37 protein-coding genes are annotated in these 56,517 nt (G+C 54.2%); 24 read left to right on the top strand and 13 right to left on the bottom strand.

Features of this window, described 5'->3' with window-relative positions; genetic code table 11:
• The 7 genes from ftcD to VK738_11120 form a co-directional block, all read left to right on the top strand.
• The coding region (gene ftcD, locus VK738_11150; GenBank protein HTD23204.1) for a glutamate formimidoyltransferase at positions 1–1,571 on the top strand (1,571 nt) is incomplete at its 5' end.
• Positions 1,572–1,754: 183 nt separating this feature from the next.
• Positions 1,755–2,687, top strand: a complete 933-nt coding sequence (locus VK738_11145; GenBank protein ID HTD23203.1) for a hypothetical protein — start codon at positions 1,755–1,757, stop codon at positions 2,685–2,687.
• A gap of 60 nt (positions 2,688–2,747) precedes the next feature.
• A complete protein-coding gene (locus tag VK738_11140; GenBank protein HTD23202.1) occupies positions 2,748–3,350 on the top strand; it encodes a sulfite oxidase-like oxidoreductase in 603 nt (200 codons plus the stop codon).
• Between the two features lie 345 nt (positions 3,351–3,695).
• Positions 3,696–5,600, top strand: coding sequence for an amidase (locus VK738_11135; GenBank protein HTD23201.1), 1,905 nt, complete (start codon positions 3,696–3,698; stop codon positions 5,598–5,600).
• Between the two features lie 392 nt (positions 5,601–5,992).
• Positions 5,993–7,315, top strand: a complete 1,323-nt coding sequence (locus tag VK738_11130; GenBank protein HTD23200.1) for a carbohydrate porin — start codon at positions 5,993–5,995, stop codon at positions 7,313–7,315.
• A gap of 21 nt (positions 7,316–7,336) precedes the next feature.
• Complete coding sequence (locus tag VK738_11125) at positions 7,337–8,644, top strand: Nramp family divalent metal transporter (GenBank protein ID HTD23199.1); 1,308 nt, start codon at positions 7,337–7,339, stop codon at positions 8,642–8,644.
• Between the two features lie 30 nt (positions 8,645–8,674).
• Positions 8,675–9,373, top strand: a complete 699-nt coding sequence (locus VK738_11120) for an MgtC/SapB family protein (protein ID HTD23198.1) — start codon at positions 8,675–8,677, stop codon at positions 9,371–9,373.
• A gap of 460 nt (positions 9,374–9,833) precedes the next feature.
• On the opposite strand, the gene VK738_11115 is transcribed toward VK738_11120, so the two are convergent.
• The 4 genes from VK738_11115 to VK738_11100 form a co-directional block, all read right to left on the bottom strand.
• Entirely contained in the window at positions 9,834–11,207 is a 1,374-nt protein-coding gene (locus VK738_11115; protein ID HTD23197.1) for an OmpA family protein, read from the bottom strand.
• Positions 11,204–12,388 (bottom strand): hypothetical protein, encoded by a 1,185-nt coding sequence (locus tag VK738_11110; protein HTD23196.1) that lies wholly within the window; start codon positions 12,386–12,388, stop codon positions 11,204–11,206. The genes VK738_11115 and VK738_11110 overlap by 4 nt, the downstream gene beginning before the upstream one ends.
• 50 nt (positions 12,389–12,438) lie before the next feature.
• On the bottom strand, positions 12,439–13,671 hold the full coding sequence (locus tag VK738_11105; GenBank protein HTD23195.1) for a hypothetical protein: 1,233 nt from the start codon (positions 13,669–13,671) through the stop codon (positions 12,439–12,441).
• A 290-nt stretch (positions 13,672–13,961) separates the two neighbouring features.
• Entirely contained in the window at positions 13,962–16,445 is a 2,484-nt protein-coding gene (locus tag VK738_11100) for a TonB family protein (protein HTD23194.1), read from the bottom strand.
• A gap of 681 nt (positions 16,446–17,126) precedes the next feature.
• Here VK738_11100 and VK738_11095 point away from each other — a divergent pair.
• Together VK738_11095 and VK738_11090 are read left to right on the top strand one after the other, a co-directional pair.
• Positions 17,127–19,781, top strand: coding sequence for a TonB-dependent receptor (locus tag VK738_11095; protein HTD23193.1), 2,655 nt, complete (start codon positions 17,127–17,129; stop codon positions 19,779–19,781).
• 127 nt (positions 19,782–19,908) lie between these two features.
• Positions 19,909–20,709, top strand: a complete 801-nt coding sequence (locus tag VK738_11090) for a ZIP family metal transporter (protein HTD23192.1) — start codon at positions 19,909–19,911, stop codon at positions 20,707–20,709.
• Between the two features lie 24 nt (positions 20,710–20,733).
• Here the strand turns inward: VK738_11090 and VK738_11085 are convergent, their stop codons facing one another.
• On the bottom strand, positions 20,734–21,099 hold the full coding sequence (locus VK738_11085; protein HTD23191.1) for a (2Fe-2S) ferredoxin domain-containing protein: 366 nt from the start codon (positions 21,097–21,099) through the stop codon (positions 20,734–20,736).
• Between the two features lie 57 nt (positions 21,100–21,156).
• On the opposite strand from VK738_11085, the gene VK738_11080 reads away from it, so the two are divergent.
• The 4 genes from VK738_11080 (at position 21,157) to VK738_11065 (ending at position 26,654) form a co-directional block, all read left to right on the top strand.
• Entirely contained in the window at positions 21,157–21,429 is a 273-nt protein-coding gene (locus VK738_11080) for a metal/formaldehyde-sensitive transcriptional repressor (GenBank protein ID HTD23190.1), read from the top strand.
• Between the two features lie 23 nt (positions 21,430–21,452).
• Positions 21,453–23,456, top strand: a complete 2,004-nt coding sequence (locus VK738_11075) for a cation-translocating P-type ATPase (GenBank protein HTD23189.1) — start codon at positions 21,453–21,455, stop codon at positions 23,454–23,456.
• Positions 23,457–23,677: 221 nt separating this feature from the next.
• Positions 23,678–23,908 (top strand): hypothetical protein, encoded by a 231-nt coding sequence (locus tag VK738_11070; protein HTD23188.1) that lies wholly within the window; start codon positions 23,678–23,680, stop codon positions 23,906–23,908.
• Between the two features lie 139 nt (positions 23,909–24,047).
• Positions 24,048–26,654, top strand: coding sequence for a TonB-dependent receptor (locus VK738_11065; protein ID HTD23187.1), 2,607 nt, complete (start codon positions 24,048–24,050; stop codon positions 26,652–26,654).
• A gap of 136 nt (positions 26,655–26,790) precedes the next feature.
• Here the strand turns inward: VK738_11065 and VK738_11060 are convergent, their stop codons facing one another.
• Entirely contained in the window at positions 26,791–27,360 is a 570-nt protein-coding gene (locus VK738_11060; protein ID HTD23186.1) for a cation transporter, read from the bottom strand.
• 254 nt (positions 27,361–27,614) lie between these two features.
• On the opposite strand from VK738_11060, the gene VK738_11055 reads away from it, so the two are divergent.
• The 3 genes from VK738_11055 to VK738_11045 all read left to right on the top strand — a co-directional run bounded on the left by VK738_11055 (position 27,615) and on the right by VK738_11045 (position 33,885).
• The gene (locus VK738_11055) at positions 27,615–30,347 is read left to right on the top strand and encodes a hypothetical protein (protein HTD23185.1); all 2,733 of its coding nucleotides are present in this window, start codon (positions 27,615–27,617) and stop codon (positions 30,345–30,347) included.
• Positions 30,344–32,305: an amylo-alpha-1,6-glucosidase gene (locus VK738_11050; protein ID HTD23184.1), complete on the top strand. Its 1,962-nt coding sequence runs from the start codon at positions 30,344–30,346 to the stop codon at positions 32,303–32,305. The genes VK738_11055 and VK738_11050 overlap by 4 nt, the downstream gene beginning before the upstream one ends.
• A 200-nt stretch (positions 32,306–32,505) precedes the next feature.
• On the top strand, positions 32,506–33,885 hold the full coding sequence (locus VK738_11045; protein HTD23183.1) for an APC family permease: 1,380 nt from the start codon (positions 32,506–32,508) through the stop codon (positions 33,883–33,885).
• A 14-nt stretch (positions 33,886–33,899) separates the two neighbouring features.
• Here VK738_11045 and VK738_11040 read toward each other — a convergent pair whose 3' ends face one another.
• Together VK738_11040 and VK738_11035 are read right to left on the bottom strand one after the other, a co-directional pair.
• Positions 33,900–34,793, bottom strand: coding sequence for a creatininase family protein (locus VK738_11040; protein ID HTD23182.1), 894 nt, complete (start codon positions 34,791–34,793; stop codon positions 33,900–33,902).
• Positions 34,794–34,914: 121 nt separating this feature from the next.
• The gene (locus VK738_11035; protein ID HTD23181.1) at positions 34,915–35,352 is read right to left on the bottom strand and encodes a PaaI family thioesterase; all 438 of its coding nucleotides are present in this window, start codon (positions 35,350–35,352) and stop codon (positions 34,915–34,917) included.
• 271 nt (positions 35,353–35,623) lie between these two features.
• Between VK738_11035 and VK738_11030 the strand changes: the two genes are divergently transcribed.
• Complete coding sequence (locus tag VK738_11030) at positions 35,624–36,538, top strand: LysR family transcriptional regulator (protein HTD23180.1); 915 nt, start codon at positions 35,624–35,626, stop codon at positions 36,536–36,538.
• Positions 36,539–36,820: 282 nt separating this feature from the next.
• The gene (locus VK738_11025; protein HTD23179.1) at positions 36,821–40,489 is read left to right on the top strand and encodes a carboxypeptidase regulatory-like domain-containing protein; all 3,669 of its coding nucleotides are present in this window, start codon (positions 36,821–36,823) and stop codon (positions 40,487–40,489) included.
• 179 nt (positions 40,490–40,668) lie between these two features.
• Here VK738_11025 and glnD read toward each other — a convergent pair whose 3' ends face one another.
• From glnD to VK738_11005, 4 genes are all read right to left on the bottom strand, one after another.
• Positions 40,669–43,257, bottom strand: coding sequence for a [protein-PII] uridylyltransferase (gene glnD, locus VK738_11020; protein HTD23178.1), 2,589 nt, complete (start codon positions 43,255–43,257; stop codon positions 40,669–40,671).
• A gap of 81 nt (positions 43,258–43,338) precedes the next feature.
• Positions 43,339–43,677, bottom strand: a complete 339-nt coding sequence (locus VK738_11015) for a P-II family nitrogen regulator (GenBank protein HTD23177.1) — start codon at positions 43,675–43,677, stop codon at positions 43,339–43,341.
• Between the two features lie 105 nt (positions 43,678–43,782).
• The gene (locus VK738_11010; GenBank protein HTD23176.1) at positions 43,783–46,002 is read right to left on the bottom strand and encodes an endo-alpha-N-acetylgalactosaminidase family protein; all 2,220 of its coding nucleotides are present in this window, start codon (positions 46,000–46,002) and stop codon (positions 43,783–43,785) included.
• A gap of 166 nt (positions 46,003–46,168) precedes the next feature.
• Entirely contained in the window at positions 46,169–48,784 is a 2,616-nt protein-coding gene (locus VK738_11005; protein ID HTD23175.1) for a fibronectin type III domain-containing protein, read from the bottom strand.
• 449 nt (positions 48,785–49,233) lie between these two features.
• Here VK738_11005 and ilvD point away from each other — a divergent pair, with 449 nt between their 5' ends.
• The 6 genes from ilvD to VK738_10975 all read left to right on the top strand — a co-directional run bounded on the left by ilvD (position 49,234) and on the right by VK738_10975 (position 55,965).
• Positions 49,234–50,907 (top strand): dihydroxy-acid dehydratase, encoded by a 1,674-nt coding sequence (gene ilvD / locus VK738_11000; protein HTD23174.1) that lies wholly within the window; start codon positions 49,234–49,236, stop codon positions 50,905–50,907.
• An 8-nt stretch (positions 50,908–50,915) separates the two neighbouring features.
• Entirely contained in the window at positions 50,916–52,676 is a 1,761-nt protein-coding gene (gene ilvB, locus VK738_10995; GenBank protein HTD23173.1) for a biosynthetic-type acetolactate synthase large subunit, read from the top strand.
• Between the two features lie 34 nt (positions 52,677–52,710).
• Entirely contained in the window at positions 52,711–53,262 is a 552-nt protein-coding gene (ilvN, locus tag VK738_10990; protein ID HTD23172.1) for an acetolactate synthase small subunit, read from the top strand.
• 31 nt (positions 53,263–53,293) lie between these two features.
• The gene (ilvC, locus tag VK738_10985) at positions 53,294–54,328 is read left to right on the top strand and encodes a ketol-acid reductoisomerase (protein HTD23171.1); all 1,035 of its coding nucleotides are present in this window, start codon (positions 53,294–53,296) and stop codon (positions 54,326–54,328) included.
• A 122-nt stretch (positions 54,329–54,450) separates the two neighbouring features.
• Positions 54,451–55,347 carry a LysR family transcriptional regulator gene (locus VK738_10980; GenBank protein HTD23170.1) on the top strand — a complete coding sequence of 299 codons (897 nt, stop codon included), beginning with the start codon at positions 54,451–54,453 and terminating at the stop codon, positions 55,345–55,347.
• 123 nt (positions 55,348–55,470) lie between these two features.
• Positions 55,471–55,965, top strand: coding sequence for a cupin domain-containing protein (locus tag VK738_10975; protein ID HTD23169.1), 495 nt, complete (start codon positions 55,471–55,473; stop codon positions 55,963–55,965).
• Positions 55,966–56,263: 298 nt separating this feature from the next.
• On the opposite strand, the gene VK738_10970 is transcribed toward VK738_10975, so the two are convergent.
• The coding region (locus VK738_10970; protein ID HTD23168.1) for a hypothetical protein at positions 56,264–56,517 on the bottom strand (254 nt) is incomplete at its 5' end.

Genomic DNA, 56,517 nt, shown 5'->3' with positions numbered 1-56,517 from the left:
GAGACGCAGCCATGGCTGCGTCTCTACATGCATTTCTATATACGTCTCCGCACATCTTCCTTGCATCACAGATTCGCTCCCCGCTATGCTTGTCAAATATGTCCACGCTGGTCGAGTGCGTCCCCAATTTTTCCGAAGGACGCGATAAACCCAAAGTTGACGCCATCGTCGAGGCCATGAAGGTTGAGGGTGTCTATCTGCTCGACCGCGAGATGGATCCCGACCACAATCGCTGTGTGATTACGCTGGTCGGCAATCGCGAAGCCATTGCTGAAGCGGCCATTCGCGGCGTGGGCAAAGCTGCCGAGCTAATTGATCTGACCCAGCATCAGGGCGCGCATCCTCGTCTCGGAGCGGCCGACGTGATTCCGTTTATCCCGATTGAAGGCGTTACCATTGAAGATTGCGTTGCCATCTCCCGCTATGTGGGTGAGGAGATATGGAAGCGCTTTCGCATTCCGGTTTATCTCTACGAAGCCGCCGCAACCAGCCCGGAGCGGCAAAATCTGGAAAACATCCGGCGCGGGCAGTTCGAAGGCTTGCGCGATGAAATTGCCACGAACCCTGCGCGCCGCCCCGATTTCGGCGAGGCGCAACTGCATCCTACTGCAGGCGCAACTGTCGTGGGAGCGCGAAGGTTTTTGATTGCCTACAACGTTTTTCTGAACACCCCTGACGTCGAGATCGCGAAGAAAGTAGCCAAGGCGGTACGTTTTTCTTCTGGCGGACTGCGTTTTGTAAAGGGTGCGGGTTTCCTGGTGCGTGGTCTGGCGCAAGTTTCCATGAACCTGACCGATTTCGAGCAGACGCCGATTGCCCGCGTCTTCGAATTCGTAAAAAGGGAAGCGTCGCGCTACGGAGTCGCCCCCGTCAGCAGCGAGATCGTTGGTCTGGTTCCTAAGAAGTCTCTGGAAGATGCGGCAGAGTGGTTCTTGCAGATTGAGAACTTCGACTCATCTTTGATTCTGGAGAACCGGCTCTCGGCGGTCATGTCCGGCAAAGTGGCGGTTGGGGGCTTGCGGGCTGGAGCGGAGCCGTTTATCGAGCAGCTTGCCGCCCCCACCGCTGTCCCGGGTGGGGGAAGCGCCTCGGCCATGGCTGGAGCCATGGCCGCAGCCCTCGGACACATGGTTGCCTCCATGTCACGCGGCAAAAAAAATTATCTGCAGTATGAGCGTGAGCTTAGCGAGGCTGTAGCCCGTCTGGCCCAGCTTCGTGAAGAACTCAAGACCGCGATTGAGGCCGACGCCGAATCTTACAAAGCCGTTGTCCAAGCCTACAAGGCTGCCAAAGATTCAAAAGACGGCGAGGCTGCCGTCAGTCTGGCTCTCAAAGGAGCTACCAATGTACCGCTGGCGGTTGCTGAGAAGAGCCGTGAAGTAGCGAGGATTCTGGAATCACTCAAGCTGATTACCAATCCGAAGATGGCCTCCGATCTTACGGTCGGTGCGGCTCTGGCCCAGGCGGCCGTAGAAGGTGCGCTGGCCAACGTGGAGATCAACCTCGAATCTCTCACCGATCAGCAGTTTATCGGTGAAGTTCGGGCCAAAACGGCGGCTTTAATTCGCTAGATACGTAATATCCAACCAAAACCGTCACCTTCACATCGAAATGAGTGAGCCAAATACATGTTGAATATAAGGTATTTGTGTGAAGTAAGGGCTGAATCCATGTCAAAATAGATAGCACGAGTTGCGAAACCAGCCCGCAGAGAGGTTGTTGTGAGATACAATTTCGGTAAGCCACTTTCAATCATGAATCGAACCTTATTTGTCGCCATACTGTTTGCGGCTGCTTCCGTTTCAGCGGGTGCGGCTGCTCTGGGAAGTACCGCACGCAGCGTGATTCCTTCTGAAGTGCAGCAGATTATCTCCGTGGACTACCGCCAGGTCATCAACTCCCAAACTGCCACTGAGCTGCACGACCGGGTTTTGCCGGACAACTTGAAGCAATTCGAGACCGCGCTGAAAGGCGTAGGCATTGATCCGCAGCGCGATATTGATCAACTGACCTTTGCCGCCTTCCGCGACAAGGGCGATCTTCGCATGGTGGGCGTGGCCCAGGGACAATTCTCCCTCAAGAAAGTCATCGCCCGTTTAAAAGTACGTAAAGTTGCTCCTACGAAATTCCATACTGCTTTTCTGTATCCCATGGGAAACGGCATGAACATGTCACTGCTGGATGAGAACACTTTGCTCTTTGGTGATCCGTCGGCAGTGAAGTCAGGGCTCTCGGCTCGCGATGGCGATATCCAGAGCTTGAACTCCAACTCGGAAGTTCTTGATCTTATGCCTGCGGTGGATGCCGGCGCCGTCTGGAGTGTGCTCGACTCCAAGGGCACGCAAACCATGATGAACTCGGCCATGGGCGATGTTGCCAACTTGGCTGAGTACCAGACACTCAGCAAACGCCTGCGCTCCTCGCGTTATGTCATGAACTTCGGCAGCGGAGTGAATTTTGATCTGGATGTGATCACCGCTGACAGTATGACCGCGGCAACGCTCTCCACTCTGGCGCGCGTGGGCATGACGTTCAGAAGAACGCAGGCCACCGGCGTGGAAAAGACTGCGCTGGAAAACATGACCGTCGATTCCGACAGTAACCAGCTCAAATTCCACTTCAAGACCGACGAGAAGCAATTTCAATCGTTGCTGAACTCAGATCTGTTTGCCGCAATGATCCGTTAGGATTGGTTTGTTTGCGGGAAGAATTTCCCTTCGTATTCCCTTCTATAATTACAGAGTACTATGCTCGATGAACGCAAGCAGCGCGAGCGCCAGATGCAAGAGGAGGGAAGACTTCCTCCCGGCCAGGCGCTCACTTTAAAGTGGCCGGTCCTGCACTACGGATCGGTGCCCAAGTTTGATCCTGCGACTTGGGATTTTCGCGTATGGGGTTTGGTTGAAAAGCCCTTGCGGTTTACTTGGAGCGAATTCAACGCCCTTGCCAGACTTCACACTACAAGTGATTTCCATTGCGTGACTCGCTGGAGCCGCTTCGAGAATGCCTGGGAGGGAGTCGCTTTTGGCGAAATTCTAAAGTTAACCCAACCCAAGCCTGCGGCAAAGTTCGTGATGATACACGCAGAAGAAGGCTTCACTGCAAATGTGCCTCTCGCCGATCTCCAACACGACAACGTCTTGTTGGCCACGCATCACGATGGCCAGCCGCTCACGCCCGAGCATGGATATCCGCTGCGCCTGATCGTGCCGCATCTGTATGCCTGGAAATCCGTTAAGTGGGTCCGCGGACTGGAGTTCATGGAGCACGACGCCCCCGGCTTCTGGGAGCAAAACGGATATCACATGTACGGCGATCCCTGGAAGGAACAGCGTTACAGTTTGGGCTAGGCGGCACATTCTCAGTGATACAAAGGGTGAGAAAAAACCCGGCGCTTCGATTCCGATTTATGAAATGCAGATTTTAGACTGCAGACTAAAGTCATATAGTTGAGAAGCACGTTGTCATCGGCCCACGTGCGTCTTGCGTTGCGGTATAATCCCTCCGGCTTGGATTCACCTCGCAGGATCCAGGCGTAGAAGCGCCCTTCTTTTGACCCTCACGAACAGCGGGGAATCTCTGGCTTACGGTCCCCGGCTCTTTATTGACGGCTAGCCCGGTGGTCACTCGTGTGCTACCAATCGGTCTGCCGTTCCAACCACAACCCCCCATTCCAGCAAACCAAGGAGTTGCTCATGAAAGCCAAAAGCAAACATCTTCGCCATAAAATCCAAAACTTTCTGGAAACATTGTGGAACAATCCAACCCAACCGAAAGAAGACACGGGTGTCGCCCGCAGAGACTTTTTGAAGTGGAGCGCGTTGGCTGGTACAGGCGCATCTATCGCGGGAGCATTGTCGGCCCCCGCGGTCCTGCGCGCAGAGACCCGTACCGATTCCGATGACGTCCCCACCCGATTCAATGAAGCCACCGTCGCAGAGTTACAGGCTGCGATGGCATCAGGCGAGACCAGCTCTGCCGAGCTGACACATTTTTATCTCAGGCGCATCAGAGCACTGGACAAGGATGACCAGGATGGCCCTGGAGTGAACTCGATCATTGAGGTGAATCCCGACGCCCTTGTCCTGGCACACGCGGCGGATGAGTTGCGTGAGCAGGGAAAAGTCTTGGGGCCTTTGCACGGCATTCCTGTGCTGCTGAAGGACAACATTGATACCGGCGACAGGATGCAGACCACCGCCGGCTCCTTCGCACTGGCCGGGGTTCCTGCGGTGCAGGACTCTACCGTGGCCGCAAAGCTGCGCGCCGGTGGCGCTGTGATTCTAGGTAAGACCACCCTCAGCGAGTGGGCCAATTTTCGCTCATTCAACTCTATCAGCGGATGGAGCGGGCGTGGTGGGCAGTGTAACAATCCTTATGGGATTGCTCGCAACCCCAGCGGCTCCAGCTCCGGGTCAGCCGCGGCGGCATCAGCCAATCTCACTGCTGTCTCGCTTGGCACGGAAACCGATGGCAGCATCGTTTCGCCGGCTTGCGTAAGCGGCGTGGTTGGGATCAAGCCGACCGTCGGTCTGACGAGCCGGGCTGGGGTTGTGCCGATCTCGCACACGCAGGATACGGTTGGACCGCACGCCCGCACCGTTGCTGACGCGGCAGCCGTGCTCAGCGTAATTGCCAGTCATGGCCCCGATGGCCGCGATCCCGCTACTGGAGGTGTTCCTCTGGGATGGCGGGGAAGATTTACCCGGCCTGCGAATCTCCCCACGGACTACACGCAGTTCCTCAATCCCAACGGGCTGAGCGGCACGCGCATTGGAGTGACACGGGCGGGACTTAACGGCTTTGATCCCAACGCTCCCACTCCGCAAAGCGTTTTGAATCTCTTCGAGAATGCAGTCACAGCAATTCAGGGTGCGGGCGCGACACTCGTGGATCTTGAGGCGCAAGGCTTCACCTTCCCGCCTGGCAATGGCGAATTCCTGGTGCTGGTGTTCGATTTCGTCAGCGATCTGCGGAACTACTTTGCCACTCGCGTAGGTGTTCCTATGGCCGGCAAGACCCTGGCTGACGCCATTGCCTTTAACAATGCCAACGCAGCAGTCGAAATGCCGTTCTTCGCGCAGGAGATCTTCGATCTGGCCCAGTCGCTTGCCACTGGTCCAGATGATCCCCAACCTGCCTTTGGTGGCATGACCTACAACCAGGCGCTGGATATTGATCGCCTCGCTACTGTGAATGGCATTGACCTGGCGCTAAGCAAGTTCAGCCTTGATGGTATCGTGTCGGCGACCGGCACGACCGCCTGGCCTACGGACCTGATCTTTGGCGATCGCTTCTTTTTCGGTACGTCGAACCTTGCAGCAATCGGCGGCTATCCCATCATCAACGTGCCCCTGGGGAACCTGTTTGGTCTACCCATGGGAATCAGCTTCTTTGGTACGGCTTTCAGCGAACCCACGCTCATCAAGCTGGCTTCCGGCTTCGAGCACGCGACCAAGGCGCGCATCGTGCCGCAGTTCCTGGACGATCTGCCGGCGGGCAAGCATGTTGATCCAAACAGCAAACCCGTTGATCGTAACTCATCAACACCCCGTCGCCGCGACGACGCAGTCGAGCAGCGCCGGCCTCACCATATGTAACTTTAAATTTATTTAAAACACCGTGGCGGAGCAGGAATGACCTGCTCCGTCACAATTTTTGGCCTGACTGCACTCTTAGCTAGGGTCGGCTGAGCTTTATGGTTTTCCGTATAAACAAAACATGAATTGCTTTTTATTAATTTTCCATGAATGCCAAATTTCTGTGGGCTTTTAATAGTGCCATCTGCTACATTCATAAATCAGGCTCAACTTACTAAAAATGTCAGGACGACCTACCTTTGCGCTTACGAGATTCGCTTCTGTTACTTTGCACAGCAATGCTGTTGTGCCTTGCTCTGTCTGCGCAGACTTCTAAGCCTTCTTCTCAAAGCACCGAACTCCCACAGGCCCCGAATCCAAATATTCCGGACACAAATGCTCCGAGTTCGAACGTGCCAAGTCAAGATTCAAAGCAAGAGAAGAGCGCCGATCCCAGCGATCCCCCTACGATCTTTGGGCACTCCAAGCCTGACTGGCTATGGGTTTCCGGACAGGCCAACATCATCTGGCAAGGACATTTCGCCTTTCACGCGCCTTATTCCGCGCCGGGCAGCCTGAGACCCAAAGGCGAACTCACCAATTCTCGCGTTTTCACTCTGTACACGGGAGTGCGCCTCGCCAAGGGAACTGAATTTCTCTTCGACATTGAAAGTGCCGAAGGACGAGGAATCAGCGACGCTCTGGGACTGGCCGGCTTTACCGATCTCGATGTGGTTCGTAACCCTGCGTTGGGTGCTGCTCCGTATATTGCGCGCATGATGCTGCATCAGGTCATTCCTCTCAGCTCCAAGATGGTTGAGTCGGAGCGCGGGCCATTTTCTCTGGCCACGGAATTGCCGGAGCGCCGCCTTGAAATCAATGCCGGGAAAATAAGCGTCGTTGATTGGTTCGACACCAATTCTGTCGCCAATAGCAGCCATGATCAATTTTTGAACTGGACGATTGACAACAACGGTGGCTACGACTACGCCGCTGATACGCGCGGCTACACCTACGGAGTTCGCGTGGAATATCAGGACCGAGATTGGGCGCTGCGCTTTGCTGAGGCGCTCATGCCAAAAATTGCCAACGGCATTGATCTCGATTGGAACCTACGCCTCGCCCGCGCGGAAAATATCGAATTCGAACTGCGGCGTTCGGCTCTCCCCAGACGGGCGGCAGTATTTCGCTTTTTGACGTATGTGAATCATGCCAACATGGGCAGCTATCAGGAAGCCATCGGCGCCTTTCTGGCAGGGAAGGATCCGGTGCCCGATGTTACTGCGCACCGTCGCAAGGGGCGTATCAAGTACGGCTTTGGTATCAGTGCTGACCAGGAAGTTTCCACTGATATGCGCGTCTTTGGACGTTGGGGCTGGAACGAAGGCAACAACGAATCCTTTGCTTATACCGAGGTCAATGAGACTATCCTGTTGGGCGCCGACTATAAAGGCATTCCCTGGGGACGCAAGTTTGACCGGGTGGGGCTGGCCTTTGTGAGCAATGGCATCTCGAAGGCGCATCAGCAATATCTGAAGCTGGGTGGTCAGGGGTTTTTGTTGGGAGACGGAAATCTGAATTACGGACGCGAAAATATCACTGAGGTCTATTACAATCTTCACCTTTGGCGCGGGATATTCAGCTCACCTGAGCTGCAATACGTTGTTAATCCCGGCTATAACCGCGATCGTGGCCCAGTTGTAGTTCCCGCATTGCGGATGCACGTAGATTTTTAATAACGAACACCGGACCATCGCATGACTGAGCCCACGTTACAGGAACCCGGAAAAGTCACTAAGGTTTACAGAAAGGTCTTCAAAAAAAGACCGTTCTTCAGCCTGATGCAGTTCCGTCTGCTGGCTTTTTTTGCGGTCCTGGGTCCCGGATTTATCACCGCCAACGTGGATAACGATCCAGGTGGCATCCTTACCTATTCCCAGGCGGGAGCGAAGTTCGGCTATACGCTTCTCTGGACCCTGATTCCCACCACCATTGCGCTGATGGTCGTGCAGGAAATGGCTGCGCGCATGGGAGTGATTACCGGCAAAGGACTCTCTGACCTGATCCGGGAGAATTTCGGAATACGTGCGGCTGCATTCACAATCCTGGTCCTGGGCATTGCGGATTTCGGGAACATTGTTGCTGAGTTTGCCGGTCTGGCCACCGGCATGGGCATTTTTGATGTGAGCAAGTATCTGGTAGTTCCCGCTGGTGCGGCCCTGGTCTGGGCGGTGGTGGTCAAGGGCAGTTACAAGCCGGTCGAGCGTATTTTGATTTTGTTCTCGCTGATTTATTTTGCCTATCCTATATCGGCTTTCTATGCGCATCCCGATTGGCACAAGGCGCTGCACGATACCATTGTTCCCACGTTCAGCCGCAACTCCGAGTATCTGGTGATGGTGGTTGGCCTGGTGGGCACGACCATCACCCCATGGATGCAGTTTTATCTGCAGGCCTCGGTGGTGGAAAAAGAAATCCCGAAAGACAAATACCATCTGTGCCGTCTCGACGTTTTCCTGGGCTGCATCATCACCGACGTGATTGCCTTTTTTATTGTTGTGGCCTGCGCCGCGACATTGCACGTCAAGGGCCTACACGACATCACGGACGCCAGCCAGGCAGCTAGAGCCTTAGCTCCTCTGGCGGGCAAATTTGCCGCACTCCTGTTTACCGTCGGCTTAGTCAATGCTTCACTGCTCTCGGCAGCCATCCTTCCACTGGCCACCGCCTACAACATTTGTGAAGGTTTGGGAGTGGAATCTGGGGTCAACAAGAAATTCTCGGAAGCGCCGGTCTTCTACTGGCTATATACGCTGTTGATTGCCGGCGGAGCAGGAGTTGTCCTGATTCCCAGGTTGCCGCTCATCAAGGTCATCATTTTTTCCCAGGTCGCCAACGGAATTCTTTTGCCTTTCGTGCTGGTTTACATGCTGATTCTCGTCAACAAGCGCGAACTAATGGGTGAGCATAAGAATTCCGTCTTCGCCAACGTAATTGCCTGGAGCACAAGTGTCGTCATGATCTTACTTACGATTGGCCTTATCTGGACAACCGTTACGGGCTGAGCGCGCATATCAATTCGTTGGACAAACAGCATGGATTTGATCCACTTTCTCTTGTATCTTTTTGCCGCATTTCTTCTGGGGTCCGCCATTGGCGCGGAGAGGCAGTGGCACCAGAGGATGGCAGGACTGCGCACCAACGCGCTCGTCTCTACCGGGGCGGCGTTGTTCGTGACCATCTCGCGTCTTTTGCCGACTGGTGCCGGCTCGTTGCAGATAGCCGCCCAGGTCGTCTCTGGCATCGGCTTTCTTGGTGCAGGCGTGATCATGCGTGAAGGCTTGAGCGTGCGCGGGCTGAATACTGCAGCTACTCTGTGGTGCTCTGCCGCGGTGGGCTCGCTGTGTGGCTTCGGTTATCTGCGGGAGGCAGCGATTGGGGCCTCAGCGGTGCTGCTCGCCAACATCGGCTTGCGCCCCATCGCTCTCAAGATTGACCGCCAGCCTACGGGTGCAAACGGCTCCGAGACCCTATACCTGTTTCGCCTCACCTGCCGCAGCGATAGTGAAGGACATGTCCGCGCCCTTTTGCTGCACGCAGTTCAGGCGCTGCCCATGGCCTTGCAGGCTTTGCAGAGTGAAGATGTTGATCCCGCCGGCAAGGTCGAGGTCCGCGCGACATTGTTGAGCAGCGGCCGTCAAGATGCTTTGCTGGAGCAGATTGTTGGCCGGCTCAGCCTGGAGTCTGGCATCACCGCCGTTAGCTGGGAGGTGGTTGGCGGGGAAGCAGAGTAAAGATTGTTGTTACCTCTTTAGTTACCTTCGCCAGCCGGTCAGATGAGGAAAAGTGGGGGTACTTGCTGGTAGTGTCTGAGGCGCGCTGGGAAGTCACAGGAGCCTCGTCATTATTGAGGAAAGTGACTTTGGGTCGAGGGACCAGCTGAGCAGTCCGAATGTTTACTTATATGCAAATAACGCTGAATGTTATTCCAGTGGTTGCGGGTTTGCGATGCTCAGAAATCGCGATTGGCGATTGAGTTGTCGATTAAGTTGTCAAGGAACTGAGGGCGCAAAAAGATCCGCCGGCATTCTCGAATGCCAAGACTTAATGATGAACCGTAGTTCCGAGAAAGTCAGCATTTTAGTGCCAGAGTGATATCACAAAAGCAGCTCCGGGCTTCCGTATCGTCTGCATCCGGGGCGCACCATTTTCTTGACTCCATTCTCGTACATCGGACTCTAGAGCTGAATCAGCTTATTGCTTCATGAGTTCCACGCGCCGGTTCTGGGCCCGGCCGATTTCAGTATCGTTGCTGGCGACGGGCTTGGTGGCGCCATATCCTGCCGTGTTCATTCGCGATGGATTGATTCCTGCCGATTGCAGATAGCTCTTGACTGTCGCAGCCCGCTTTTCCGAAAGGTCCTGGTTGTGCTGTGGCGTGGAGGTTGAGTCCGTATGTCCCTCGATGGTGATCTTCCAATCCGGCTTCGCCTTTAAGATAGACGCGATTTTATCGAGCGTCGGTTTGGATTCCGCCTTGAGTTGATCGGAGTCGGTATCGAAGTTAATGCCATAGACACGGGCTCGCCCAAACTGCTCCAGGTCTTTGATCAACTGTTGCTCCAGGCCGCCCGCCCAGTGCGCACAGGAACCGATATCGCTGCTCTTTTTGGGACCAATCAAGATCCGTTCGCTGTTATCGGTATTCATTCCCTCCCACCACACACCGATGGCCTGCTTGCCGTCAGGGGGGAGCACCATGATTGCCGAACCCATCTCCTTGATCTCGTAACCGCTCTTTTCAAACCATGTAAATTTCCCGATGTGGCCTTCGACGCCGCCTTTGATCAGGCCCTCGCGGCTTTCGTAACAGCCGGTGAGGAATGTTCCCTCCTGTTTCACATGAAAACCGCCGGTAAAATCGAAATCATAGGTGCCGCTGAGATCGGGCATGGGCGTGTGCGTGAGCTGTGTTCCGTAGGCGCGGAACTCGTTGAGTTCGATTGTGTTGTCAGGATCGGAGCTGTGATTGTTCTTAACCGTCAGGCGCACCCAGCGTCCCGGGACCTCTGCCGACACCGGGAAGCGCTGGTCATCTGTGCCTTCTTTCAGCGAAACCTCGGCGATCTTCTGAAACCCGTCATTCTCACTGGCGTCTGACATCTCGACGCTGATGTCTTTTGCGCCGCACCCTGTGAACTGGGAATCAGTCGATTGATTATCAAATGCAATGGTCTTTAGTAGCGTCTTCTCGGGAAGAGCAATGACGATGGTCTGCGGACTGGTCGTTCCGCGGGCCGTTGCCCACTTACTCCGCGGATTTTCGTCCAACAGCGCGTAGGCAGACTCGGAATCCATCCATTCGCTTGGTCTCTTCACGATATATGCGCCGGCGGAAAGCGCGACCAGGCTGATTTCGTGCTGTTGTGTGCTCTCTGCCGTCCCGGTCTGCGATGAAGCGCCCGCTTGACCGGCGGTTGAGGAAGGCTGCCCAGACGCACCGCTTTGCACTGGGGTGCCGGCCTCTTCCCCTGCGTTTTTCTTCGCGCAGCCAGGCAGGAAACAAAACAAAGCAACACAAACGAATGCGACCCATGGCCGGGCCCGCAATCTCTTTATCTCAATCACTTTTTCTGCTCCTTTGTGCCAGGTGTGCAATCAGAGGTCTCGGTGAGCGATTTGAAGATTTGTTCGCTTGCCAGGGCTTTGATCCTGTCGCGAATCTCCTGCTGGTCTACATCTTCCATTTTCTTGATGCGATCGTCGAAGCTCTTCTTGTTGCTATACATCTTGCCGTTGAGCGAATCGATGGCATCGGAAGGATAGGGATTTCGCGTCTGCAATTGCCCCAATTGCTGGAAATACTTTGCCATATAGTCGTTCTGCTCGTCGTAGGCCTTGGCCTCGATCGTATAAGCATCCACCAGCGCCTTGAACCGGGATTCGATGTCACTATCGAATTTCTCCCATCGAGTCATCGCCTGCTCGAGCCTTGCCATCTCACTTTCGGTCGAGTATCCGCGCTTCCCCACCACTCCCAGTAACTGGTTAAGCGCCTCGACATGGTTCTTGTAAAAGCCTTCGCCGGACTCAGTCCAGGCTGATCCGATACCGCTTTTCCCCCAAGGATCAGCGCTGCTCATCGAAGAGGTTACCCCTTTGGCTTTGAACGCGGCCTGCAGGGTTTGCACCGCACCCTCGTAGTAGAAGGCATCGCTCATCAACTTTCTGCGCTCTTCGATGTGTTTAATTTTCTTCTCGATGCTGTCTTTTGCGGTGGCCAGGTCCACTCTGCGGCATGAGAAGATTTCGTTTGGAGGTAATATCGGCTGCTCGACGTTGGTATCTGCCTCGAAGATTTGGTCGGAAATCTTGCCGTCCGCCGCAAATTGCTTCTCAGCTTTTTCCATGATTTTCAGAAGATCCTCTTTTGGAAGATCCGCCGAACGGCCATCCGAATACCCACTGAAGGTACCGTTCCCGCGACTCAGATGCCACTGGCCCTTCCCTGGGGACTGGCTCAGAAGAAATTCAATAACCTTGCCATCCTTCTGGAAAAACCATACTTGTTCGCCACGATGAGGGGAATCATTTATATGGAGCTCACGAACTCTCCCATCTTTGTCTGTCCATTCTTCACGCGTGACGTGCGGGTATGGATCGTAATACGTGGTCAGTGTTCCACCTTTTCCGTACCTGTTATCGGTATCGGTGACGCGGCTCATTTTCTGTTTTTCCTGGCCGGTGATCGTTCCCTGAAACACGAGCCAGAGGATACCCAAAGCCAACGCTGTTCCTATTTTTTTCATAGCATCATGCCTTCTTCATGTGGAGATCAAGCAACATCGCTTCGTCCATCTCACTGGCGCTTGAACGTGAACAGATAGAGCAAGTTGGGGCCAACCGAGTGCTTGATAACCAGGGTTCCTCCGCTACAGGTGTAGTTCAAGTTGTAGCCCGTAATATGTCCTCCGCCGTAAAACACGAATCCGAGGCCGCTCAACAGCCCGCCGGTAGTTTTTCCGGTGCGTGAATCAGTGATCTTCGAGCTGGTGGCGGAGCTTTGCACGGTTCCTACGGTCAGCGATCCATTTTTTGCGGAAATGTAAGCGCTTGCCGTGCCGGTATAAATCGTGCTGTTCACGACCTGTCCTGGGAGGTTGAGCTGCTCGATCGGCTGCATGCCGCTGTAGTTGATCGTCGCCAGTCCATTCGTGCCGATGGTCAGTTGAATTCCCGAACCGCCACGCTTGGGTGCCACGGGCGAACCGTTGGTTACCGACTGCGAGAGCCATTTCCCAGCCAGGCAAGCATCGCTTCCACCGCACTCCGGCCAGAAAGCGCCGATGACGCCCTGTGATGCGCCCTTGGCATCAATCAACCAGACCTCCCACTTTCCATTCCCGCCTGTGGTGCACAACTGCGGCGGAGACGAAGCGCTAACGCCCTTCACCGGAGCGCTGAACTGTGCAGGAACACCGCTTGTGAGCACTCGCTTGAACAAGAGTGCGGCCGGCGCAGACGAGAGAGTGCGGCGCAATGTGATCGCAATAGGAGTGCCGCCCGGGCCGGTACATGGGCTGATGCTGGCGACCGCAGTATCACTGTTTTCACACAATCGCTGCGGGCCAGGAGCAGCCCCGGGAGTTGGACCAATAGACCCCGACGAACCAAGGTCTCGGCAGTCAGGCCAAAAAGCACCGATCTTGCCCTGCGATCCGCCGGCCGAATCTACCAGCCAGACTTCCCAGCGTCCGCTTCCACCAGTGCACAGCTCGGGCGGCGTTGCCGCAGTCAGGCCGGTGAGTGGAACAATCACTTGCGCGGGAACGCCGTTCGCTACCACCCGTTTAAACAACAATGTCTTGGGAGCCGATGCCAGTTTTCGGCCCAATGTCACTGTGACCGTGGTTCCCGCTGGCCCGGTACATGGACTGATGGTTGCCACAGGGTTGTCATTGTTCTCACACAATCTTTGGGCTGAGGCAGGAGTGGACGCGATAAAGAAGTGCGCCAGAGCACAGCCGAGGATAGCGGCAAATACCGCTGAAGCCTTCGCTTGAAAAAGACGTCCTGGAGTGGAGATTGACATCGTCAGATCATCCTCTATACTTGAATTCCTTTTTTGGACTTAAAGGGGGGAGGGCAAGATTATACACCCGAGATCAAGCCGGCCCTCCACCGATTCTTCAACACCTGATTAACGTACGAAAGCAAATGAAGGCTGGATCGGTTAGCGATTCAAAATATAATGATGTGATACACGAGGCATTTTGACAGGGGTCTCGATCCAGTCGTTGAGGGCTGCGCCAAACCCGGCCATGAGCGCGAATGGCGTCACCAATTGGAGCGCTCTTTTGCTGATGAGGAGTTGACCCGAACTTAACGCACCTTTCCGTTCTTGCCGAACGTGAGCACGACGACAGTCCTGTTCACCAGCTTGCCGTGCAGGGTAAGCGGCCGGTACTTCCATTGCTTCACGGCATCAGTCGCTGCGCTATTGAGCAACGGATTGCCCTCAATGACTTTCACGTCTTGCACTGTACCGTCGTCGTTGAGCGTCACATCCATTGTTACGTCGCCATGCACATGCTGGCTGGCAGCCTCCGAAGGATAGGGCGGAAGAACCTTTGTTTCCAGCTTCGGCAACGGCTGGTGTGATACCGGAATGGTGAGTGACATTCCGTAAGGGAGCGCGTTCGGGTTGGTCACCACATCCCGGTTCGCTTCGAAAATCCATACCCACTTCTTTTGATCGCTATACACGAGCTTTGCGATCCCTCTAAGCGTACCGCCGTCGGCGGCTTCGCCGACGCTATACGTGAACGGCTTCATTCTCACGACGTACTCAACTGGCGCTTTCATGGGAGCCGCGGCGTATTCGCAGCAGCCGCCCCAGTTGCCAATTTCCAGCCGAATATCCAACCGCGCGGCCTTGCCCGCGCTAACTTCCACACCTTTCACGATCGTCGTCTTGAACCCGATCGCCTCTGCCTTAACGTCGTATTTGCCGCCTACCAGATCTTTTGCCGTGTACTGCCCAGTCTCGTCGGCTTTCAGAGTGACGGCAAGATTCGTGACAATGTTCGTAATCGTAATCGTCGCGTTCGCCACCACAGCCCCGGACGCGTCCGTCACAGTCCCGCCGAGCGTACAACACTTTTCCTGATCGCCTCCTACTTGTTGCATCGGAGCAGGTGTTTGCTCCGCCATCCCCTGGCCGGTCGACAAGGTGGCTTGCACTCCTATCGCCAGTACGGCTGCCGCAACTTGGCGACCCAATCGGAATCGCGACGCGCTTCCTGCGGAAATGGTTCGACTTGGCAAACGGAATTCGTCCAGCTCGGTTTTCAATCGCAGCCCCTGCAATAGAAACTGATTCCGCGCGCGCACCTCCCGTTCCTTCAGCGCATGGACCTTTCGCAGGGCGTCGGCATCCATCTTTCCCACCCCCGACGCGCTCAATTCGATCACTTCCTCCAGAAGATTAAGCGTGTCGAGATTCACCGCCCGCACCCAAGCGTGTGCCCGCTCGCACAAGTCGTCACGGCCGTGAAACCGTTTCCGCACTGCGATCATGTGATCGAGTCCAATCGTCTTCTGCATCAGGCTACCGTCGCCCCAGCTGCGGTCGTAGAACAGATCGAGCGATATCGTGCAGGCGAGATCCGCCACCGGATCGTACATGCTGTATTCCCGCGCGCGATAGTCGCCTCGCGCTCGTCCCAGCGCGATCATCCGCTTCTCCAGAGGCGTACCTGCATAGATTTCGGCACGGCAAAAGTTCAGTGGATTCCCCGCAAACCTTCGCATGAAGGCAAGGTCGGCCCGCAGCGTGTTTAAATTCGCATCTGGATTGAACGTCATGATTGTGAACTGGGCCGAAATGTCCAGTTCCCCACAGATATCGAGAGCGCGGATCGATTGCCCCACGGTCTGATGCCGATCCAATGTGAGAAGGCCCATCTCCGTGGCCGATTCGATCCCCATGAAAATACGCACCAACCCCATTTCCTTCAGCCGGCTCAGCACGTCCCGATTCGCATCCGCCGGGCGGCACTTGACGAGTAGTGCGATATCGTCCATGCCGCGGCTCTTGAAGGCCTTGTCGAATCCTTCGATTCGCGCCTGGTTATGCGCCACCGACGGCACCAGAAAATTGTCGTCGTGAAATACGAACTGCCGCGTTCCCCGCTCGCGATAAAGCTCGGCCATCTCGTCGGCGATCAATTCCACACTGCGTTGGCGAAATTTCTTGCCCGGTGCCAGATTGTGCAGGGTTGTGATGCAGCAGTACGCGCAGTTCTCGTAGCATCCGCGGCTCCCCATTAGAAAGCTGGTGGGAACTCCGGCGATGGTGTGGATCCGCCCGGCCCGCTCAGGGAAGGGCAATGTGTCCAAATCATCCAGAGTGCGGCGTTGCGGCGTGAATCGAACCTGGCCGTCTTCCCGATATGCGATGCCGGTAATCTTCGGCAAGTCATCCTTCAGATTCGCTGCAGCCGCAACTATCTCCAGCAGCGTTTGCTCCCCCTCGTGAATCACGATGATGTCGAGTTCGGGATGGTGCTCCAGCAGCGGCTGTGCTGCGCACGAAGCGTAATGTCCGCCCGCCACAATCAGTTTTCCAGGGTGGAGTTGTTTGATCCGGCGTGCCAAGATGAGAAATTCCTGCGCGCGCGATTGAAAACAAACCGACAGTCCGACGATCTCCGCCTCGCCCGCCTGTTCGGCGACCGCCTCCACATCGTCCGCCGAATTGAACACTGCCAATGACGTCTCATGCCGCTTCGCCTGCAGTGAAGATGCTAAATATCGAATGGAAAGATTCTCCTCAAAGTCCGGACCTGCCAGAAGAACGCGCATATACCCTCCCGCCCGTCAAATCTAGAACGCGCTCATTGTACATTCTTGCATCGCCGATAGTGAATTTAGGCTCAGATAGATTGCACCTTGTCCGGGTGACGGGCTAACCAGAAGTTACTCCGGGCCAGAAGTCGGCTTGTAGGAAGCGCTCCACCAGATGGGTACCGACAAACGCCCTTGTGTTTATTGACGGGCCGACTCCCGGATTGTCGGCGGCAAACTGACCCACTACCCGGCGCTACGATGCATTGACTTTTTAGCCTTACTTTGGTCACAATGATAGATTCCATTCGTCTAAGTGGAGACCATGAGAAACGCGAACCAAGTATCGGTACAGAATTGGAAAATAAGAGGATTGGCGCTCGTCTGCCTGCTTCTGATTTCCTGGTTTGCCTTTGCAGAAGCTACCCACTTTCATCCCATCAAGCTATCCGGATCTGAAGAGCGCTGCGACTTCTGTGCTGTCGCACACGCCAATGCCTCTGCTGTGCCAGTTGTCAGCACGGTGTCGGTGGTTCCGGACCTGGCTCCCACGCAAGTTCTATGTGCGGAAAATTGCACACCGAAGTCTGTTTTGCACGGTTCCGCTGTTTACATACGTCCTCCGCCGTTGGCTTAAGCCATTCATCTACATTAGTTGAATTTCTTAAAACCCAATCTTCCTGCCTGAGGAGGGCACCCATGTTATTTATACAAATGCGGTTTAAAACCGCTATTTCTATACTTTTTATTCTTTCAATTTTGCTGGTTTCGTTTTCAGCTTTTGCGCAGTCTTCCGGCACTGCCGGCAGTGTTGACGGCAAAGTGGTAGACCAGACCGGGGCGGTAGTGAAAGGGGCGCTGGTTACCATGCAGCACCCTGCCAGTGGATACTCCCAAACCACCGTCAGCGACGATTTAGGTCTGTTTCATTTCAGAAACGTACCTTTCAATTCCTATCACTTGAGCGTTACCGCCGCTGGCTTTGCCTCCAAGGCGCAGGACGTAGATGTTCGCTCGGCTGTTCCGATTACTCCGCAGATCAGCCTCAGCATTGCCAGTAGTTCAACCACCATCAATGTACAAGAGACAGATGCTGGAGACCTGGTAGAAAACGAGCCAAACTTTCACACGGACGTTGATCGCGGTCTGTTTGACAAACTCCCGCTCGAGAGCGCGTCGTCTTCGGTCAGCTCATTGGTCACGCTGGCCACACCAGGAGTGGTGGCGGATTCCGATGGTCTCTTCCATGGAATTGGCGACCACGCGGAAAATTCTTTTTCTGTGGACGGCCAGCCCATCACCGATCAACAAAGCAAAGTTTTTTCTAACCAGATTCCCGCCGATTCCATTCAGTCTCTGGAAGTGATCTCTGGCGCGCCGCCGGCTGAATTCGGAGACAAGACCAGCCTTGTCATTAAAGTTACAACCCGCTCCGGCCTGGGAGAGACGAAACCCACGGGCAGCATTACAACTTCATATGGTAGTTTTGGCACTTCTACTGCCGGTGTTAATCTGGCGGTCGGAAGCCAGAAGTTTGGCAACTTTATCTCGGTAGACGGTTTGAACACGGGACGCTTTCTCGATCCGCCGGAATTCCAGGTCATGCACTCCAGGGGAAATGAAGAGAACGCTTTCGACCGGGTGGACTATCAGATCAGCGAAGCGGATGCAGTTCATCTCAATCTCGGCTACACGCGCTCCTGGTTCCAGGTCCCGAACTCGTTTGACACACAGTCTGTGCAGCCCCCCTCACTTCCCGGAACGGTGCTCACGCAGGACCAGCGCGCACAAATCAGGACTTATAATGTCGCCCCCACCTGGACCCATCTGTTCAGTACGAGCACTCTGTTTACCGCAGGAGCGTTCTTACGGCAAGACCGGTTCCAATACTTTCCCAGCAGGAATTTCCTGGCCGATCAGCCGCAGACTCTCAACCAGGACCGCAAGCTTACCAATGCGGGTTTCCGCTCCGATGTTTCTTATGTGAAGGGCATACACAACATTAAGGCTGGGGTCACCTATCAGCACACCCTGCTCAGGGAGAATTTTGGCTTCGGGATTACCGATGCTACCTTCAACGCTCCCTGCCTGAACGCGGATGGGAGTGCCGACACTGACCCAACCCCGCGCGATCCGGCTCTGTGCGCGGGCGCGCTTTCACCCAATCCAAACTTTTCAGCCGACCTGTTGCCAGTGGATTTGACGCGCAGCGGCAGCAATTTCTTTTTTCACGGCCACACGGATATTAAGGAACTCGCGCTCTATCTTCAGGACGCCATCACCTGGGGCAATTGGGCCTTTAATGTCGGAGTCCGAGGCGATTTGTATCGCGGCATCGTCAGCGATTCCCAGCCCGAGCCCCGGCTTGGCGTTGCCTATAACGTGAAGAAGACCAATACCGTCCTTCGCGTCTCTTACGGGCGCATTATGGAGACCCCGTTTAATGAAAACCTGGTGCTGGCCAGCAGGGCCAACGGAAACCCGGTGATTGATGCGGTCATAGGCCCGAGCCTCCCGGCACCCATTCGGCCTGGGTTCCGCAATGAGTTCCATGCGGGAATCCAGCAAGCTCTTGGGAAGTACCTGGTTATTGATGCCGACTATCTCTGGAAGTACACGCACAACGGCTATGACTTCAGTGTATTTGGGGCCACCCCGATTTTCTTCCCCATTGCCTGGCACAATTCCAAGATTAGTGGACCGTCGGCGCGCATCAGCGTGCCCAACTTCCACGGTCTTACTGCCTTTACCGTGCTGGGCAGCGCGTCCGCGCGCTTCTTCCGGCCACAGGTCGGCGGCCTGGGGACTACGGTGGCGCAAGGTTTGGGTCCATTCCGCATTGACCACGACCAGAAGTTCCAGCAGACAACACACATCCAGTACCAGCCGCGGAAGAACTGGCCGTGGTTTGCCTTCAACTGGCGCTTTGACAGCGGTTTGGTGGCTGGAGCGGTGCCCTTTGCGGCGGACCTGACGACTCCGGTGGACCTAACCGGTCTGACCGCAGATCAACAGATGCAGGCCGGCTTGCATTGCGGAATCATATTCCCAACCCTGAATGCCCCGCTTACGACGTGCGATCCGGCCCTGTATAAATCCACACGAATCCAACTGCCACCTCCAGGGGAGCAGAACGACGATCATCGCCCTGCCCGCATTGCGTCTCGCAATCTGCTGGATGCCAGCATTGGCGATGACAACCTGCTCCACGGCGAGCACTACAAGTGGAGCGCGCGTTTGACCGTCGTCAACCTCACCAACCAAGTTGCGCTTTACAACTTTCTGTCAACGTTCAGCGGCACACACTTTGTGACCCCTCGAACAGTTACGGGAGAAGTAGGGTTCCACTTCTAGCATTTTCTGGCTCTGTGGGGGCGGCGGCATTTTACCGGCGCTCCCGCAGAATTCTTGAATCTGCCTGGCAATGGCAGTGACTTTGAACAATCATGAACAACCTTCTCGTTAGTAGCACCTCGTGCGTATGACCATGACTTTAATAACGATTGGCGACCTTACATCTATCCGCTCCGCGCTCGCGCATCCCGCCGTTGCGACGCTGTTTGCTTTTGGAGGGATTCTACTCGGTGCCGTCATTCGCAAGGTTGTGCGCTTCCATGTCAGCCTGTTGGTCGCGGCCGCAATCGGCACATTGCTGGCGGTCACTCTCTACGATGTACTGCCTGACGCCAAGCAATTTATCACCTGGCCTGCGCTTCTGATCGGCTGCGCCAGCGGATATTTGCTTTTGTGGGTCATCGGCAGGTATGTCTATCATGTCTGTCCTGCGTGCGCGATCAATGAATTGTGTGAGAACCCGGTCCATCAGTTTTCAAGTACCGCAGTGATGTTAATGATCACCTTCGGTTTTCACACAGCCATGGATGGTGTCAGCATTGTCTTCGGTGACGACCTTCTCGGCCGGCCCGATGTCGGATTGCTATTCGGAATCTCAATCCACAAGATACCCGAAGGCCTGGCCCTGGTTTTGCTTCTTCTGGGTGCAGGTTACGGACGCAAAAAGGCGATTTTGTGGGCTGCCGGTATGGAAGCCATGACTCTGGCCGGAGGCGCGCTGGGGTATTGCTTTGTTGGTTCTATATCAACGCTGTGGCTCGGCATTCTGTTCGCGCACATCGCCGGCGGGTTCCTGTACATGGTGGTAAACACTTTTAAAGGCATGTTGACCCAACATAACGCGGCTCCACGTTACGCGTTGCATGTTCTGGTGAGCAGCTTGTCGTTTATATCCAGTTCATTGGTGCTGGTTCTGGCGAGGTCATGACGAAACAAAACACTCTCATCGCATTCACTTGAATGGATCAAGCGTGTGCTTCTTAAACTCATCGGGCAAGGGTAGAAGGTAGCCTGCATCTTTTGACCGGCTTGCCCACTCCACCAGCGAGCGATATTGATTGAATTCTGTCAGTTCGCCCAACCAGGTTGTCCCGTTTGAGTCGGTGATGACTACAACGTTAGGCAAGTCACATGGTCCCAGGCAGCCGCTGATCGATAGCTGCAAGCGTTTCAGCAGGCCGCGCTTGCGCCATTCTTCTTTGAGCCATTCCACGGGAACGGGTGGCTTGCCGCGTTCGGTTTGTCCGCAGCAGCAGCCGTTGCAAACGCTAAACTGGCCGATGACGAGCCTTTTGGTTTTGAGAGGGTTGCCGCTCATTCAAAGTTTGCTCTATATACCCTACCGGGATATGATATAACAGATTTTTGAACATCTATGTCTCACACCATAAAAGAAAAAGAAAAATTGCTGCAACGAGTGCGCCGGGTCCGCGGCCAGGTCGAAGCCGTCGAAAGGGCGTTAGAGGCGGAACAGGAATGTTCCGAGGTTCTACGGTTGATTGCCGCTTCCAGAGGGGCGATGAACAGCCTGATGGCCGAGGTCTTGGAAGACCACATCAGGCACCACATGGTCACACCGAAGAGTGGAAGGCAAATTGATCCCGCCGCGCAGCAGTTGATTGACGTTGTGCGCGCATACCTGAAATAGAAAGCTGGGAAGGAAGGTGTTACGTGACATCGAAGGCGGTTGTGGAAAAAGACACGGCCATGACTCAGAATGGTGGCTCACCTCACTCGCATAAACATAGTCACAATCACGACCACGATGACCACGACGAGCACGAGCACCATCAGGGACTCGAAATAGCCGACCTTGCCCGCATTGTTCTAGTTGCTCTGGCGGCGGCTGCGGTTTGGTTCCACTGGTTCCAGCGATGGGAACCATTCGCGAACTTCAGCCTGGTTGCAATACTGGCCACGCTGATTGGCGGGTATCCCATCTTTAAAGAAGCCGTCGAGAATATTTTTGAACGCAAGATGACCATGGAACTCTCCATGACCATTGCGCTTCTGGCCGCGCTGGCCATTCGAGAGTTTTTTACGACTTTAGTCATTACGCTCTTTGTTTTGGTTGCGGAAGTTTTGGAAGGGCTCACCGTCGGGCGTGGGCGCAAGGCAATCCGCGAGATGATAGATTTTCTGCCACGTACGGCTAACCGGGTTAGCGACGGTCAGGTGGAAGAAATTGAGATTGACAAACTTTTAGTCGGCGACGTGGTGCTGGCCAAGCCCGGCACGCGCATTCCTGTGGATGGAGAGGTGGTTGACGGCCATTCGTTTGTGGACCAGGCTTCTATTACAGGCGAATCTATGCCTGTAGAAAAATCTGCTGGCATGGAGGTCTACGCCGGGACTATCAACCAATCGGGAGCGTTGCACATTCGCACGGCCCGCATCGGCAGCGACACGACCTTTGGTAAGATCATTGAGGCAGTTGAGCGCGCAGAGCATTCCAAGGCTCCCATTCAAAAGACCGCAGACCGCCTCGCGGGTTACCTGGTTTATTTCGCAATTGCGGCAGCCTTGCTTACCTTCTTTATTACTCACAACATACGCTCTACCATTTCCGTAATTATCGTTGCTGGGGCATGCGGTATCGCAGCTGGCACGCCGCTCGCAATTTTGGGAGCGATTGGCCGTGCAGCGCGTCAAGGTTCCATCATCAAAGGCGGGTTGTACCTGGAAGTCCTCGGTTCAGTAGATACTGTGTTGCTCGATAAGACCGGTACGCTCACATTTGGCATGCCAACAATACGGCGAATTCAGCCTGCGGCTGAGAGCATCAGCGAAGATGGCATTCTTCTCGCTGCGGCCATTGCCGAAAGCCGCTCGGAACATCCGCTTGCCCATGCCATCTTAAAAAGCGCGCGGGAAAAGCGCCTGGTTATACCTGAGCCTGAAAGCTTCGAGTACAAGCCGGGCAGAGGAGTAATCGCAAGCAGTAGTAACAACGGCAATCGTCAAAACATTGTGGTCGGCAACCGTGCTTTGCTTGAGGAGCAGGGAATGACAATTCCCGACGCGGTAAATGGCTCAGGTTCTGCTGTCTCTGAGGTTCTGGTGGCCGAGGGCAATACGTTTTTGGGGTCAATTCACATTGCCGATCAGTTGCGTCCTGAATCGGTCGCAGCTATGCGCGCCCTGAAATCCATGGGCATAGAAACAGTTCTGCTCACGGGAGATGCAGCTTCGGTGGCAAACAGCGTGGGCGAGACCCTTGGCGTTAAAAGCGTTCATGCCGAACTGTTGCCCGAGCAAAAGCTGCAGCACGTTGCGCGCTTAGTCAGGGAAGGACACGTCGTAGCAATGATAGGAGACGGCATCAATGACGCACCTGCGTTGACGGAAGCCAGCGTAGGAATTGCCATGGGCTCAGGAACGGACGTGGCCCGGGAAAGCGCCGATATCGTTTTGATCGGCAACGATCTTTCGAAATTTGTTGAAACCCTGAGGATAGCTCGCAAGTGTAAGGGCATTATTATGCAGAACTTTTATGGGACGTTGATTGTGGATGGAATTGGCGTGGGCATGGCTGCCTTCGGGTTGCTCAATCCGCTGCTGGCGGCGTTCATCCACGTCTCTTCAGAGCTGGCCTTTATTCTGAATTCCACAAGGCTACTCCCCAGCATGTCATCGAGTGGGAAAACAGGAGCGCAAGGGGCAGCCCCCAGCTAGCAGCATTGTAACTATGAGACTGGCCTACACACATTTTGCGAAAAAGACAGCAAGCTGCAACCTTTGGATCCAGTGTTTGCTCGCCATCTTACTTCTTTCGCTTGTGCTGGTTTTCATCTGGGTCACCTTGTATCTATTTTCCCGTGGAATCTATCTGGACAGAGTTAATCACTCGTTTCCCGTTCCCGTTTTGATCTGCTTGAATCAGCACGGAGTCTGATATGGATTGCCGCGAGTTCCAAAAAATTCTTCCTGACGTCATTGACGAAATTGAAGAATCACAGGCGAAAGAACATTTGCATTCCTGCGCGGCCTGTTCGCAGCTTGTAGCTGATCTAACATTTATCAGCAGGAGCGCCCGGCTGCTGCTGCCTCTCATGGATCCATCTCCCAGGGTATGGACTGTCATTAAAAAATCTTTACCGCTGGTTAGCGGTAAAATGAATTCATGAATTCAGCAAAGACCTGATTCATTCCCACAAGCCACGATCAAACCTGTAATCTAAGAAGAGAGTTTGCCTGGAGGCCCCAGCGGCCTTTCTGAGGGCAGGGGACTGAGAACTGTAAAGATGAAGAAAAACAATCGAAGCTATGTCAGTTAAAACTACTATTTCTATTCTTTTTATCTTTTCACTTTTGCTGATTTCGTTTTCAGCTTTTGCGCAGTCCTCCGGCACGGCCGGCAGTGTGGATGGCAAAGTGACCGATCCTACCGGGGCGGTGGTTGTAGGAGCCAAGGTAAAGATTCAAAATCCCGTCAGCGGATATTCGCAGACATCTACAACCGATGGTGTGGGTCTATTTCATTTCAGGAATGTACCCTACAACCCTTACCATTTGAGCGTGACTGCACCTGGTTTTACCTCACAGGCGCAGGATGTCAACGTCCGCTCGGCAGTTCCTGTGCTTGCCAACATACAGCTAGAACTGCAAGGCACCCAACAATCCGTTACTGTGGAAGCCACTGCCGAAGATTTAATCGAGCGCGATCCCACCGCCCACACCGATATTGACAGCAGCCTGATCAAAACGATGCCCTTAGAGAGCGCCAGCGGGGGGTTAAACGCCGTCATCAGGCAAGGCACGGCTGCGGTGACTTCGGACTCCAATGGTTCGATGCACCCGATGGGAGAGCATGCGGAAACCACCATTGCCTTAGATGGCCAGCCCATCTCGGACCAGCAAGGCAGCACATTTTCCAACCAGGTTTCGCCGAACACGGTGCAATCCATGGAGGTGATTTCGGGGGTGCCTCCGGCAGAGTTTGGAGATAAGGCAAGCCTCACGGCCCGCGTGGTCAGCAAATCAGGCCTGGGGATTCCCCGCATGTTTGGGAGCATCTCTGGCGGGTATGCCTCTTTTGGCACTGCTGATGGAGACATTTCCTGGGGCGCAGGCAATGAAAAAATTGGAAACTTTTTCTCCGTGGATGGGGTCAACAGCGGTCGTTATCTCGATACCTCCGAATTCCGCGTGCTGCACGCCCGTGGAAACAATGAGAATATTTTTGATCGTTTTGATTATCAGGTGAGCGCGGCCGACGCTTTTCATCTCAATCTCTCGGCGGCGCGTACCTGGTTTCAGTCGCCTAACCAATTTGACCAGCAGTTACGCGGCCAGGACCAGCGCCAGCAAATCAAGAGCTTTAACATTGCACCCAGTTACACCCATGTGTTCAGCCCCGAAACCCTGCTCAGCGCGAATGCCTGGGTGCGCCAGGACCGGGTGGGATATTTCCCCAGCCGGAATGTATTCTTCGATCTTCCCGCTACCCTGGCGCAAGGAAGAAGGCTGACCAATGCCGGGATGAAAGCTGATTTCTCTTATGTGAAGGGAATCCACAACTTCAAAGCGGGCGTGCAATTCCAACATACATTTTTATCGGAAAACTTTCAGACGGGATTGACCGACCCGGCTTTCAACGCCGTCTGCCTTAATCTGGCGGGCTCGCCCATTGTGGATCCCACAGTCCTCAATCCTGCCTGCACTGGTCCCGGCGAGCAGGTGAACCCCAACTTTAATCCTGGTTTGCTGCCTTTCGATCTGACGCGGGGCGGAACCCTGTTCCACTTCAGCGGAAGAACGGACATCAAAGAAGAAGCGCTTTACGCCCAGGACAATATCACCCTCGGTCAGTTCAATTTTATGGTGGGGGTACGCGGCGACAACTACGACGGCCTGAGCCATGGGCATCAGCTTGAGCCTCGGCTGGGTCTCTCGTACAACATCAAATCCAGCAACACGGTGCTCCGAGTCGGGTACGGACGGATTTTTGTGACCCCGTTCAACGAGAACCTGATTCTTTCCAGTTCAACTGGACAAGGCGGTCTTGCGACCAACGTTCTGGGCGCGTTCGGGGCCCGGCCGCTTACCCCAGCCAAAAGAAACCAGTTCAATGCGGGATTTGAACAGGCTTTTGGCAAATATCTGGTCGTAGATGGGGAATACTTCTGGAAGTACACCAACCCTGATTATGATTTCGATGTGCTCTTGAATACACCCCTGACGTTCCCCATCCAGTGGCGCAAATCGAAGATAGACGGATTTGGCATCCGCGTGAATATGCCTCAGTATCATGGGTTCTCGGCGTATTCCGTGCTGGGTCATTCGCGCTCGCGTTTTTTCGGTCCTGAGCTGGGAGGAATTCTGTTCAACTCACCGGTTTCCAACACAGTCTTTCGCATCGATCATGATCAGGCCTTCCAGCAGACAACGCACCTGCAATATCAGTACAAGCCAAACTATCCATGGTTTATGTTTAATTGGCGCTATGACAGCGGGGAAGTCGCCGGACGCGCTCCTTTTGCCACGGATACAACCACTCCAGTAGACCTGACCGGATTGACGGGAGATCAGCAGGCCCAGATAGGATTATTCTGTGGCAGTACGTTCGCAACCCTCAATAATCCACTGGCAAGCTGCGCTCCGTCGCTGCTTGGAGCTTCCCGTGTACGCATTCCCGCGCCGGGAACACAAAATGACGACAGGAACCCATCGCGCATTGCTCCGCGCAATCTTTTCGATGCTGGAGTGGGGCTGGACAACATCTTCCGTAAAGACCGTTATAAGACCAACTTGCGTTTTACGGCAGTCAACCTCACCAATAAAGAAGCGCTTTACAACTTTCTCTCCACGTTTAGCGGAACCCACTTTGTGGCTCCGCGCACATATCAAGGTCAGGTCGAGTTTAACTTTTGACGAAGTACGGGAGGCAGAGTTTTCTCTGCCTCCTCATTTCTAAATCCAATATTGTGGAGGAGCGGTCTGAAAGGCCGTTAGGCGGAGCAACAGTCACATCCAGGTCGTATGGCATGCATGGCTTCCCATCCTTCTTTCACGACGAACGGGACAAGAACGAGGGCCGCGACCGGGTCTGCCCATGATTTTCCAAAACGGCGTTGGCGACGAGTCCTCCCAGCGCGATCCACGACATGTATCCACAAAGTGAGGATTCTGCCGCATCAGCTTTCAGCGAGGCGCTTGAGAGTTGGGCCGCCAGCCTGCGTTTTTGGCTTGCCAGCCAGGGCATGCCAAAGGCCGCGACTATCAAAAGGACAAACCCGATGTAGCTGGGCCGGGGCTCGCCGTATCCCAAAAAAGTCAATATCGAAAAAATTACGATGATTCCGGCTACTACGAAGAGCAGTGCTCCTGCAGTGCGAGCAGCAATTCTCTCGGCTCGGCCAGACTCAGATTGTGAACGGAATCGCCAAAGAACAACCATCGCCGAAAGCAACTCAATGACACTGTCACCGCCAAAGCCGGCAAGAGCGGGACTCCGTGCTCGCCAGGCCGCGACGATCGCCACGATGGCCTCTCCCGTCATCCAGACGACGGTAAGAAACTGGAGGCGCTGAACACGACGCGCAAGATCTGGAACCGGAAGTACGGTTGTGATGGACATTTGGTCAGTCCTTATTTTATCCACTCAGCCTCGGGCCGTGCTTGCTGATGTAACGCACCCTCTCATGGACCCGTCTCTCATGGTCTGGCCGGCCATTGAAAAATCTCTGCCTCTGGTTAGCGGTAAAATGAATTCATGAGTTCGGCCGAAACCTGATTTATCCCCACAATAACAATCAAACCGGTAATCTAAGAGAGTTCGCTTAGAGGGGGGTTCAATTGCCCTTCTGAGAACTGGAAGCTGAGAACTGAAAAATGACCGCAGAAGAAAAACGATTGGAGCAATCGCGTCTCAGGCAAGTGCACTGGAAGCGCTGGGGACCTTACATAAGCGAACGCGCCTGGGGAACGGTGCGCGAAGACTACAGCGCAACCGGCGAAGCCTGGGATTATTTTCCTCACGATCACGCCCGTTCACGCGCCTATCGTTGGAATGAGGATGGTATTGCCGGCATTTGTGACCGCCAGCAGCGGCTTTGCTTTGCGCTGGCTTTGTGGAATGGCCGCGACCGAATTCTCAAGGAGCGGCTCTTTGGATTGAATGGCCAGGAAGGCAACCACGGTGAAGACGTAAAGGAATGCTATTTCTACCTGGACAACACGCCAACGCATTCTTACATGCGGTACTTGTACAAGTATCCCCATGCGGAGTTTCCCTATGACCAATTAGTCGAAGAGAACGGGCGGCGGACCAAGGCCGATCCTGAATTTGAACTGCTGGATACGGGTGTATTTCGTGAAGAGCGCTATTTCGACGTTCTGGTGGAGTATGCCAAGGTTGAGATGGAAGACATCTGCATCAAAATTACTGCTACGAATCGTGGACCGGAGACCGCGAAGCTGCATCTGTTGCCTACACTGTGGTTTCGCAATACCTGGTCCTGGGAGTTGGAGGCGCCCAAACCGGAAATAGATGTTGCGGGTTCGAAGATTGCTCCTGCCGTGTTGCGCTCCATGAACGAAGAGCTTGGGGAGTGGCTGCTGTATTGCGACGGCGATCCCGAGTTGCTGTTCACGGAAAATGAAACCAACTTCGAGCGCCTGTTTCATGTGCCCAATCGCACTCCGTATGTGAAAGATGCGTTTCACCAATATCTGGTCCACGGCAAACTCGATGCGGTCAATCCCAACCAGACTGGCACCAAAGCAGCAGCCCACTACAAAGCCGATATTGCTCCCGGCGAGTCCACGGTCTTAAAGTTGCGTCTTACCAACCGGCAATTTTCTCCGGGTGAATCACCTTTGGGGGCTGAGTTCAATCAGACATTCCTGAAACGCAGGTCTGAGGCCGATGAGTTCTACGCAGGCGTGGTTCCTCCCAATGCTACTGCCGATATGCGCAACATCATGCGCCAGGCATTTGCGGGTTTGCTCTGGTCGAAGCAATACTACAAGTACGAAGTGCGGCGCTGGCTTTCGGGAGACCCCACGTATCCGCCGCCTCCCGCTGATCGGCTCTGTGGGCGCAACAAAGCATGGGGCCATCTCTATAACGCCGACGTAATCTCCATGCCTGATAAATGGGAGTATCCCTGGTACGCCGCCTGGGACCTTGCGTTCCATTGCATCGCACTGGCGGTCATTGATCCCGATTATGCCAAGGAACAATTGGTCCTCATGCTGCGCGAGTGGTATATGCATCCCAATGGGCAGATTCCAGCCTATGAGTGGGCCCTCGGTGACGTGAATCCGCCCGTGCATGCCTGGGCCGCGTATCGGGTTTATAAAATCGACAAAGAAAAGCGCGGGCAGGGTGATCGGGTTTTTTTGGAGAGGATTTTCCAAAAACTGCTGTTGAACTTTACCTGGTGGGTGAACCGTAAAGATGCTGAAGGCATGAACGTCTTCCAGGGAGGTTTCCTCGGTCTGGATAACATTGGTGTGTTTGACCGCAACATGCCCTTGCCCGATGGCGGACACCTCGAGCAATCTGACGGCACGAGCTGGATGGCAATGTATTCGCTCGACATGCTGGCCATCGCCCTCGAGCTTGCCCAGGAAGACAAGGTCTATGAGGATGTGGCCAGCAAATTCTGGGAGCATTTTCTTTATATTGCCTGCGCCATGCATAACCTTGGCGAGAACGGCATCAGCCTGTGGGATGAGCAGGATGGTTTTTTCTACGACGTGTTGCATTACACCAGCGGAGAAAATTTTCCCTTGCGGGTGCGCTCTATGGTGGGATTGATTCCTCTATTTGCCGTCCTGACTTTAGAGCCCGATTTGCTCGACCGGCTCCCCGATTTCAAGAAGCGGTTGGATTGGTTTATCGCCAATCGTCCGGATATGACCGAGAATCTTGCCAGCATGAAGACCAGGGGCATGAAGGAGCGCCGCCTGCTTTCGGTTGCATGGCGAGAGCAACTGGAGAGAATCTTCACCATTATGCTTGATGAAAACGAATTCCTGTCGCCCTATGGAATTCGTGCTCTTTCGCGCTACCATCTTGATCATCCTTACAAGTTAAGTCTGAATGACATGGAACACATGGTTGACTACGAGCCTGCCGAATCCACCACGAAACTTTTTGGCGGAAACTCGAATTGGCGCGGACCGATATGGTTTCCCGTAAATTACCTGCTTATCGAATCCCTGCGCAAGTTTTATCATTATTATGGCAACGATTTCAAAATCGAATGCCCAACTCGCTCAGGGAACTGGCTGACTCTCTCCGAATTGGCCGATGAGTTGGCGCGGCGTTTGTATAGGCTCTTCGAGCGCGATGAGAGCGGGCACCGTCCGGTCTGCGGCAACCTGGAGCAGTTCCAGAACAATCCGCACTGGCGCGATCTTATCCTGTTCCACGAATACTTTCACGGAGACACCGGCCGCGGGCTCGGCGCCAGCCACCAGACCGGCTGGACGGCTTTGGTTGCGAAGCTGATTTATGAATCCGGCGAACGGCAACTGAAAAATAACAAGCACCAGCCAAACAATAAGCATGAAGCAGCAGCCACCGCGTCTTCGGCCAGCGCCACTGTCAAATGATTCAGTTTGACCACAGTGTATGCGGAAACCTGGCCGAGGCCAACCGCCGCGAATGGCTGGAAACCAACGGCCTGGGAGGCTTTGCCTCTTCCACAATCACAGGCTTAAATACACGCCGCTACCACGGTTTGCTGATCGCAGCGACAACGCCGCCCGCGGGCCGTACCGCGTTGTTATCGAAGCTGGAAGAAATATTGATCGTGGACGGCAAACGATTTGAGCTCTCCTGCAATCAATATCCCGGCGTGGTTTATCCTCAGGGATATAACTATCTTAAGAATTTCCGCCTCGACCCTTTTCCCGTATTTACCTATGAAGTTGAAGAGATAGAAGTAGAGAAATCCCTCTTCATGGTGGATGGAGAAAACACCGTCGTAGTCCAATACAAGCTCAACGACAAATTACCCGGTGCAGGGAATTGCCGGCTGGAGGTTCGTCCGCTTATTTCCTTCCGCGATTATCACAGCACCACCCACGAGAACGGCGCAATCAACCGCGAAGTGAAAATGGCTCCCGGACTGGCATCAGTAACTCCTTATGTTGGATTGCCTACTCTGCACTTGGCGCACAACGCTGCAGCAATTGAGGCGAACGGCGATTGGTATCGGCGGTTTCAGTATGAAATTGAACGCGAACGTGGATTGGATTATGACGAGGACCTTTTCAGTCCGTGCATTTTGATCTTCGATCTCGACCAGGACAAGGGCGGAGTCATTATCGCTTCTACGGAAATTCGTAAAGCGACTTCGGCGAATACATTGCGCCGCAAAGAAACAGCGCGCAGGAAATTGCTGACCGAAAAGACTGGTTTTCATAGTGAACTCTTGATCCAGCTCAATCGCGCGGCTGATCAATTCATTGTTTCCCGTGGAGAGCACAAGACGGTGATTGCCGGCTACCACTGGTTTGCCGATTGGGGGCGCGATACCATGATTGCTCTTCCCGGGCTCGCACTGGCAACCGGCAGGTTTGATGTCGCCAAAAGCGTACTTCTCGAATTTTCTTATCATATTGATCGCGGCATGCTGCCGAATCGCTTTCCCGATTCAGGAGAGACTCCCGAATACAACACGGCAGACGCAACCCTGTGGTACTTTGAGGCTGTCCGCGCATATCTTGAGGCAACCAATGATGAGCTGTTTGTTCACGACCGCCTCTATCCCGCCTTGCTCGAGATCATGGATTGGCACGTAAAGGGCACGCGTTACAACATTCATGTCGAAGACGATGGATTGCTGACCGCCGGTGCCCGCGAAACCCAACTTACGTGGATGGATGCCAGCCATGACAATCAGTGCATAACGCCGCGCAACGGCAAGCCAGTGGAAATCCAGGCGCTTTGGTATAACGCCTTGCGTGTCATAGAGTCATTGGCAGCACGCTTTGGCGAGCCCGCTGTGCAACAACGCTTTGAACACATGGCAACCCAGGCCTATGACAGCTTCAACAGCCTCTTTTGGAATGAAGGTACTGGTTGTTTGTATGACGTAATTGGCAGTGATCAACCGGATGGTTCCATTCGCCCCAATCAAATATTCGCCATTAGTTTGGCGCACCCCATTCTGAAACTGGAAAAAGCCCCGAATGTCTTAGAAGCCGCCGAACGTGAACTGCTGACGCCTTTCGGCCTGCGTACGCTTTCGCCTGCCGATGCCCGCTACATTGGCCGTTATGAGGGTGACCAGCGCGCACGCGACAGTGCTTATCACCAGGGAACAGTGTGGCCGTGGCTTCTAGGGCCGTTCATTACGGCATATCTTAAAGTGCACCAGGAAAGTGCAGAGGCACGAAAGAAAGCTTCGGAATGGATCAGCAATTTTGAGTCGCACATGAGTATTGCCGGACTCGGGCAAATTTCAGAAATCTTTGATGGTGATCCACCGCACGCCCCGCGTGGATGCATCGCGCAAGCCTGGAGTGTTGCCGAACTGCTGCGCGTTGCCGCTCAGCTTCAGTAGTGTCAGCGTCACGTCTGCCGTCGCAACGGTTCTTTCCATGCTTGCTTTTGCAGGCCGCCTATATTACAACTGTTCGATGTATTAAAACGTATTAATAGGGCATTTTTGTGCGGCGGGGCTTCGGCGCTCGTCTTAGAAAGAATATCGCTCATGCACGCGCCGTGATGGGCCTTAGAATACGTGAAGTGTGACCAACAAATATGGCAACGCCAAACATAGCTGCTGAAGCGGCATCGTCTTCTGGGCCCCGCCTCCGGCGCACACTCACCCTGACTGATCTGATTCTCTACGGAGTTATTGTCATCCAGCCGGTAGCGCCTATGTCATCCTTTGGTGTCTTAAGCAATCGGGGACAGGGCCATGTGGTCACCGCGATTCTCATCGCCATGGTGGCCATGCTCTTTACCGGCATCAGCTATGGCCGCATGGCGCGCGCCTATCCCAGCGCGGGTTCTGCTTTTACTTATGTCGCCCAGGAGATCCATCCCGGCCTCGGCTACGTCACCGGCTGGAGCATGGTCATGGACTACATACTCAACCCGCTGGTCTGCACTATATGGTGCGCACAGCAGGTCTATCAATTCACAACCCAGGTGCCGGTTCTAGCCCAGCACGTCCCACTTTTTGCCTGGAAGATTTTCTTTGCCGTCACCTTCACTCTACTGAATATCCGCGGCGTCAAGACCTCGGCGCGTCTCAACACTGCGTTGACCGTCGGCATGGGCGCGGTCATCATTGTGGTCTTCGTTGCTGCTATTCGCTATATTCTTGGACATCCCCACAGCGATCCCAGTTTTTTCACACGCCCGTTCTACGATCCGCGGACCTTTAGCTTCAGCGGACTCTTTGGTTGCACCTCAATTGCCGTGCTCACTTACATTGGCTTCGATGGGATCTCCACTCTTTCGGAAGAGGCAGAAAATCCTCGCCGCAACATTCTGCTGGCTACAGTGCTTACATGTCTGGTTATCGGTGTTCTATCAGCGATGGAAGTTTATATCGCGCAGCTCGTGTGGCCGGCCTCGGAGCCCTTTCCCGATACGGATACGGCTTACGTCTACGCCGCCGCCCGCACCTGGGCCCCACTCTTTGGGGTCGTCGGCCTTACCTTAGTGATCGCTAATTTCGGATCTGGACTGGGCGCACACCTGGGTGCGGCGCGTCTGCTCTTCGGCATGGGACGGAGTAATGCATTGCCAAAGTCTTTTTTTGGCGCCGTCGAGCCCAAGCATCAGATTCCAAGAAATAATGTCATCCTGATTGGCGCTATCGCCTTGATCGGTTCTTTCTTCTTCTCTTACGACCTCGGCATTGAGATGCTTAACTTCGGCGCATTGATTGCGTTTATGGGAGTCAACGCGGCGGCTTTTATTCGTTACTTCGTGCGCGAGCCACAAAAGAAGCTAGGCAACCTGGCTCCACCCGTTCTTGGATTTATCATTTGTTTCGCTCTTTGGCTGAACTTGGGCCATCCGGCGCAAATCGTGGGCGGCATCTGGATGATTCTTGGAATTATTTACGGCATCTGGAGAACAAATTGGTTCCGCATGCCGCTCAGCTTTGAGACCCCAGCCGAATAACTGAAGATTTTCATCTACTGGTTAGGCTTCGTATCCAGCGGATGCGTTGATTCTTCATAGAACTCATTTTGAAGCTGCAGACTCACCGTATCGGCTTTGATTGCTTTGATCGCAGCAACCACCTGTTCAACCAGGCTCTTCTCATCGAGCTCGCCCAGCTCTTTATTCGCCGTGGAAGCATCGCCTGAGTAGTGGTTAGGGAAGCGTGCATACCACCAGATCCCGGTATACACGTCCGTGGGAAGTTTTTGCCGCGCGAGGTCTTTTCCTGAGTCGTTCTGCACGCGATCCATATGAACCAGGTCAGGCCGTGCAATCATGGTGTGCGACGTCTCCGACTCGCCGCCGTGCATGTCTACCGTGTCCTTCTTCTGCGGACGTCCTGCTTCCTTGGGGAAGGGCCAGTAGACATAAACAACGTAATCATGTGGACGCTCCATCTGCGCCTGGGCAAACAGCGGCAGCAAATATTCATTGCCGCCATGTCCGTTGATGATCACGACTTTCTTGCAACCGTTGCGCGCCATTTCGTCGGTAGTTTCCTGCAGGAGCTGCAGTTGAAGCTGCAAGCTGTAAGCAACCGTACCCGGCTGGTGCCTGGCTTCGAAGATCTGTCCGAAGTAATACTCGGGGAAGACCACCGCATATTCCTGGCTGGCAGCCGTCAGGCTCAGGTAACGCACGTTGACCAAGTCAGTGCCTAGCGGCAGATGCGCTCCATGTTTTTCCAATATGCCGAAGGGAAGCAGGCATGTCCCTTGGGAGCGTTTGATGGCCTGCACAAAATCCGGCGCGGTAAGTTCTTCCCATCGGGTAGAAAGCTGTGCTTGCGCAGTCGCGTGTACTACGGCAGCCATGAAAAGAAAACAGAGAATAAGCAGGACAGTAATGATAGTTTGACGTTTCATAATTCTCCGGCGCTCCGCTATTAGGTGTGAACCATGCAGCCCTGGAATTATAACGATTTAATAAGCTACTTTGAAGATTTTAAAGTGCAGAGTTTCAATGGGAAGCGCCGGCGGTCAAAACTTATCTTCCCTGCGCTTTATCTCCCCGCAGCGTCATGCAGGTGCTGCTCGATCGTGCTACCAGGCTGCCTTTTTCATCCACAACATCGCACTCGGTCATGCCTACAGTTCGACCTTTCTTAACTACCTTGCCGGTGGCAACCAGCTTGGAGTTCCAGATTGGCTTTAAGAAATTTATCTTCAGCTCCAGGGTGGTAAAGGACTCTTCCTCTTCCAGAGTGCTGGCGTAAGCAAGTCCCATTGCGGCATCTGCGATATCGCATAATATTCCGCCGTGCAGTGTTCCCATGGGATTGCTGTGGCGCGCGGTGGAGTCTAATTGGACTACTGCTCGACCGTGTTCAATTTCGGTCAATCTGAATCCAATCAATTGAGCCACCGGGGCCTGTGGTGCTTCGCCGCGAAGAGTCCTGCGGATTCCATCAATCATTTTTGGCATTTCTGCTCCAGGCAGGGCAACCGCTCTTGCGTTCATGGTCATGAACAGTCGCCCGCGTAAATTTTATCCGTGGATGTTGCGAGACACTGAGTGCATTGGACGGCAAACTCAAACCGAAAGATTCACAGAATTGAGCTGGACTTTCCATCAGCACCAGGGAAGGACACGATGTTCCTCGAATCTACATAAGTCAACTTTATAATCTTTCTCGTATAATAAGAACGATTTATCCTTGGAACCGTCAAGGATTCATCCCAACGGCGGACGTTCAATGGAACTTTTCCAATTAGAGACATTTCTTGCGGTTGCGGAAACCCGGAGTTTCTCGCGGGCGGCGCAAAAATTGCATCGCACACAACCTGCGGTGAGCCAAACCATACGCAAGCTGGAGGCGGACATCGGCGAGCCTCTTTTTGATCGCTCCTCGCGCGATGCCAACCTCACCGACGCCGGACGCATGCTCGTAGACTATGCCGAAAAGCTGCTGAATCTGCGCAGCGAAGCTGGCAGCGCCATCATCGAGTTGCGTGAACTGCACGCCGGAAAATTAGCCATCGCGGCCAACGAGTTCACCTCCATTTATCTACTGCCTGTGCTCGAGAAGTTCCGGCACCAGTCGCCGATGATTAAGATCACGGTGCAGCGCTCTTTGTCTTCGCAAATTTCACAGGAAGTGCTCAATCACAAAGTCGAAATGGGAATGCTGTCTTTCAGCCCCGATGTTCCCGGATTGCGCTCTACCGTGGTTTACAAGGATGAGCTTGCATTCATCGTGCATCCGCGGCACCCGCTAGCGTCGGCGAAAGAAGTGCACATCCGCCAGCTCGGGGCGGAGTCATTCATTGCCCATAATGTTTCTTCCCAATACCGCGCCAAAGTTGTGGAAGCCTTCCGGCGGCACAAGACCCCACTTAACATGCAGGTCGAACTTCCGACCATTGAAGCCATCAAGCGTTTTGTCGCTATGGGAAACGGCGTGGCTTTGGTACCGGGCATGTGCGTGGAAACGGAGCTCAAGCGCGGGGAACTGGTCCATGTTCCGGCTCGCGAACTCAAGTTTGAAAGAAAACTGCGCATCATCTACCGCAAGAATTCCAGCCTCTCGCACGCCGCCCGGGCTTTCTTGAAGATCCTCGAATCAATCGCCTCCGAAAGAAAAGGCCGCTACGTCTTCGAAGCCGAGTAAGAAATCATTTACATCCAAATCCCAGTAAATATTAAGCACGAATTCAAACCTACAATTCACACTCTGAAATATTTCATTATTTAAAATAGTGATTTTTGTGATTGAAATTTCTTGGTCTCCTGTTGTAACGTTTCGTCCCGTTGCATGAGATTGGGTTCGCCAAGACCGCAATTGCCCGGTTCGTGCAGCCTGTCAGGCAGAGCGCGCGCAGTTGCGCCTGCAAATTCACTTTAAAAAACCACGGCGCCATGACGCAGTGGTAAGAGTTACGTGGGGGAGAAAATGTCACGCAGAAATCTTGTTGTATTGCTCGTATCTTTTTTTCTTTGTACCGCAACCCTTTCAGCCCAAACCCTAACTGGTTCCATTACCGGAGTGGTCGAAGATCCACATGGCGCTGTGATGCCGAGTGTGGAGGTTAAGCTGACCTCCGATAGCACCGGCGCCGTCCGCACTACCACCAGCAGCCAGAACGGCGAGTTCACATTTAACGCTCTGCCGCCGGACACTTATTCGTTGGCGGTGGAGCATAGTGGCTTCAAGAAATACGAGAAGAAAAATCTGGTTTTGGTGCCCAATGACCATCTTTCCGCAGGACAGATTCAGTTGCAGATCGGCCAAGCCAACGAATCCGTGGAGGTCATCGCTGAAGGCGCGGCTGTGCAAACCGCCAGCACCGAGCGTTCTGGCGTCATCACCAGCGAACAAGTTTCGGATCTCACCGTTATCAACCGCGATTTCTCAGTGCTGGCCTCTTTGCAGCCCGGCGTGGTCTACACTCCCGGTGCGGAGGCGCAAAGCTTCAGCGGCAACTCTCAGTTCAACGTCAACGGCTCGCGCGTAGGACAAAACAATATCACCATTGACGGCGTGCCCATCGAAAACTCCAACGGCACCAACTTTAATACGTTTATCAGTATGGACGCCATCTCTGAGGTCAAGGTGCAAAGCAGCGGCTATCAGGCTGAATTTGGACGCAAGGCAGGCGGAGCCGTTCAGGCCGTAACCAAGTCGGGAGGTCTGCAGTATCACGGCGAGGTGTATTGGTTTCAGCGCAATAACATATTTAACGCGCTCGGGTCTGTTGCCAAAACCGCTCACCAAACTGACCCCAACAAACCCCTTGCCGATCCCCCGTATCGTTTTATAACCGCGGGCGCTAATTTTGGTGGGCCGGTATACATCCCGAAGCTGATTCCTCGCGGCCAGAAGAAGTTGTTCTTCTTTGTCTCTGAAGAGCAGCAGCGTGAACTCCGTCCCCAGGATGTGCGCCAGGTTACAGTGCCTACCGCGCTGGAGCGGGCTGGCAACTTCTCCCAAAGCAACAATGGTGCGCCGCTCCTGATTGCCAATCCTTTTGACATCAAGGCCAATCCGACCCACAAGTGCAGCGCAGCTACGTCTACTTCGCCCGCAGTTACTACCGGCTGTTTCGCAAACAGCATAATTCCTGCTGCGCTGATTGACCCGCGCACGCAGGCATACCTCAACCTGCTTCCTTTGCCCAATATCAGCGGATCGAACTTCAACTACCAGGTTCAGGAGAGCTTGAGGATTCCTAAACACACCGAAACCCTGCGCTTGGACTTCAATCCCACGACCAACAACCTGTTTTTCGTGACCATGAGTCGCTGGTGGGATGATGAGCAGGGCTTCGCCGTCCCCGCCGGCAACGCCAACTGGGGATGGCTGCCCAGCGAGTACAACCCCATTGCCCGCTTCATCACGCTTGATGGTCAGCATATTTTCAGCCCAACACTTATCTTTGAAGGCAGGTTTGTAGCCTCACGCTGGACTGAAGGCAACAACCCCAAAGCCAATATCGTCGCGACTCGCAGCGTGCCGGGGACTGGGATACATCTTCCCCAGCTTGATCCGCAAAATAACCCTTTACAGATTCTGCCCCAGGCCACCTTCGGAGGCGTGAACAACCCGGCTAATCCTGCGGTTGCCTCCCGTTATCCCATTACCGGCATAGAGAATGTTTTTATCTTTAACCCCGAACTCACCAAGCTGGTGGGTGCCCACACTCTCAAGACCGGTATGTACATGGAGTATTGGCAGGAGCACAAGGGAGTGAATGGTGACTTTACCGGAAGCTATAACTTCAGCTCCAATAGCAGCACCTATACCGCCGCCCTGGGCAACACCGGCAATCCTTACGCCAACGCTCTGATCGGTGACTTCCAGAATTACACCGAAAACAACACGCGTCCTCCTCTGATCTCGCACTACAGCAGCTTAGAGTGGTTCGCGCAGGATAACTGGAAGATTCTTCGCAACCTTACTATCGAGGCGGGCGTGCGGCTGGGCTGGTCACGTCCGTTCCATAATGCACCTGCGAATGAAGCCGGCTTCGTACCCGAGCGTTACGATCGCACCCAGCAGGTGCTCTTATACGGTATGGGCGGCGCACCGACGCCAACGCCTGCGGGATTAAACGGGGCCGAAGTACTCGGTAGAGGCAATCCCGTAAATGGAACGGTTACCAACGGCATAGTTCCTGGGTTTGCTCAGGCATTTGATCCCAACTATCCCCCCGGAATGCGCAATAGCGATCATGTGAAAGTCGCCCCACGTTTCGGCTTCTCTTACGATCCCTGGGGTGATGGCAAGACCGCCATCCGCGGCGGCTTCGGCATGTTCTATGACCTCCGCGAAAGAGACAACTTCTTCACCAACGACTTCAGGAGTCTACCGCTTCAGTTCACTCCTAATATCGAATTTGGGCTGTCAACCGCCGCGACCACATTGGGACCGTTGACTGCGTCGGGTATTGATTTCGTGGATCCGAACAAAATTAATCAAGCCATCTTCCCATCCTCGAGCTTTGCGTTCCAGCGCAATCGCAAGGTGCCCTACGTCATGCAATACAACTTTGGCATCCAACGTGAGCTTGGATTCAAAACTGTGGTGGATATCGCCTACGTAGCTTCCTTGGGCCGCCATCTGATCTGGCAGACAAATCTGAATGCCCTTCCTGTTGGGAGCGGCGGCACTGGCACATCGCAGAACAAGTTACGTCCCTATCTTGGCTACACCGACATCAACCAACTTGAGTACTCTGGCACTTCCAACTACAACTCTTTGCAGGTTGCGGTGAACCGCCGCTTTGCAAAGAGCCTTGACTTCGGGCTTGCCTATACCTGGTCAAGGGCCTTTGATTTTGCCGATACGGAGGGTAGCGGAGTTCTCAATACTCCTTTTATCTTCCCGAATATCAACTTCCACCAGTGGCAGTATGGGTTGGCCGGCTATGATCGTACCCATATCTTCAAGGCGTCTTGGACCTATGACTTCCCCAAAGCCAGCAAGCTTTGGGATAACGGCTTTGTTCGTGGTTTTCTCGATGATTGGAGAATCTCAGGAATCACCACTTTCCAAGGCGGCGCGCCGATGGGCATCGCGCTCGACAACGTCTGTGTCTTGAAAGGGACAGCGTTGGCCGGGAGCGTTCCTGTTACGTCCAGTTCAGTCTGCCCAAGCAGCATTGGCAGCAGCAATAGTGCAACTGGCTGGAGTGGTTCCTCCGTGGGGGCCCGAGTGATTATCCTGGGTAAGGGAAACGTCACCAACGTTACCACGCCCTTTGCCCATACCAGCGGCCTCAATGGCTTTATCTTCGCTCCACCTATCCAGAACACTTTAGAGGGCACGCAGCAGGGTACACCCGGTTTTGGTCCAAGGAACTACTTCCGTGGACCGGGAATCGACAATTGGGATATGTCTCTCTTCAAGCAGATCCCCATGCCCGGCGAGCGCTTCAAGCTCCAGTTCCGCGCCGAAATCTATGATGTCTTTAATCACACCAATTGGACCGCGGTGGATACCAACGCGCAATTCCAGGTTGATTACCTGGGCAATTTCGCCCAGGTGAACCCAACCTTTGGAAAATACACCAACGCGCAGCTCAAGCGGCGCATGCAGTTGGCTTTGAAGCTTGCCTTCTAAAAGCGTGGAGAAATCTCATGTAGAGACGTAGCTTGCTACGTCTCTACGCGTGCCTAAAACAAAACTTGTAAATCACAACGCCCGCCGAAACTCGCGGGCATTTCACTGTTCTTAAGGAAACATTCTGCGTCTTGCCTGAGGACTAAGGACTGAGGACTAGGGACTGACCGAAGGCTTTCTCACCGATTCAGTTCTTCCAAAATCGCCCGATGCAATTGTCGCTGCTGCGCTTCCGTGAGCTTGGCGCCGTTATGCGTCAAATAGAACACATCGATCGCCATCTGGCCCTCAGTATCAATCAAGGCGACTTCCAGGTTGAACTTGCAATGGGCTACGCGCGAGGTAATTTGGTAGAGCAGGCCGGGACGGTCCTGGGCAATTACTTCTAACAGTGTGCTATGCGAAGAGCAGTCGTTATCGAAGTTGAGCTTGGTTTCTACGCTGATCTTCACCGGCGGCTGCTTGCTTGCCGCTCGTCCTTGCATCAGTCGTTCCAGGGTGTCATCGCCGTCCAGTACTTGCACCACGCTGCGCTTGAAGCGCTCGTGCTCGGAAGGATTTAACTCCAAAGTCCGAAAGCGATCTTTGAAGTAAAAAGTGTCAACAATGATCTCTGCCTGGTTGGAAAAAGCTCCTGCCTTGACGATGTCCATCCCCCAGGCAGAAAGTATCCCCGCGATGGTAGAAAATAAAAATGGCTTGTCAGGGGTAACGATGGTGAACTCATAGAGATCACGCGAGTGATTCAAGGTAAGCTGTACCGGATGGTTCCGCAGATGCCCAGCCATTTCCATGTGGGCTATGATCTGCTCCGGCGTGTGGCTTCTTAAATACCGTTGCGGCAGTCCTTCCAGGAATCGTTGCAGTTCGTCTTTGCGTTTGTGGGCCAGCTTGCTGAGGCGCTCCAGCGTTGCTGCTTCCGTGGCCGCGTGGAAGCGATCTTCATCCACGCTGCGGTTCAGGTAATTGGTGGTGGCGATATAGAGTTGCCACAGATTTTCCGCCTTCCATGGCGTCATGGCCTCTGGATTGACCGAACTGATATCGGCAAACGTGAGCAGGCAAAGCATCTTGAGACGCTCCGGGTCCCCCATCTTGGCCGCGAAGGCGCGGATGGTTGTTACCTCGAAGATGTCGCGGCGCAACGCTGCCGACATATCCAGGTGCCCGCCAATCAGAAACTTCACCAGGTCGCTCTCCTCGGGCGAGAGTCCAAGTCGCTTGAGAGTCTCCTCTGCGAGCTGCAAGCTTCCCTGGACGTGGTGCCCCGTCGGCAAGCCCTTGCCCGTGTCATGAAGCAGCAGCGCCAGATACAACAGTTCAGGCTTTTCCAACTCGGCCAGGATCTCCGAGTAACGCCGCTCCCAGTCCGAACCCGGCTCTTTCAGTTTGTGCAAAGTCTCGATGGTAAGGAACGAGTGCTCATCCACGGTGTAGCGGTGGTGAAAGTCGCGGATGACCAGTGAATCAATCAGTTCATATTCGGGAACGATGAGCTTAAGCAGTCCTAACCCATGCATTGCCCGCAGCGTCTGGCTGGCGTAAGGCGAAATCAGGATCTGCCGCAGATGCGCCCAGACACTGACCTTTTGCAATTCATCCTCAGTGATCGCAGCCAGCGCCTGCGCAAAGCGCCGTTCGGTATCGCGGGCCAGCTTGAAGCCGTGGTGGGCCATGAACTCAAAGGCGCGAAGAATCAGATCAGGAGCGGGCACGGCTGAAGATTGTTGCAATAAAATTCGGCCGTTGACGACCGAGAAGTCCGCATTCGACACCCGCGATCGCCAGCGCTGAAACTGCTTGTAGAGCGACGAGCGTGCGCCCGGGACTTCATCGAGATATTGTTTGGCCACGCTATGGATGGTGCGCGCATGTTTGAAGTAAATGCGCATCCAGTCGGCGGCAGCCGCAATCGTGTGATTGCTCACGCCAATGCGACGCGCTGCGGCCTCGTCCTGTGCCTCCCAGCTTAACGTGTTGTCGTCTCGCCCGTAGCGGTAGTGCAGAAAACAGCGAAGTGACAGCAGGAAATCGAGCGCTGTCTGCAACTCATTTTGTAGCGGCCCCGCGAGCAAAGATCCCGCCTCTGGCCACGCTCGCTGCTTTTCCAGGACTGCAAGCAGGGCAAACCAGCAGGCGGCATTGTGATCGCGCAATCCGCCGGGGCACTCCTTGATATTAGGTTCCAGGTGAAAGATTGTGTTTCCGTATTTCGTGTGGCGGCCCTTGGTCAGGTCAGAAAGCAGTTGCACCAGAGGCTGCCATTCACGGTTCACCAGCTCTGGGATGATCGTGTCGTGCAGCGTATTGAACAATTTGCGGTCGCCTGTCACCAGCCGGCAGTCGAGCAGGGAAATGGTGAATTCCACGTTCTCACGGTCAAGCTTGGAGCATTCCTGCAGGATGCGGGTCGTAGGACGCAGCTTGATCTTCATGTCCCACATTTCCTGGCAAACGCGACCAAGCTGGCTTTTGAATTTGCTCTCGGTATGTTCGTTGTCGAATACAACCAGCAGATCAACATCGGAGTGTGGCAGCAGCAAGCTTCTGCCGTAACCACCCAGGCCGACAACGCTGACCCCGTTCAAATGCTTTAGTTCAGGGGAAAGAACCTGCTGGCACAGGCTGATAATAATGCCATCCATCAGGTCTGAGCGTTGCCGCGAAGCCGTGGCGCCATCTGCGGAAGCCTCAAAGGCCTGCCGAATGCGCGCGGATTCGTTCACATACTGATCGCGCAGGTCGGTGATGTATGGCTGTGCTGACATAGATGTCGATTTTTCTGTAGAGACGTAGCTTGCTACGTCTCAGCTTCTCGTGAATGCAGGTGTGGAGAAGCCTCAGTAAAATTACAGCGCCGCGACCCCTCTTTCTTCGTTACGGATACGAATGGCTTCATCAATGCGTGACAGGAAAATCTTGCCATCGCCGATTTTTCCCGTGCGGGAAGAGGCGATGATGGTTTGTACCGCCTTTTCCACCAACTCGTCAGCCAGCACCATTTCCAGTTTTATTTTGGGCAGCAAGTCTACCGTGTACTCGCGTCCTCGATAAAATTCTGTGTGGCCTTTCTGCCGTCCATGACCGCGGACCTCAATCACGGTCATGCCCTCGACTCCAGCCTCCAGGAGCGCCTCTTTGACCGATTCCAGCTTCGAAGACTGAATGACTGCCTCTACCTTTGTCATAAGCAATGTGCCTCGTAAAGAATAAATAGACACTCATCCTAGCATGAGGGTTCTCAATGGACTAAATTTCCGCCAACTTGAAAAACCGGGTGTGAATTCAAGAAATCAACCCGCAGAAAGCAACCTCTTTTTTGCCTTCTCGCCGTCACGGTAAACCATGGCCGGCTGTTGCGCGGGAAGGGAAACAGTCACCTTGCCGTTTTCGGTTTTAGCCTGCAACGGCATTGCTTTTTCCGTTGAGAGAGCGATCACGGCAACTTTTGCTGCATCCCATCCGCTGGGCAACGTGGCCGACAATTCTTTTTCGGTTGTGGAGTAAAGGGCAATGCGCTCGTCGTCCACAGGACAGAAAGTGCTGCCATCCCGCGCGACTTCGACACCATCCAAAGTTACGGAGTAGGTTTTATTGGCCCAGTCCAGATCAATTTTTGAATTTCCCTCCAGGCCGATAATGGTGCGCTCTCCATCGCGGTGGAAGGTTTCGATGTTGCGGTGGTTCAGCTTAAACCATGGCACCCACATTAAATAATAGGATTCAATGAAGTTCCGCAGGTCCGTATCCACCGTGATGAAGGTGTGCGGAGACGCGTTGTAAAACAACAGATTGAGCGCTCGCTCCGCTGGAGTAGTAGTGGCCCGTCTGCCACCTCCACCTGCGTTGCCCCATGTGGCGCTTTTCCGGTAGATGGTGGCCAGCATAGGTATGGGTTTGCCGCCGAATGGACAGGGCGTCGGACTCGGGGGATACCAGAAAGAGCTGATCTTGCCGATGAATGCGTAGCGCAAGGCTTCAGAACTTACGTCTACTTTGTACTTGGCGAACTCTTCGAGGACTTTGTAGCGGCCCTCCAGCAGGTTCTTCACCCCGCTGGCGGGATGGGCCGGGTCCCAGTCATTCCGGATTGAATAATAAGAAAGCACATCCACATGTGTGCTCTCGCGCAGCTTATAGTGTTCGCAGGTGTAGCGGACACGCTCGAGGCCTGGACCCTTCATGTATTTGGCGAGGCCAACGATGTAAGAGTTCTCGCCCGTCCAATTGCGGCTCTCCCACAGCTCGCCATCAGGCCGCCGTGCGATGATATCCGGGTTCCACGCCGGGCTGCTCTTGTAGGCGTCGTCGTAATTGTCAGAGAAAGTAACATTGCAGTTGTACTTAGGACCTTGTTGCATCAGGTGCATCAGACCGTCATATCCGCCGACTCTTTGGTTCACTTCAGCTACTGCGGGATATCCAGTATCTTTGCCGCGATATTGCCAGCCCCAGAGATGGACGATCTGCGGTGACTGATCAATGAGCGCCGCTACCTTGGCGATCAAGCCCTCGGCTTGTTCGAACGTCGCTCCCGGCTTTTCAAAGTGCGGCTCGTCGCAATGAATGCCATAGGCCAGTTTGTCGTCGTAATAATGTGTGGGAATGGCCGGCATGTGTTGGCGTACGAACTTGGCGCCATCCAGCCAGTCCACGGCGCCGTTCACATCAACGTCGGTAATGAAATCCAGACGGCACGAGGATTTTTGTCCGATCAGCAGATTCGGCGTGTGGTTGGTTCCACAATTTAGGGTATTCTTGCCAGGGTCGAGGTTCAGGTCGTAGCACCCACTGCCATTCACGCGGTAGGTCTTGGTAGTGCCGAGCGAGGCCCGCCGATGGCCGTCTGCTCCGGCCACTTCCAATGCGGTGCCATCCATGAATGCCGTTACTTCCTGCACGCAAATAGCGCGGTCGGTTCCGATCATCACTATGGGCAAAGAAGCCAGAACATTTCCCCAGAATCGGTTCGGAGGCAAGCTTCCGGCCTTGGCCTGACTCAGTATCGCGAGATTGCCGCCGTTTTCTCCGTGAGCGAGCCATGCGGCACCATCTTCTTCGCGCACGGTGGCCAAATGTGGCAGGGCGACTTCAATCAGTTCAAAGCCTTCGTTTTCTTGCACATCTTCCAGGGTGACAGTGAGCGTTGAACCGTCGAGATGGTAGCGGACGGTGAAGCTCACCGCAGGTTTGCCATCTTGAGAAGCCTCAAAATGAAAATCTGCATGGCTCTTGGTTGTCTTTACAGTAGAGGCGGTGACAGGTACGGGTAAGAATTTCCATTGATTGCGATCGCATACTGTGACTCTGATCTTGTTCCCGTAGTCTTCTCCTCGGAATTGCGCTTTGCTGCGCAGCAGCTTGTACCCGTAAGGCAATCCATCTTTCGAATCGAGAGTAACTTCCAAATCTGAAGATTTCAGCAGAACAGGTTTCTCAGGTTTATTCCGAGTAGGTAAATCAGCGCCCTCTGCCCAACTGAACTGCAAAGGACTGGCGGCTAATGCGGCCAAACCAGCAGCGCTCATTTTAAGAAATACACGCCGATGAATTTTATTGCTGTGCTCTTTCATACGGTGAGAACACCTCGATAAAGTTTGGAAGTTCGATTCTGTTTTAACTTGTAAAACTTCAGTGCTTACATGCCGTGCGGAGCAGGTAAACTTACGCCATAACCTTTTAATGTCTGTCGCGTTTACTCGATTTATTGCGTTCAACCTTAATGGCTTTGATGGTCGCTGTGTCTCCTTGGCCGGCAGCATTGATTGCGGCCACATCGAAGCTGTACGATTGCCCGCTTTGCAGTCCGTCAACCACTCCAAAGCTGGAATGCCTGCCACCGAGCGTGAGTACTGGGCGTCCCGTCAACACGACTTTGCGTTCTCCCGGATGCACGATGAAGGCGTACGCCGTGATGGGGCTGCCGCCGTCGTTTTCCGGAGTCTGAAAGTGAATGCTGACTGCGCCCTCGCCGGCAAATGCCTCGATGTTCGTGGGTGCCGAAGGCGGATGAATCCCCTTAGCGCTCGGCGTGACCGTACGCGAGGGCAAAGATGGCGAACTGGTTCCGTTGGCATTTGTGGCCGTGACGGCGAACGTGTAGTCAGTGTCGTTCGTAAGCCCAGAGAACTTGACGTATCCGTTCGTCCAAAAATCAGCCGAAGAGATCGTCGCTTTGTCGCCCTTAGAAGAAGTTACTGTGTACGACTCGACGGGCGCGCCGCCTTCGAATACCGACGGGTTCCAGGCCACGAAAGCAATGCCGTCGCCAGCCGCAGCAGCCACGCGGCTGGGTGGTTCCGGTGCGCTGGGATTGCTAAAGTGTTCATTGAGAATACCTTTGTATTCTGCACGTAAACCAGCACTTTGTAGGACTTGTTCCGACGCCTGATCAAGTGCGTTGATGATGTGGTTGTTGCTCAAGGTCACGTTCTTCTCCGAAACATCCGGATCGCCCTGCTGCCAATAGTTCCCCTCGAAGTCAAACGCATCGTAATTCTTGCCGTCGCCGCCGCCGTAGTAATCCTTGTGACGTCCACCCCAGTTGTCGTGGTTGGTGTGGAAGAGGACATTGTTCCTGGCAGTAACGTTTTTGCAGCCGTTATCCGTATAGATGCCATGACCGGTGCCGAATTGGTTGTAGATGACGTTCCCCACGAGCTTCTCGCCATTGCTGAGTGTGGGGCCGGTGAGGCCCTGTGTGTAAATGCCTCCGCCATCGGAGAGCAGCAGCATGTGATTGAAGATCAGGTTGTTGGCAACCACGTTGTTTTGCGAGAAGTTTGCCTGTCCGGCTTGCTGGATCTTATCGGGCCAGCCTCCCCAGCCCATCGAAATTCCCGTATAGGGAGTGTGGTCAATCTGGTTATATTGCACCAGCGTCCGCTGCGCATAGCCTACGTCAATTCCAATGCCACCGTGATACTCAGTTGCGACGTTATAAAGATGATTGTTGAGAATCCGATTGTCGCTGGTAATCTCGCTGCCCGTTGCCAGCGGTAGATTGACGTCTCCGAGTCCCAGCCCATTGCCAGAGATATCTGTAAAGACGTTGCCTTGAACTAAGTCAGACTGCGATCCATTCCCGAGCGTAAGGCCCGCCGCTCCCAGATGTACAAAGGCATCATTCAGAAACTGGATATTGTTGTCATAGATAAAAGAGACGTTTCCGGGAATCTTTGTCCATGCCCCGTAAGGGCAGTCGCCACTCGGAGCCAGCTTGCACAGACCTTGCGTGGCGTACCCGCCTTGCCCCGTGACCATGTAGTTGGCCTGGATTTCTGGAAAGCCTTCGCCGCCGCTCGGCTGTAGCCATGTGGCATATGAAAACTGCAGATGAGAAAAGACAATATGGTGGATGGGACTATCTTTTGTACCTTGAGCAGAGATGAGCTTTTCCAAAACAGGAACTTCAACATCTGCCTTGCTTAGGTCCTCCCCCGGCCGTGGTACATAATAGATGATGCCCGCCGACCGGTCGAAATACCACTGGCCGGGCGTCCCTAGCAATTCGAAGGCGTTCTCGACATACGCAGGTTCTTTGCCCACGCTAGCTGGACCAACAAGATTTGCCGTCCGCCTGACGTTGGGCAACATCACGCGCTTGGTGGAGTTGTCCCAGCAGGGCTGCGCCATCGTGATCGTTGTGCCCTGGATGCTGGCTACGGGACAGCGTGGCTCAGTCCAAGAGCCCAGGCCGAATGAGCCCTCCGACCACAGCGAATTCCCACCGGTATAAACAAACTCAATATCACTCTGGTTTTTCCACACGGCCATTGCAGAAGAGATGGCCTCATATCCGGTGTCGGTCTTGGTGACGCTCACCGGCAGGCGTCCTCGTGCCCGCAGTGCGCGCACGCCATCAACATAAAGCTGGCGAGTGTTCTTGAGGACCGCGGGCGTCGGCGCCGACCAGAGATTTTTGCCGGCGTCCAAAACCTTCCAACCTGTGACCTGCACTCCGCCGCTGATTACCGGTTTTTGTCCGGCAACGGCCGTGTAGATTACATTGTGGCCGTTTGTGCCCGAATCGCTCGAGTCCAGCGTTAAGGGCCCATCCAACCGGTAAACACCTCCACGGAGATATACCGTGATATCACCGCTCATTTTTTGGTCGATGGCGCGCACCAGGTCGCGAGCATGTTCCAACGTGCGTATGGGTTGGTTTTTGGTCCCAGGATTTTTGTCATCCCCACCAGGCGAGACGTAAATGGCCCGACCTTGAGAAGCAGGAGCAGCAATGCCGGGAATTACAGAGATTAAGACGCAGCACAAGAGCGCGAAAAATGACTTCATGGAATGACCTCAGAAAAATTCGAAGATTTCAATACAAATTCGATGCAAACCCAGAGCGCAATGATTAGTTGTGCCCGGGCAGGGGAGTTTTGTTGCTGCAGTGCGCAAACCGAGGAAGGTATACGATGTATGCCTGAAATTCAATACAAAAAATAATCGTTTCAAATATTAAAATATGAAAAGCGCGCTACCGGAACACTTCGCTGGCGCAGATACCGCTTTTCCATGCAGGTGCATGTTATTGAGCCAAGCTCATATAAATAAACTAAATATCAAAACGTTTGCTTATAAAGTTATAATAATTATAACCTTGGCTTATACGTCTCAGTCGTTTAAAAATAGGTTTGCAGCTTATTAACCAGAGTTCCCAGGTGGGGCACAATAAAGTGCCTCTTGATTACAAACAAACAAGTTAGCCATGACTGGCAACATGACGGATAGTGATAAACGTGAACAACGGAAACCCCAAGCGTAGTGCCGCAATTATGGCGGGCCCGAGTCGTGCGCCGGCCCGGGCAATGTTGCGCGCCATCGGCTTCACGCCGGAAGATCTGGCCAAGCCCATCATCGGTGTAGCCAATACTTGGACCGAGATTGGTCCCTGCAACTACCATCTGCGCGAGCTCGCCGAGGAGATCAAGAAGGGAATTCGCGAGGCCGGCGCGACCCCCATGGAGTTCAACACGGTCTCCATCTCCGATGGCATCACTATGGGCAGTGAAGGAATGCGCGCCTCGCTGGTGAGCCGTGAGGTCATTGCAGATTCCATCGAGCTGGTAGCGCGCGGCAATCTTTTTGACGGCATCGTGGCCCTTTCCGGATGCGATAAAACCATCCCCGGAACGGTAATGGCGCTGGCGCGGCTGAACATCCCTGGCGTGATGCTGTACGGTGGCTCGATAGCGCCTGGCAAATTTCACGAAAAGAACGTCACCATCCAGGATGTTTTCGAAGCCGTGGGCGCGCACGCTCGCGGAGCGATGTCTGACGCTGAGTTCTGTGAGATCGAGCAGCAGGCTTGTCCCGGAGCGGGTGCCTGTGGTGGTCAGTTCACGGCGAACACCATGTCCATGGCTTGTGAATTTTTGGGAATCTCGCCCATGGGCGCCAACGAAATCCCGGCCATGGTTCCCGAGAAGCATCTGGCCGCGCAAGCTGTTGGCAGAACCGTTGTCCGGCTGGTCAAAGAAAACGTGGTTCCCAGCGACATCATCACGCGCGAGTCACTGGAAAACGCAATCTCCAGTGTGGCCGCCAGCGCGGGTTCGACCAACGCTGTGCTTCATCTGTTGGCGATTGCGCACGAGATCGGATTGAAGCTCGACATCAACGACTTCGACTGCATCAGCCGCCGCGTGCCGCTCATTGCAGACCTAAAACCTGGCGGACGCTTTGTTGCCACAGACCTCTATGAGGCTGGGGGGACACGGCTGGTCGCGCAACGTCTCATCGAAGCAGGAATCCTCAATGGAAGCTGTAAGACAGTGACCGGTAGAACGCTTGCACAAGAGGCGAAAGAGGCGAAAGAGAATAAAGGACAAGAAGTTGTGCTGCCGCTCTCCAAGCCACTTAGCGCATCTGGCGGTCTGGTGATTCTCAAAGGAAACCTCGCGCCCGAAGGTTGCGTGGTCAAGCTCAGCGGACACACGCGCCATCAGCATCGCGGCCCCGCGCGCGTATTCGAATGTGAAGAAGATGCTTTTGCTGCGGTGCAAGAAAACAAGATCCGCCCAAATGACGTGCTGGTCATCCGCAATGAAGGTCCGCGCGGCGGTCCGGGTATGAGAGAGATGTTGGCGGTTACTGCGGCACTGACAGGTGCCGGCCTGGGAGAATCCGTGGCCTTACTTACTGACGGACGCTTCTCAGGCGCGACCCGCGGTCTTATGGCCGGGCACGTCGCCCCCGAAGCTGTCTGCCGCGGACCTATAGCTGCCGTGCGCGATGGCGACATCGTCGTTTTTGATGTTGATAAGCGCCAACTCTCCGTGGAAATTTCAGACTCGGAAATCGAAGAGCGTTTGCGCAACTGGCAGCCGCCCAAGCCCCGCTTCGCGACCGGCGTTTTCGCCAAGTATGCAAGCACTGTCTCTTCAGCTTCTGTGGGAGCGGTAACGGTATAGAGGATGCTATGAGCACAACAACAGCCGTGCAATCGCAGGTGCAAGCTCCTGCCAACGACAAGATGACCGGCGCACAGATTTTGTGGGCCTCGCTGGAGCGGGAAGGTGTGCAAACCGTCTTTGGATATCCCGGAGGCGCAATTCTTCCTGTCTATGACGCGCTCAAGCATTCATCCATTCGGCACATATTGGTGCGGCACGAGCAGGGCGCAACCCACATGGCCGACGGATTCGCTCGCGCCAGCGGCAAAGTTGGCGTGGCCATGGCAACCTCCGGGCCAGGTGCGACGAACATGGTCACGGGCATTGCCACCGCCATGCTCGATTCTTCGCCCGTGGTTTGTATTACCGGACAGGTAGGCAGCAAGTTTATTGGCAGCGATGCCTTTCAGGAAGTTGATATCACCGGTATCACTCTGCCCATCACCAAGCACAACTATCTTGTTACCCGAGCGGAAGATATTGCACGCACGGTACGGGAAGCATGTTATATCGCGCAGTCAGGGCGTCCTGGACCGGTTTTGATTGATATCACCAAGGACGCACAACAGAGCTCCTGTATTTTCGATTGGGAAGCAGCCGCGCCCCAACTGCCTGGCTATCGTCCCGATCTTTCTCCCAGTGCACGTGACTACGAAAAGGCGATTGAACTGATCCGTACTTCAAAGCGGCCCATTATTCTTGCCGGACACGGCATTATCCTTTCGGGCGCTACGCAGGAAGTTTGCAAGCTGGTGGAGCACCTCGATATACCAGTTGCGGTTACGCTTCTGGGGCTGGGCGGGATTCCGGCTTCGCATCCGTTGAATCTCGGCATGATGGGAATGCATGGCGAGGCCTGGGTCAACAACGCCATCCAGGAAGCTGACCTGCTGATTGCCCTGGGCATGCGCTTCGATGATCGCGTGACCGGCAACCTCAGCACCTATGCGAAGAACGCCAAGAAGATCCACGTTGAGATTGATCCTGCCGAGATCAACAAGAACGTGAAAGTTGATGTCGCACTGGTGGGTGATCTCAAGGAAGTATTGCGTGAGCTGCAACCCAAGCTGGAGTCAACTCCCAAGCATCCCGAGTGGGTTCAACACATTAAAGAACTCAGGGGGGATTCGGTGGTACGCGACATTCAAAACCTTCCCGATAGCGGCCACCTCTATGCTGCGCACGTGATCAATGATCTATGGCGCGAGACCGGCGGCAACGCGGTGGTGGTGACCGACGTAGGACAGCACCAGATGTGGGAGGCACAGTACTATCACCACAACTCTCCGCGTTCCCTTATTACCTCTGGCGGGTTGGGCACGATGGGATTCGCCCTGCCGGCCGCAATCGGCGCAAAGGTTGCGCGGCCTGAAGCGGAAGTCTGGGTAATCGTCGGAGACGGCGGCTTTCAGATGACCATGTGCGAACTGGCCACCATCTTCCAGGAAAAAATTAAGGTCCACATTGCCATTATCAACAACGGCTACCTCGGCATGGTACGCCAGTGGCAGGAGTTCTTTTATTCCCGTAACTACGCGGCATCACCCTTGGTCAATCCTGATTTCGCCAAGCTCGCCGAAGCATTTGGCATTCGTGCGGCGACGGTGACCCAGCGTTCAGGCGTGATTCCTGCGATTCGCGAAGCCCGCGAACATGATGGGCCCATGCTGATTAACTTCCGCGTCGAGCAGGAAGATACGGTTTATCCGATGGTCCCGGCCGGCGCCGATCTGAAGGACATGATTCGCCGCCCCAATCCCATCGCCGATACCGAGATGGAGTGGTAAGGGTAGTAAAAATGAAAGTGATAGAGAGATTGTTATGCTGAACACATTCGTTGTTTACGTCGAAGATAAACCAGGCGTGCTGGCGCGCGTGGCGATTCTGTTCCGCCGGCGCGCATTCAATATCGAGACCTTGACGGTTGGACGCACCGAGGTGCCCGGCGTTTCACGTATGACCATTGTGGTGGATACCGATGAACACGGCGCCTTGCGCATTGAAGCCAATCTGTACAAGCTCGTGAATATTCTGCGCATACAGAACATAACGGAATCCTACGTCTCGCGCGATATGGCTCTGATCAAAGTGGCCATAAGCGCTGAGACGAAAGCGCGCGTCCACGAAATTATAGGCAAGCATGGCGCGCAGATTGTGGAAGCCGGTTCAGAGGCCCTGATCCTGCAGTTCACCGGAACAAAGGAAAAGATTGATGAGTTTGTAGAAATTCTGCGTCCCTACCGCATTCTGGAGATGGTGTGCACCGGGCACGTTGCCATGGCTGGCTGCAGTTCGCTGGCATCGCAAAATACCATTTCTTCTTTCAATGACTCAGTGACAGGCAATACTCAAAACATTGCCCGTTCGGTTTAACTAAAATATTTTTGGAGAAAATACAGACATTATGGCAAAAATCTATTTGGAAAATAATGCAGACCTCGCGTTGATTCAGCAGAAGAAGGTCGCGATTATCGGCTACGGCTCCCAGGGCCACGCGCACGCACAGAATCTGCGTGATAGCGGCGTCTCAGTTCGCGTGGGCTTGCCCGCTTCGAGCGCTTCGCGCTCCCGCGCTCAGGCCGATGGATTCACGGTCGTAACGCCCGCGGAAGCCGCCGCCTGGGCCGACGTCATCATGCTGCTTGTGCCCGACACAAAAACGGCAGCGCTCTACAAAAAGGAAATCGAGCAGCATCTCGCGGCTGGCAAAATGCTGATGTTCGCCCACGGCTTTAATATCCATTACGGCACAGTGACTCCGCCGCCCAAGGTTGATGTGAGTATGGTTGCGCCCAAGTCTCCCGGACACCGTGTGCGCGAGCTTTACGTCGAAGGCAGCGGCACGCCGGCGCTCTTTGCCGTGCATCAGGATCCCAGTGGAAATGCCCGCGCCTTGACCTTGTCTTACGCCAAAGGACTCGGTTGCACGCGCGCAGGGGTGCTGGAAACCACATTCGCAGAGGAAACCGAGACCGATCTGTTCGGCGAGCAGTCCGTGCTCTGCGGCGGCGTGAGCCATCTCATCAAGGCCGGATTTGAGACCCTGGTTGAAGCCGGATACCAACCTGAGCTTGCTTACTTCGAATGCATGCATGAACTCAAGCTGATCGTGGACCTGATGTATCGCGGCGGCCTGAGCTACATGCGTTATTCGGTGAGCGACACCGCCGAATACGGAGATTACACCGCCGGTCCGCGCCTGATCACCGAGGAGACGAGGCAGGTCATGAAGCAACTGTTGAAAGAAATACAGGATGGCACCTTTGCCAAAAAGTGGATCGCCGAAAATGAGACCGGCGGCAAATGGTTTTACGAGAAACGCGATCAGGAGCAGGACCAGCAGATTGAGCGCGTCGGCGAAGACCTGCGCGGTATGATGTCGTTCCTGAACCCGGTGAAAGTTAAAAAAGGGAAGTTACTCAACACGGTTTCCGCGTAGAACTTGTTTTATAAATATTTCATAAATGGGGCTTCAGCTTTTGAAGCGATTCCTGTTCAGAGTCCGCGAGCATAAGCTGTAGTGTCTCCGCAGCGGTCGTGTGTTAGCATGATTTGAAGAATATGGATTTTGATCAGCTTAATACGTTTGTAGAAGTTGCCAAACTAGGCAGTTTTTCCCGCGCAGCGGAGAAGGTCCTGCGCTCGCAACCGGCGGTAAGCGCCCAGATCCGCCAATTGGAGCAGGAGTACGGGCACAGACTCTTCGACCGGACGGCAAAATCAGTGCGGCTTACGCCGGCCGGGGAAGTGATCCTGGATTATGCCCGTCAACTTCTTGCGCTCCGCCACAACTCCCTGCGGGCGATTGCCGAGCGCAACGGCGTTCCGGTGGGTACTCTTTCCATTGGGGCCAATGAAGGCACTTTTCTGTACGTGCTGCCCAAGGTGTTCGCGAAGTATCACCGCATGTTCCCGAAAATCAGGATCAGCGTTTACCGGAACTTTACCCATAAGGTCATAGAAAAAGTGGAAGATGGAGCGCTGGATCTTGGCATGGTGACCTTGCCGGTCAAGTCTCCCAGCCTTCACGTTGTTCCTCTCTTTAAAGATAAAGTTCTGCTGATGGTTGGTCCGGGCAGTCCGCTTTTTAACAAGCGGTCGGTTACGATGGAAGAGCTGGCGCAGCAGCCGCTCATCATTCCTAAAACGGGATCAACCCGCAAATTAATCGAAAAAAACCTGCGTCCTTACCGTGAGAACCTCAATATCACGATGGAACTCACCAGCTTGACCATGATTAAACGTTTCGTGGCTGCCGGCTTCGGAGTTTCATTGATCAGCTCGACCTTTGCCCGCGAAAACGTGAAGCGGGGGGATGTCCGGCTGTTGAAGATCGAGGGGCTCGAGATATCGCGGGAGTTAGGTTTGATTTCTCAAAAGCACCGCAGCCTTCCCCATGCAGCTTCTGCCTTTTCGGAGCTCGCCCGCAAAGAACTCACTGCAAAACAACCAGAATAAGACTGTGAACTGGGACAAACGGTCTAGCCAATTCCTATAATCCCGCACTATGATGGAGTGCTCTCTATGAGCGGGCTCCGTCTCAGGAACAAGCCCATCTTCATAACATAACCCGAGGTACACATGCCCACAACACGACGTGAAATATGCTCTCTTCTGCCGGCTGCTTTTGCCCTGAGCGCTTTGTCTGCGAATGCTCTGGCCGCATCGGATTCCACTTCTTCCTCATTGCCTTCCGTCGCCATTGCGTTTGATCAACTGCCCGTAGAAAAGGGCAAAGGCGCGCAGTTCCGGCAGATTGTGAAAGGCAAGCTGGCGACAGGAGAGGAAGTTGAAATGCACGAGACTACCCTTGAGCCCGGTGGCGCCCCTCATCCGCCTCATCATCATCCTCATTCTGAATTCTGGCTGGTTCGGGAGGGAACGGTCGAAATCACGATAAGCGGCACGCCCCATGTCATCGGAGCAGGCTCGGCTGCCTATGTTGCTTCCAACGAGGTGCACGGAATCAAAAATGCGGGATCCACCCCTGCAACATATTTTGTCGTCGCCGTTGGCCCGGGAGCAGTGACCCACATTTCCCCGCAGGATGAAAACAAGAAATCAAACCCGGTTTAAAGTGGTTCTCAGTTCTCAGAAAGCTGGCTGCTTTCAACCGCGGGACCGGTTTTCAGGGGGTACCCCCCTTGCTGGCTTGGTTGGAAAACAGTACTCGGTACTCAGTACTCAGTACTCAGAAAAGTTAGCCTCACCGCAGAGGACGCGGAGGAACGCAGAGGCGCACATAGACAAATCGCTCTAGCGGCGGAATACTGCTCTTATGAATTTTCAAAGACCGAAGGGCCTCATCCTTAATCTTTGGCCCTGCATTCCTGGGAATGCTTTTTTTAAAACCTGTTGAATCTGCCTTTTTTTCTCAAAGCGTACGTATGTCACTCCGGTCGGGGTGGCGTAGGCCTTCTCGCTGCGGGGCTTTATTCTCCGGCTTAGGGACTGTGAACGGGGGAAAGGGAGAATTTCCGTGCAGGGTCCGTTCATAGCGCTGGGGCGTTTGCTGATTTGCACCGGCGGCGGATTCGGGGCTGACGGTGTTTTGCCGGGCTAGATCTGGTTTGTCTTCTGGTGTGTCTTGCTTGTTGGCCGGGGAGTAGGGGCTGATGGCTTTCGTGC

It is taken from the genome of Terriglobales bacterium (assembly GCA_035487355.1).
Taxonomy (GTDB): domain Bacteria; phylum Acidobacteriota; class Terriglobia; order Terriglobales; family Acidobacteriaceae; genus QIAW01.
This window is presented reverse-complemented; position numbering and strand designations above follow the sequence as displayed.

What these genes read in the sequence shown, in the direction of transcription:
- ilvB (HTD23173.1), top strand. Translation starts at nt 50,916, where the DNA reads ATGAGCACAACAACAGCCGTGCAATCGCAGGTGCAAGCTCCTGCCAAC.
- VK738_11040 (HTD23182.1), bottom strand. Translation starts at nt 34,793, where the DNA reads ATGAAACGTCAAACTATCATTACTGTCCTGCTTATTCTCTGTTTTCTT.
- VK738_10980 (HTD23170.1), top strand. Translation starts at nt 54,451, where the DNA reads ATGGATTTTGATCAGCTTAATACGTTTGTAGAAGTTGCCAAACTAGGC.
- VK738_11080 (HTD23190.1), top strand. Translation starts at nt 21,157, where the DNA reads ATGTCTCACACCATAAAAGAAAAAGAAAAATTGCTGCAACGAGTGCGC.
- VK738_11120 (HTD23198.1), top strand. Translation starts at nt 8,675, where the DNA reads ATGGATTTGATCCACTTTCTCTTGTATCTTTTTGCCGCATTTCTTCTG.
- VK738_11045 (HTD23183.1), top strand. Translation starts at nt 32,506, where the DNA reads ATGGCAACGCCAAACATAGCTGCTGAAGCGGCATCGTCTTCTGGGCCC.
- VK738_11050 (HTD23184.1), top strand. Translation starts at nt 30,344, where the DNA reads ATGATTCAGTTTGACCACAGTGTATGCGGAAACCTGGCCGAGGCCAAC.
- VK738_11015 (HTD23177.1), bottom strand. Translation starts at nt 43,677, where the DNA reads ATGACAAAGGTAGAGGCAGTCATTCAGTCTTCGAAGCTGGAATCGGTC.
- VK738_11065 (HTD23187.1), top strand. Translation starts at nt 24,048, where the DNA reads ATGTCAGTTAAAACTACTATTTCTATTCTTTTTATCTTTTCACTTTTG.
- VK738_10975 (HTD23169.1), top strand. Translation starts at nt 55,471, where the DNA reads ATGCCCACAACACGACGTGAAATATGCTCTCTTCTGCCGGCTGCTTTT.
- VK738_11140 (HTD23202.1), top strand. Translation starts at nt 2,748, where the DNA reads ATGCTCGATGAACGCAAGCAGCGCGAGCGCCAGATGCAAGAGGAGGGA.
- VK738_11125 (HTD23199.1), top strand. Translation starts at nt 7,337, where the DNA reads ATGACTGAGCCCACGTTACAGGAACCCGGAAAAGTCACTAAGGTTTAC.
- VK738_11145 (HTD23203.1), top strand. Translation starts at nt 1,755, where the DNA reads ATGAATCGAACCTTATTTGTCGCCATACTGTTTGCGGCTGCTTCCGTT.
- VK738_11100 (HTD23194.1), bottom strand. Translation starts at nt 16,445, where the DNA reads ATGCGCGTTCTTCTGGCAGGTCCGGACTTTGAGGAGAATCTTTCCATT.
- VK738_11090 (HTD23192.1), top strand. Translation starts at nt 19,909, where the DNA reads ATGACCATGACTTTAATAACGATTGGCGACCTTACATCTATCCGCTCC.
- VK738_11060 (HTD23186.1), bottom strand. Translation starts at nt 27,360, where the DNA reads ATGTCCATCACAACCGTACTTCCGGTTCCAGATCTTGCGCGTCGTGTT.
- VK738_11025 (HTD23179.1), top strand. Translation starts at nt 36,821, where the DNA reads ATGTCACGCAGAAATCTTGTTGTATTGCTCGTATCTTTTTTTCTTTGT.
- VK738_11085 (HTD23191.1), bottom strand. Translation starts at nt 21,099, where the DNA reads ATGAGCGGCAACCCTCTCAAAACCAAAAGGCTCGTCATCGGCCAGTTT.
- ilvC (HTD23171.1), top strand. Translation starts at nt 53,294, where the DNA reads ATGGCAAAAATCTATTTGGAAAATAATGCAGACCTCGCGTTGATTCAG.
- glnD (HTD23178.1), bottom strand. Translation starts at nt 43,257, where the DNA reads ATGTCAGCACAGCCATACATCACCGACCTGCGCGATCAGTATGTGAAC.
- VK738_11135 (HTD23201.1), top strand. Translation starts at nt 3,696, where the DNA reads ATGAAAGCCAAAAGCAAACATCTTCGCCATAAAATCCAAAACTTTCTG.
- VK738_11030 (HTD23180.1), top strand. Translation starts at nt 35,624, where the DNA reads ATGGAACTTTTCCAATTAGAGACATTTCTTGCGGTTGCGGAAACCCGG.
- VK738_11105 (HTD23195.1), bottom strand. Translation starts at nt 13,671, where the DNA reads ATGTCAATCTCCACTCCAGGACGTCTTTTTCAAGCGAAGGCTTCAGCG.
- VK738_11005 (HTD23175.1), bottom strand. Translation starts at nt 48,784, where the DNA reads ATGAAGTCATTTTTCGCGCTCTTGTGCTGCGTCTTAATCTCTGTAATT.
- VK738_11035 (HTD23181.1), bottom strand. Translation starts at nt 35,352, where the DNA reads ATGCCAAAAATGATTGATGGAATCCGCAGGACTCTTCGCGGCGAAGCA.
- VK738_11070 (HTD23188.1), top strand. Translation starts at nt 23,678, where the DNA reads ATGGATTGCCGCGAGTTCCAAAAAATTCTTCCTGACGTCATTGACGAA.
- VK738_11110 (HTD23196.1), bottom strand. Translation starts at nt 12,388, where the DNA reads ATGAAAAAAATAGGAACAGCGTTGGCTTTGGGTATCCTCTGGCTCGTG.
- ilvN (HTD23172.1), top strand. Translation starts at nt 52,711, where the DNA reads ATGCTGAACACATTCGTTGTTTACGTCGAAGATAAACCAGGCGTGCTG.
- VK738_11095 (HTD23193.1), top strand. Translation starts at nt 17,127, where the DNA reads ATGTTATTTATACAAATGCGGTTTAAAACCGCTATTTCTATACTTTTT.
- VK738_11055 (HTD23185.1), top strand. Translation starts at nt 27,615, where the DNA reads ATGACCGCAGAAGAAAAACGATTGGAGCAATCGCGTCTCAGGCAAGTG.